General features: G+C 44.0%; 65 protein-coding genes, 1 other RNA gene and 1 pseudogene. 47 read left to right on the forward strand and 20 right to left on the reverse strand.

Features of this window, described 5'->3' with window-relative positions; all coding sequences use genetic code 11:
* Positions 1–285: 285 nt before the first annotated feature.
* From CWC03_RS00585 to CWC03_RS00635, 11 genes are read right to left on the reverse strand one after another with little or no spacing between them, the layout of a single operon-like run.
* On the reverse strand, positions 286–555 hold the full coding sequence (locus CWC03_RS00585; RefSeq protein ID WP_099030720.1) for an HPr family phosphocarrier protein: 270 nt from the start codon (positions 553–555) through the stop codon (positions 286–288).
* On the reverse strand, positions 556–1422 hold the full coding sequence (gene rapZ / locus CWC03_RS00590; protein ID WP_010605937.1) for an RNase adapter RapZ: 867 nt from the start codon (positions 1420–1422) through the stop codon (positions 556–558).
* A complete protein-coding gene (ptsN, locus tag CWC03_RS00595) occupies positions 1415–1873 on the reverse strand; it encodes a PTS IIA-like nitrogen regulatory protein PtsN (RefSeq protein ID WP_138580161.1) in 459 nt (152 codons plus the stop codon). Before ptsN ends, rapZ begins: the two co-directional genes overlap by 8 nt.
* Before the next feature lies 1 nt (position 1874).
* Positions 1875–2162: a ribosome hibernation promoting factor gene (hpf, locus tag CWC03_RS00600; RefSeq protein WP_010376661.1), complete on the reverse strand. Its 288-nt coding sequence runs from the start codon at positions 2160–2162 to the stop codon at positions 1875–1877.
* Positions 2163–2191: 29 nt separating this feature from the next.
* Positions 2192–3691 (reverse strand): RNA polymerase factor sigma-54, encoded by a 1500-nt coding sequence (locus tag CWC03_RS00605; RefSeq protein WP_138580162.1) that lies wholly within the window; start codon positions 3689–3691, stop codon positions 2192–2194.
* 46 nt (positions 3692–3737) lie between these two features.
* Positions 3738–4463, reverse strand: a complete 726-nt coding sequence (gene lptB / locus CWC03_RS00610) for an LPS export ABC transporter ATP-binding protein (protein ID WP_010605934.1) — start codon at positions 4461–4463, stop codon at positions 3738–3740.
* Entirely contained in the window at positions 4463–5005 is a 543-nt protein-coding gene (gene lptA, locus CWC03_RS00615; protein WP_138580163.1) for a lipopolysaccharide transport periplasmic protein LptA, read from the reverse strand. The genes lptB and lptA overlap by 1 nt, the downstream gene beginning before the upstream one ends.
* The gene (lptC, locus tag CWC03_RS00620; protein ID WP_138580164.1) at positions 4995–5549 is read right to left on the reverse strand and encodes an LPS export ABC transporter periplasmic protein LptC; all 555 of its coding nucleotides are present in this window, start codon (positions 5547–5549) and stop codon (positions 4995–4997) included. Before lptC ends, lptA begins: the two co-directional genes overlap by 11 nt.
* Complete coding sequence (kdsC, locus tag CWC03_RS00625) at positions 5546–6097, reverse strand: 3-deoxy-manno-octulosonate-8-phosphatase KdsC (RefSeq protein ID WP_138580165.1); 552 nt, start codon at positions 6095–6097, stop codon at positions 5546–5548. Before kdsC ends, lptC begins: the two co-directional genes overlap by 4 nt.
* Positions 6097–7068, reverse strand: a complete 972-nt coding sequence (locus CWC03_RS00630) for a KpsF/GutQ family sugar-phosphate isomerase (protein ID WP_138580166.1) — start codon at positions 7066–7068, stop codon at positions 6097–6099. The genes kdsC and CWC03_RS00630 overlap by 1 nt, the downstream gene beginning before the upstream one ends.
* Positions 7069–7077: 9 nt before the next feature.
* A complete protein-coding gene (locus CWC03_RS00635; RefSeq protein ID WP_138580167.1) occupies positions 7078–8037 on the reverse strand; it encodes a calcium/sodium antiporter in 960 nt (319 codons plus the stop codon).
* A 174-nt stretch (positions 8038–8211) separates the two neighbouring features.
* Here CWC03_RS00635 and CWC03_RS00640 point away from each other — a divergent pair, with 174 nt between their 5' ends.
* From CWC03_RS00640 to murA, 7 genes are read left to right on the forward strand one after another with little or no spacing between them, the layout of a single operon-like run.
* The gene (locus CWC03_RS00640; protein WP_171040185.1) at positions 8212–9012 is read left to right on the forward strand and encodes an ATP-binding cassette domain-containing protein; all 801 of its coding nucleotides are present in this window, start codon (positions 8212–8214) and stop codon (positions 9010–9012) included.
* Between the two features lie 2 nt (positions 9013–9014).
* Positions 9015–9794, forward strand: a complete 780-nt coding sequence (gene mlaE / locus CWC03_RS00645) for a lipid asymmetry maintenance ABC transporter permease subunit MlaE (protein ID WP_138580168.1) — start codon at positions 9015–9017, stop codon at positions 9792–9794.
* 12 nt (positions 9795–9806) lie between these two features.
* Positions 9807–10352, forward strand: a complete 546-nt coding sequence (gene mlaD / locus CWC03_RS00650; RefSeq protein WP_138580169.1) for an outer membrane lipid asymmetry maintenance protein MlaD — start codon at positions 9807–9809, stop codon at positions 10350–10352.
* Between the two features lie 2 nt (positions 10353–10354).
* Positions 10355–11041 (forward strand): MlaC/ttg2D family ABC transporter substrate-binding protein, encoded by a 687-nt coding sequence (locus CWC03_RS00655; protein ID WP_138580170.1) that lies wholly within the window; start codon positions 10355–10357, stop codon positions 11039–11041.
* Positions 11028–11333: an STAS domain-containing protein gene (locus tag CWC03_RS00660; protein WP_039492913.1), complete on the forward strand. Its 306-nt coding sequence runs from the start codon at positions 11028–11030 to the stop codon at positions 11331–11333. The genes CWC03_RS00655 and CWC03_RS00660 overlap by 14 nt, the downstream gene beginning before the upstream one ends.
* A gap of 5 nt (positions 11334–11338) precedes the next feature.
* Positions 11339–11596 carry a BolA family protein gene (locus tag CWC03_RS00665; protein WP_010605927.1) on the forward strand — a complete coding sequence of 86 codons (258 nt, stop codon included), beginning with the start codon at positions 11339–11341 and terminating at the stop codon, positions 11594–11596.
* 12 nt (positions 11597–11608) lie between these two features.
* Entirely contained in the window at positions 11609–12868 is a 1260-nt protein-coding gene (murA, locus tag CWC03_RS00670; protein ID WP_138580171.1) for a UDP-N-acetylglucosamine 1-carboxyvinyltransferase, read from the forward strand.
* 65 nt (positions 12869–12933) lie between these two features.
* Here murA and CWC03_RS00675 read toward each other — a convergent pair whose 3' ends face one another.
* The 3 genes from CWC03_RS00675 to CWC03_RS00685 form a co-directional block, all read right to left on the reverse strand.
* Positions 12934–14013 carry a trypsin-like peptidase domain-containing protein gene (locus tag CWC03_RS00675; protein ID WP_138580172.1) on the reverse strand — a complete coding sequence of 360 codons (1080 nt, stop codon included), beginning with the start codon at positions 14011–14013 and terminating at the stop codon, positions 12934–12936.
* A 102-nt stretch (positions 14014–14115) separates the two neighbouring features.
* Positions 14116–15468 (reverse strand): DegQ family serine endoprotease, encoded by a 1353-nt coding sequence (locus CWC03_RS00680; protein ID WP_138580173.1) that lies wholly within the window; start codon positions 15466–15468, stop codon positions 14116–14118.
* A 115-nt stretch (positions 15469–15583) separates the two neighbouring features.
* Complete coding sequence (locus CWC03_RS00685; RefSeq protein WP_099030731.1) at positions 15584–16039, reverse strand: Z-ring associated ZapG family protein; 456 nt, start codon at positions 16037–16039, stop codon at positions 15584–15586.
* A 123-nt stretch (positions 16040–16162) separates the two neighbouring features.
* Here CWC03_RS00685 and zapE point away from each other — a divergent pair, with 123 nt between their 5' ends.
* From zapE to CWC03_RS00725, 8 genes are all read left to right on the forward strand, one after another.
* Positions 16163–17251: a cell division protein ZapE gene (gene zapE, locus CWC03_RS00690; protein ID WP_138580174.1), complete on the forward strand. Its 1089-nt coding sequence runs from the start codon at positions 16163–16165 to the stop codon at positions 17249–17251.
* Positions 17252–17604: 353 nt separating this feature from the next.
* Positions 17605–18033: a 50S ribosomal protein L13 gene (gene rplM, locus CWC03_RS00695; RefSeq protein WP_010376694.1), complete on the forward strand. Its 429-nt coding sequence runs from the start codon at positions 17605–17607 to the stop codon at positions 18031–18033.
* Positions 18034–18041: 8 nt separating this feature from the next.
* Positions 18042–18434, forward strand: a complete 393-nt coding sequence (gene rpsI / locus CWC03_RS00700) for a 30S ribosomal protein S9 (RefSeq protein ID WP_161796706.1) — start codon at positions 18042–18044, stop codon at positions 18432–18434.
* A gap of 513 nt (positions 18435–18947) precedes the next feature.
* Positions 18948–19538, forward strand: a complete 591-nt coding sequence (gene petA / locus CWC03_RS00705) for a ubiquinol-cytochrome c reductase iron-sulfur subunit (RefSeq protein WP_095728873.1) — start codon at positions 18948–18950, stop codon at positions 19536–19538.
* On the forward strand, positions 19538–20839 hold the full coding sequence (locus tag CWC03_RS00710) for a cytochrome b (protein WP_138580175.1): 1302 nt from the start codon (positions 19538–19540) through the stop codon (positions 20837–20839). The genes petA and CWC03_RS00710 overlap by 1 nt, the downstream gene beginning before the upstream one ends.
* Positions 20836–21597 (forward strand): cytochrome c1, encoded by a 762-nt coding sequence (locus tag CWC03_RS00715; RefSeq protein WP_138580176.1) that lies wholly within the window; start codon positions 20836–20838, stop codon positions 21595–21597. The genes CWC03_RS00710 and CWC03_RS00715 overlap by 4 nt, the downstream gene beginning before the upstream one ends.
* Positions 21598–21693: 96 nt before the next feature.
* A complete protein-coding gene (gene sspA / locus CWC03_RS00720; protein ID WP_095728872.1) occupies positions 21694–22320 on the forward strand; it encodes a stringent starvation protein SspA in 627 nt (208 codons plus the stop codon).
* Positions 22320–22745 carry a ClpXP protease specificity-enhancing factor gene (locus CWC03_RS00725; RefSeq protein WP_138580177.1) on the forward strand — a complete coding sequence of 142 codons (426 nt, stop codon included), beginning with the start codon at positions 22320–22322 and terminating at the stop codon, positions 22743–22745. The genes sspA and CWC03_RS00725 overlap by 1 nt, the downstream gene beginning before the upstream one ends.
* Positions 22746–22791: 46 nt before the next feature.
* On the opposite strand, the gene dolP is transcribed toward CWC03_RS00725, so the two are convergent.
* Genes dolP through CWC03_RS00745 form a run of 4 tightly spaced genes read right to left on the reverse strand, consistent with a single transcriptional unit; the run spans position 22792 to position 26205 of the window.
* Complete coding sequence (gene dolP, locus CWC03_RS00730; protein ID WP_138580178.1) at positions 22792–23358, reverse strand: division/outer membrane stress-associated lipid-binding lipoprotein; 567 nt, start codon at positions 23356–23358, stop codon at positions 22792–22794.
* Positions 23355–23942, reverse strand: a complete 588-nt coding sequence (locus tag CWC03_RS00735; RefSeq protein ID WP_138580179.1) for an SIS domain-containing protein — start codon at positions 23940–23942, stop codon at positions 23355–23357. The genes dolP and CWC03_RS00735 overlap by 4 nt, the downstream gene beginning before the upstream one ends.
* 1 nt (position 23943) lies before the next feature.
* Positions 23944–24309, reverse strand: coding sequence for a YraN family protein (locus tag CWC03_RS00740; protein ID WP_069020035.1), 366 nt, complete (start codon positions 24307–24309; stop codon positions 23944–23946).
* A 9-nt stretch (positions 24310–24318) separates the two neighbouring features.
* Positions 24319–26205, reverse strand: a complete 1887-nt coding sequence (locus CWC03_RS00745) for a penicillin-binding protein activator (RefSeq protein ID WP_138580180.1) — start codon at positions 26203–26205, stop codon at positions 24319–24321.
* 60 nt (positions 26206–26265) lie between these two features.
* On the opposite strand from CWC03_RS00745, the gene rsmI reads away from it, so the two are divergent.
* The 8 genes and pseudogenes from rsmI to CWC03_RS00785 all read left to right on the forward strand — a co-directional run bounded on the left by rsmI (position 26266) and on the right by CWC03_RS00785 (position 35895).
* Positions 26266–27126: a 16S rRNA (cytidine(1402)-2'-O)-methyltransferase gene (gene rsmI / locus CWC03_RS00750; RefSeq protein ID WP_138580181.1), complete on the forward strand. Its 861-nt coding sequence runs from the start codon at positions 26266–26268 to the stop codon at positions 27124–27126.
* Between the two features lie 54 nt (positions 27127–27180).
* Positions 27181–27551, forward strand: an RNA gene (gene rnpB, locus CWC03_RS00755) — RNase P RNA component class A.
* Positions 27552–28058: 507 nt separating this feature from the next.
* Entirely contained in the window at positions 28059–30305 is a 2247-nt protein-coding gene (locus tag CWC03_RS00760) for a S46 family peptidase (RefSeq protein WP_502705362.1), read from the forward strand.
* A gap of 139 nt (positions 30306–30444) precedes the next feature.
* Positions 30445–33123, forward strand: a complete 2679-nt coding sequence (locus tag CWC03_RS00765) for a M14 family metallopeptidase (protein WP_138580182.1) — start codon at positions 30445–30447, stop codon at positions 33121–33123.
* Between the two features lie 349 nt (positions 33124–33472).
* A pseudogene (locus CWC03_RS23945) lies at positions 33473–34083 on the forward strand (IS30 family transposase); the annotation flags it as partial.
* Between the two features lie 718 nt (positions 34084–34801).
* Complete coding sequence (locus tag CWC03_RS00775) at positions 34802–35017, forward strand: hypothetical protein (protein ID WP_138580183.1); 216 nt, start codon at positions 34802–34804, stop codon at positions 35015–35017.
* Between the two features lie 21 nt (positions 35018–35038).
* Positions 35039–35590 carry a hypothetical protein gene (locus CWC03_RS00780; protein WP_138580184.1) on the forward strand — a complete coding sequence of 184 codons (552 nt, stop codon included), beginning with the start codon at positions 35039–35041 and terminating at the stop codon, positions 35588–35590.
* The gene (locus CWC03_RS00785; RefSeq protein WP_138580185.1) at positions 35590–35895 is read left to right on the forward strand and encodes a hypothetical protein; all 306 of its coding nucleotides are present in this window, start codon (positions 35590–35592) and stop codon (positions 35893–35895) included. Before CWC03_RS00780 ends, CWC03_RS00785 begins: the two co-directional genes overlap by 1 nt.
* A gap of 20 nt (positions 35896–35915) precedes the next feature.
* On the opposite strand, the gene CWC03_RS00790 is transcribed toward CWC03_RS00785, so the two are convergent.
* On the reverse strand, positions 35916–36374 hold the full coding sequence (locus CWC03_RS00790; RefSeq protein ID WP_212748143.1) for a helix-turn-helix domain-containing protein: 459 nt from the start codon (positions 36372–36374) through the stop codon (positions 35916–35918).
* A 144-nt stretch (positions 36375–36518) separates the two neighbouring features.
* Here CWC03_RS00790 and CWC03_RS00795 point away from each other — a divergent pair, with 144 nt between their 5' ends.
* The 17 genes from CWC03_RS00795 to CWC03_RS00870 all read left to right on the forward strand — a co-directional run bounded on the left by CWC03_RS00795 (position 36519) and on the right by CWC03_RS00870 (position 47290).
* Positions 36519–36821 (forward strand): pyocin activator PrtN family protein, encoded by a 303-nt coding sequence (locus CWC03_RS00795; protein ID WP_249313908.1) that lies wholly within the window; start codon positions 36519–36521, stop codon positions 36819–36821.
* A gap of 4 nt (positions 36822–36825) precedes the next feature.
* The gene (locus tag CWC03_RS00800; protein ID WP_138580186.1) at positions 36826–37365 is read left to right on the forward strand and encodes a 3'-5' exonuclease; all 540 of its coding nucleotides are present in this window, start codon (positions 36826–36828) and stop codon (positions 37363–37365) included.
* Between the two features lie 3 nt (positions 37366–37368).
* Positions 37369–37620: a hypothetical protein gene (locus tag CWC03_RS00805; RefSeq protein ID WP_138580187.1), complete on the forward strand. Its 252-nt coding sequence runs from the start codon at positions 37369–37371 to the stop codon at positions 37618–37620.
* Positions 37617–38000, forward strand: coding sequence for a hypothetical protein (locus CWC03_RS00810; RefSeq protein WP_138580188.1), 384 nt, complete (start codon positions 37617–37619; stop codon positions 37998–38000). The genes CWC03_RS00805 and CWC03_RS00810 overlap by 4 nt, the downstream gene beginning before the upstream one ends.
* Entirely contained in the window at positions 37993–39936 is a 1944-nt protein-coding gene (locus tag CWC03_RS00815) for a replication endonuclease (protein WP_212748144.1), read from the forward strand. Before CWC03_RS00810 ends, CWC03_RS00815 begins: the two co-directional genes overlap by 8 nt.
* 34 nt (positions 39937–39970) lie before the next feature.
* Positions 39971–40099 (forward strand): hypothetical protein, encoded by a 129-nt coding sequence (locus CWC03_RS23870; protein WP_283234882.1) that lies wholly within the window; start codon positions 39971–39973, stop codon positions 40097–40099.
* A 293-nt stretch (positions 40100–40392) separates the two neighbouring features.
* Positions 40393–40917 carry a hypothetical protein gene (locus tag CWC03_RS00820; protein ID WP_138580189.1) on the forward strand — a complete coding sequence of 175 codons (525 nt, stop codon included), beginning with the start codon at positions 40393–40395 and terminating at the stop codon, positions 40915–40917.
* Positions 40907–41695, forward strand: a complete 789-nt coding sequence (locus CWC03_RS00825) for a P-loop NTPase family protein (protein ID WP_249313909.1) — start codon at positions 40907–40909, stop codon at positions 41693–41695. Before CWC03_RS00820 ends, CWC03_RS00825 begins: the two co-directional genes overlap by 11 nt.
* Entirely contained in the window at positions 41695–42042 is a 348-nt protein-coding gene (locus CWC03_RS00830) for a hypothetical protein (RefSeq protein ID WP_138580190.1), read from the forward strand. The genes CWC03_RS00825 and CWC03_RS00830 overlap by 1 nt, the downstream gene beginning before the upstream one ends.
* Before the next feature lie 235 nt (positions 42043–42277).
* Positions 42278–43087 (forward strand): major capsid protein P2, encoded by an 810-nt coding sequence (locus CWC03_RS00835; protein ID WP_138580191.1) that lies wholly within the window; start codon positions 42278–42280, stop codon positions 43085–43087.
* A gap of 12 nt (positions 43088–43099) precedes the next feature.
* Entirely contained in the window at positions 43100–43426 is a 327-nt protein-coding gene (locus CWC03_RS00840) for a hypothetical protein (RefSeq protein WP_138580192.1), read from the forward strand.
* Positions 43427–43541: 115 nt separating this feature from the next.
* Positions 43542–43757 carry a hypothetical protein gene (locus tag CWC03_RS00845; RefSeq protein ID WP_138580193.1) on the forward strand — a complete coding sequence of 72 codons (216 nt, stop codon included), beginning with the start codon at positions 43542–43544 and terminating at the stop codon, positions 43755–43757.
* 8 nt (positions 43758–43765) lie between these two features.
* On the forward strand, positions 43766–44119 hold the full coding sequence (locus CWC03_RS00850; RefSeq protein WP_138580194.1) for a hypothetical protein: 354 nt from the start codon (positions 43766–43768) through the stop codon (positions 44117–44119).
* On the forward strand, positions 44112–44936 hold the full coding sequence (locus CWC03_RS00855; protein ID WP_138580195.1) for a hypothetical protein: 825 nt from the start codon (positions 44112–44114) through the stop codon (positions 44934–44936). Before CWC03_RS00850 ends, CWC03_RS00855 begins: the two co-directional genes overlap by 8 nt.
* Positions 44936–46453, forward strand: a complete 1518-nt coding sequence (locus CWC03_RS00860) for a hypothetical protein (protein WP_138580196.1) — start codon at positions 44936–44938, stop codon at positions 46451–46453. The genes CWC03_RS00855 and CWC03_RS00860 overlap by 1 nt, the downstream gene beginning before the upstream one ends.
* On the forward strand, positions 46450–46917 hold the full coding sequence (locus CWC03_RS00865; RefSeq protein WP_249313910.1) for a virion protein: 468 nt from the start codon (positions 46450–46452) through the stop codon (positions 46915–46917). Before CWC03_RS00860 ends, CWC03_RS00865 begins: the two co-directional genes overlap by 4 nt.
* Positions 46910–47290 carry a hypothetical protein gene (locus CWC03_RS00870; RefSeq protein WP_138580197.1) on the forward strand — a complete coding sequence of 127 codons (381 nt, stop codon included), beginning with the start codon at positions 46910–46912 and terminating at the stop codon, positions 47288–47290. The genes CWC03_RS00865 and CWC03_RS00870 overlap by 8 nt, the downstream gene beginning before the upstream one ends.
* 271 nt (positions 47291–47561) lie before the next feature.
* Here CWC03_RS00870 and CWC03_RS00875 read toward each other — a convergent pair whose 3' ends face one another.
* Positions 47562–48632: a tyrosine-type recombinase/integrase gene (locus CWC03_RS00875; RefSeq protein ID WP_138580198.1), complete on the reverse strand. Its 1071-nt coding sequence runs from the start codon at positions 48630–48632 to the stop codon at positions 47562–47564.
* A gap of 88 nt (positions 48633–48720) precedes the next feature.
* Between CWC03_RS00875 and dusA the strand changes: the two genes are divergently transcribed.
* From dusA to CWC03_RS00910, 7 genes are all read left to right on the forward strand, one after another.
* Entirely contained in the window at positions 48721–49734 is a 1014-nt protein-coding gene (gene dusA / locus CWC03_RS00880; RefSeq protein ID WP_138580199.1) for a tRNA dihydrouridine(20/20a) synthase DusA, read from the forward strand.
* A 179-nt stretch (positions 49735–49913) separates the two neighbouring features.
* Positions 49914–50570 (forward strand): PspA/IM30 family protein, encoded by a 657-nt coding sequence (locus CWC03_RS00885; RefSeq protein WP_138580200.1) that lies wholly within the window; start codon positions 49914–49916, stop codon positions 50568–50570.
* A gap of 47 nt (positions 50571–50617) precedes the next feature.
* Positions 50618–50827, forward strand: a complete 210-nt coding sequence (locus tag CWC03_RS00890; RefSeq protein ID WP_128727601.1) for a PspC domain-containing protein — start codon at positions 50618–50620, stop codon at positions 50825–50827.
* 23 nt (positions 50828–50850) lie between these two features.
* The gene (locus CWC03_RS00895; protein ID WP_138580201.1) at positions 50851–51192 is read left to right on the forward strand and encodes a hypothetical protein; all 342 of its coding nucleotides are present in this window, start codon (positions 50851–50853) and stop codon (positions 51190–51192) included.
* Between the two features lie 95 nt (positions 51193–51287).
* The gene (locus CWC03_RS00900; RefSeq protein WP_138580202.1) at positions 51288–51812 is read left to right on the forward strand and encodes a copper chaperone PCu(A)C; all 525 of its coding nucleotides are present in this window, start codon (positions 51288–51290) and stop codon (positions 51810–51812) included.
* A gap of 17 nt (positions 51813–51829) precedes the next feature.
* Positions 51830–52816: a DUF2333 family protein gene (locus CWC03_RS00905; protein ID WP_010376722.1), complete on the forward strand. Its 987-nt coding sequence runs from the start codon at positions 51830–51832 to the stop codon at positions 52814–52816.
* Positions 52817–52820: 4 nt separating this feature from the next.
* A complete protein-coding gene (locus CWC03_RS00910; RefSeq protein WP_138580203.1) occupies positions 52821–53582 on the forward strand; it encodes a TIGR04219 family outer membrane beta-barrel protein in 762 nt (253 codons plus the stop codon).
* Positions 53583–53702: the final 120 nt, after the last annotated feature.

The following is a 53702-nucleotide window of genomic DNA, read 5'->3' on the forward strand; positions in this document are numbered from 1 at the left end:
AAATTGTCGGGGCGGTAGGAGCCACATTAACAGACTACTAAACAGCAAATACCAGCTGTATTAAGTAAATGAGCTATTTTGAAGCGGGGAAATAGTTTTAGTAGCTACGCAAAAATTTTGCTATTTAGTTGTTCTAAATGAAAAATTTTTAACACAGTTAGCGTCAGATTTGCTCCTTCAAATTGAGCAAGTATTAAGATTAATTGGTATTATACCACTTTGGTTACGGAGGTGGGGGAGATTAGCAGGGAGTAAATGAATCAGGCCTTATTGTTTTACTGACGATTACTCGGATTCATTAAATTTATTTTCTATTAGTCCGCCAATGGCGTCTAGTGCATACTGAGCATCAGGACCTTCACAAACCACTCGTACTTCTTTTCCTTGGCTGCTTTCAAGTAACAACAGTGCTAGGACACTATCAGCGGCAGCACTTTTGTCTCCTTGATATAAGGTCACTTCGGCATCAAATTGGGTCGCTAACTGAGCAAGAACTGTCGCTGCTCGAGCGTGCAGACCGAGCTTGTTCTGGATTAAAAACGTATTTTCTAACATTTACCCCTCTTGCTCACGGTGACGAATTTTGACGTTAGGGTGGGTTTTAGCAAATCGCTCGCCAATGGTTTGCGCTAAGTATACCGAGCGATGCTGTCCACCTGTACATCCTATTGCGATCGTTAGATAACTGCGATTGTTACGCTCTAAGTGTGGTAGCCAAGTTTGTACAAAGGTTTGAATTTGCCAAGTAAACTTTTGCACTATACTGTGACTCGACAAATAGTCTTTGACTGGCTGATCTAGGCCAGTTAGTGGCTTAAGCTCAGGCTCCCAATGTGGGTTGGGCAAAAAGCGTGCATCAAAAACGTAATCCGCTTGTTTTGGGATACCATGTTTAAAGCCGAAAGACTCAAAAGTAATAATGAGTTGTTTGTCTTTTTTACCTAAGATTTTTTCACGGATATCTTCAGCAAGTTGATGAACGCTCAGGCCTGTAGTATCGATGAGGAAGTCGGCACGAGTGATCAATACGTCTAACAATTCCCGTTCTTTTTTTATCGCAACATCTAATGGAAGATTATGCAATGAAAGTGGGTGTAAACGGCGTGTTTCTGAGAAGCGTTTTATCAGGGTTTGATCGTCACTGTCTAAATAAAACAGGGTAGGTTTGGCAAAACCAGGTAAGTATTCAAGAATGTCATTAAACTCGTCCTGCTCTTTAGGCAAGTTTCTAACATCAATGCTGACTGCAATTTTATTATAATTGTCTGAAACACTGCGGACTAAAGACGGCAGCAAATTGACTGGAATGTTATCTACACAATAGTAGCCTAGGTCTTCCAATACTCGAAGCGCTACAGATTTACCAGAGCCTGAGCGGCCACTGATAATGATAAGCTCGAGTCCTTTTTCTTCATCACTCATCAAGTTCACCTTGGATCACTGCGTATAACTCATCGTCACTTTTTGCTTGCCTAAGCATTTTGCAAAAAGACTTGTCTTTGAGTGTATCAGCAATCGCCGCTAAGGTCTTTAGATGCTGTTGATTATCACCTTCGGGTACGATGAACGCGACAAAAATATCGACAGGTTGCTTATCTATGGCTTCAAACTGGATCCCTTGCTCGCTGACAAGCACCATTGCAAGGATTTTATCCAAACCTTCAAGTCGACCATGAGGAATGGCAATGCCTTTACCGATCCCTGTGCTGCCTAATTTCTCTCGCGCCATTAAGGCGTCCAAGATAACATGCTGACTGGTATTTGGAATTTGACTATGAGCCAGTTCGCTGATGTATTCTAAAATACGCTTTTTGCTATTAAAAAGGACCGCAGCTTTACTGCAGTCCTTGTTCACTAATTCACTTAATTTCATCTTAGTGTCGAGTGAGCTTCTCTTTGTGTTTAATAACTTGACGATCTAGCTTGTCGATAAGGCCATCAATTGCGGCATACATATCTTGATGCTCTGTTGATGCAAATAGCTCGCCGCCGTTTACGTGTAATGTTGCTTCTGCTTTTTGTACTAGTTTCTCGACATCAAGGATCACATGCACGTTATTGATATGATCAAAGTGCCTTTCTAGCTTCGCAAACTTGTTGGTGACATAGTCTCTTAATGAGTCAGTAATTTCTACATGGCGACCAGTTAGATTTAGTTGCATAAGCATTTTTCCTTCTTGGGTTTTACGTCTTATATCAAGCTTTTACGCTGATTTGACGGTGGAATGGCTAGGGATTCACGATATTTTGCAATCGTACGTCTCGCTACCTTAATTCCTTGCTCAGCTAAGATATCTGCAATTTTGCTATCACTCAATGGCTTAGCGGTATTTTCTGCAGCTATCAGCTTTTTGATAAGTGCTCTAATTGCTGTAGAAGAGCACTCACCTCCATTTTCTGTACTTACATGGCTAGAGAAGAAATACTTCAGCTCAAATATACCCCGAGGTGTATGCATGTACTTTTGTGTTGTCACACGGGAAATTGTGGACTCATGCATCTCAACCATTTCAGCAACATCATTCAGCACCATAGGGCGCATTGCTTCGGGGCCATGTTCAAAGAATGCCTGTTGTTGTTGCACAATGCAATTGGTAACTTTTAATAAAGTATCATTTCGGCTTTCTAAGCTTTTAATAAACCACTTTGCTTCTTGTAAATGTGAGCGAATAAACTGACTATCCGTACTGGATTTCGCCGTTCTAGACATCGCAGCGTAATGGTCATTTACTCTTATTTTAGGCATAGCATCAGGATTTAGCTCTACGACCCAACGACCTTTTACTTTTTTCACTGATACGTCAGGGATCACATACTCAGGCTCTTCATGAATAATGCTTGCCGCTGGTTTTGGGTTGAGGCTATGAATTAACGTCATGACCTCTTTGAGATCGGCTTCTTTAAGGCGCGTTTTCTTAGCCAAAGTTCGATAGTCACGGCTGGCAAGTAAGTCGATATGCTCTGTCAGGATCATTTTTGTTTCGGCTATCCATGGCGTATCTGGGGCGAATTGGTTTAGCTGAATACATAAGCATTCTTGTAAACTACGCGCAGCAATGCCGACAGGGTCAAAAAGCTGAATACGTTTGAGGACGGCTTCTACTTCATCCAGCTCAATAGGCTCTTCACTATCTTCGTCATTAATGCTTTCTAAAATGTCTTCGCAAGAGAGTGTTAAAATGCCTGACAGGTCGACCGCTTCAATAATCGCAATCGCAATCGCTCTATCTGTTGGACTAAATGGGGTCAACTCAAGTTGCCACATGAGATAATCGTGGAGAGATTCGGAGGTTTCCCCTTGATAAACATTATCGTCATCAGGGAGTGGACCTGAGCTGGCGGCTGGAGCTGCGCTCATATACTCGTCCCAAGTGACATCCATGGCGAGATCATCGCTCACCGTGTCTTTGCTCATGGCGGTATCTGAGTCTATCTCGTAGTCACTAACCTGTGCTTCATCGCCTGAGTTTTGATTGTCATCAGCACCGCTCTTTTCTTGGCCGTGTTGGTCAGCGTTTTCGCCGTCAGTATTATCACCTTCCTCCACTTCCAATAATGGATTGCTGTCTAATGCTTCTTGTATTTCTTGTTGCAAATCCAATGTACTAAGCTGCAGCAAGCGAATGGCTTGTTGCAGTTGCGGAGTCATTGTAAGTTGCTGCCCCATGCGCAGCTGTAATGATTGCCTCATGTATCTCTAACAATCCTTTTTAACAGTTATTAATACTACGTCTTAACTATAGCTTGAATTGTTCGCCTAGGTAGACATCTCTTACGGTTTGATCTGCCAAAACATGTTCTGGCGTGCCTGCAGCGATTAACTCACCATGTGAAACGATGTAGGCTTTTTCACATACGTCCAGTGTTTCTCTAACGTTATGGTCGGTGATAAGCACACCGATACCGCGGTTTTTTAGGTGCTCTATGATCGTCTTTATATCTAACACCGAAATAGGATCAACACCAGCAAAAGGTTCATCTAACAGGATAAACTTAGGATTAGCGGCTAAAGCGCGAGCAATTTCTACGCGTCTTCTTTCGCCTCCCGACAATGCCATGCCCTGTGAGTCGCGAATGTGTTGAATATTAAACTCATCCAGTAACTCATTGAGTTCAGCTTCTCTTTCCACCTTAGATAAGTCTTTTCGAGTTTCTAAAATCGCCATCAAATTTTGATAGACCGTGAGTTTTCTAAAGATTGAAGACTCTTGCGGTAAATAGCCAATACCAAGTCGCGCTCGGCTGTGCATCGGTAGCAAAGTGATATCTTCGTCATCAATCTGAATATAACCTTTGTCGCTCGGTACTAACCCTACAATCATATAAAAGGTGGTAGTTTTACCTGCACCATTTGGTCCTAATAAGCCTACAATGCTGCCAGCCTGAACACTTAAACCAACATTTTTGACGACTTGGCGACCTTTATAACTCTTTGCTAGACCCGTTGCTTTGAGCTCGCTCATTAATTGTTACCTTCTTCCTGCGCTTTTTTATCTTTTGCGTCTTTTTTGTCATCTACAGGAACAAGGATGGTTCTTACCCGAGAATCTTCTTGGTCTGAGCGCTCTGCACTGATCAGTTGCTTTTCAATGTCATAGGTGATGACCTGAGCGTTAATTTTTTGCCCAGTTTGATTGATTTCCGCATCGCCAGAAATGACTAAGGTGCCTTTCGCAACGTCGTAACGAATTTCGTTTGCTTTAGCTTCTAGCAAATTGCCATCAGGTTGACGTTCACTGAAAATAGCTGGGCTGCCAGTTGCAACAAGCAGTTGCTTGTTAGTGCCAAGTTCCGCGCGGCGGTGGACTTCTAGGCGATCGGCATTTATTTTTCTGTCGCCATGGATAATAACAACATTCTGTTCAAAAATACCGATGTTGCTTTGCAGTTGAGCTTGCTGACGGCCAGCATCAATAATGACTTCATTTTGTTCTGCAGCAATTGCTAGAGTAGAACTTGCAAGCAAGCCGATGAAAACTAGTTTGTTAATGATTTTACTGGTCATAATAAATTGTCTTTGTGTGGTTGATGAGTTCGATCACTTGCTTTTGTAGATCCGCATGCAGTCCTTTACCCGTGATCCTGAGACTAGGACCAGTGATAACGACAGGGTGTTCCGACTTCATCAATTTTTGCTTAATTTCAACTCTTACATTATCGGCATTGATATCGGTGATCATGGCGTTAGGCGTTAAATTCTTTGCCAGCACATTGCCTTCTAATATCAAGGTATTGTTTTCGTACAGTGTTGCTTCTAATGCACTTATTTGCCAATTCTGTTCACCGTTATATAAGGTGAAAATGGGCTTTTCAAAGTGACTAAAGCCAAGGTCTTGATACAACTCCATCTTATCAGCAGTTACCTGATAGTTTAATAAGCCATTTTCACTATAGGTCGTTTGCTGAAGCGTGGTTGCAACATAATCGGGCTTAGCTAACGGTTCATCTTCTTTTGCTGGATCTGCCTCTGATGGATCAAACATGGGCGACCACATCCATACCATTAAAGAAGCGAAAACAATGAGTAAGATGACACGTATTACGGTCATGTACTTGATCCTTTGGAAGTCAATAAGTGATTTTGACTGAGCATTAGAAGATCAGTCAATTCTCTTACGGCGCCAAAACCACCAGACATCAAGGTCGTGTAATGGGCGATATGTTTAACAAGAGGGTGTGCATCATTGACGGCAACGGCAAAACCGACTCGTTCCATTACAGGCAGGTCTGGACCATCATCACCAATATATGCAATTTCCTCATCACTAAGGTTGAGCTTAGTCTTCAGTTCATCGTATGCCACTAACTTATTTTCTTGGCCCTGGTAAATATAAGTTACATTTAAACTAGTCATGCGTTGCTGAACTATTTGTGAATGTCTACCTGTGATAACGGCGACTTCGATACCACAATCAACCAAGGCTTTAATACCAAACCCATCTTTGGTATTAAATGCTTTTAGTTCTTCACCATTATTACCAAGGTATATACGGCCATCTGAGAATACGCCATCAATATCGCAAATCAATAATTTGACTTGTTTTGCTTTGTCCCAAGCTTCAGGAGAAATCGTCTGATATAAATCTTCAAATTGCATTACAGCACCCCCGCTCTAAGTAAATCTTGCGTATTCAAGGCGCCAACCGGTATGTTGTTTTCGTTCACCACAATCAAGCCGTTAATCCGTTTGGTTTCCATGATATTAAGCACCTCAGCTGCGAGCATATCGGCGCGTGCCGTCGTACTTTTAGCCGTCATTACTTGCGTGATTGGGGTGGTGTGAATATCGACCTTTTGTTCGATAATACGGCGCAAGTCACCATCGGTAAAAATACCTTGTAATTGCGAGCTTTCATTTACGATTGCCGTCATACCTAAGCTCTTAGCTGACATTTCAAATAATGCTTCTTTAACTGTGCAGTGACTATTGACCATAGGGATTGCATCCCCTTGATGCATGACATCAGCAACGGTTAAAAGTAGACGTCTTCCCAAGCTACCACCAGGGTGGGAAAGCGCAAAATCGTCAGCGGTAAAGCCTCTGGCTTCAAGCAGCGCAACCGCGAGCGCATCACCCATCACTAGCGTAGCTGTGGTGCTGGCGGTGGGTGCTAGCCCTAATGGGCAAGCCTCTTTTGATACTTTGACACAAAGATGGACCGTTGCATTTCGAGCCATCGTAGAACTCGGGTTGCCCGTCATGGTGATTACCGGGGCACCTAGACGCTTAATCACCGGTAGGATTGAGATCACCTCTTGGGTTTCCCCTGAGTTGGAGATCATCAAAACCACATCATCTTTGGTGATCATACCCAAGTCGCCGTGACTTGCTTCACCTGGGTGAACAAAAAATGCAGGACTGCCGGTACTTGCGAGCGTCGCCGCTATTTTATTACCGATGTGGCCAGATTTACCCATGCCAATCACGATGATCCTGCCTTGGCAGCCAAACATAATCTCACACGCTTTTGCAAATTGCTGATCAACAAACTGTTGCACTTCTTCTATTGCTGCAAGTTCAGTAGCAAACACTTGATTTGCAGAGTCAATAAATGGGTTCGTTGTCACAAGGCTTCCTTAAATGATGTAATAAATATAACCGACGAAGCTTGCGACAAGTATGCCGCCTTCCAAGCGGTTGATGCGGCGCTGACCTATTAAGCTGAGACTCATTAGAATAAGTAGCAGTGTCGCGCCAAGCATAATAAAGATATCACGTGACGCAATATTGGCATCGAGGACTGATGGGTTAATGATCCCGGCAATTGATAGCACTGCCAATATATTAAAGATGTTCGAACCAATAATATTGCCAAGCGCCAGATCGTCTTCCTTCTTAAGTACGCCAGCAACACAAGCTGCAAGCTCGGGCAAACTAGTACCAACGGCAATAATAGTTAGTCCTATTAACAGGTCACTCATGCCAAAATATTTGGCGATATCAACCGCAGCGCCAACGAGGTAGTCCGCGCTAATAGGTAGTAAAATCATACCCACAATTAACCAGAAAACGGCTTTTTGAGTTGGAATATTATTTGGCACTTCTTCACAGGCTTCACTTACAAACGGGTCATCATTATCTCCACCACCACGCTTGGTGATAATAATAAGTGTAAGAAGAAAAGCGGCGAAACCGACTAATAGCAAAACACCTTCTACGAAACTAAAGTGGTTATCACTAACGATATACCAAGCTGCCAATGAAACGATGACTAACAGCGGCATTTCGCGACGCAAAATGCCAGAGCCTACGGAGAGTGGCCTTAATAACGCGGTGAGACCTAAAACGAGTAGGATATTGGCGATGTTAGAACCTATGGCATTGCCCACGGCGGTGTCTGTTTTATCTGCAAGAGCGGCTTGCGCAGCAACCATCATTTCCGGTGCTGAAGATCCCATGGCCACGATGGTTAAACCAACAATTAATGTCGGTACTCCAAAGTTTCGTGCAAGAGCGGCCGCACCAAAAACAAAGCGGTCAGCACTCCAAACCAGTGCAATGAAGCCAAGAATGAGAATAACAAACGATAAAACCATGAACCTCTAGCCAATAGGATTAAAATTTCGATAGATACTACCAAAAGCGCTCTGGAAAGTATAAGCAAACCGTTACATTTCACTACTTACAAAATTTTACCAAAACGATTTTCCATCTTGTTTGAAAAAAAAGTATCATACTTGGATGAATATAGTCTGGATCTGGAGAGCGACTTGTCGCAATCAATTGTAGAAATCAAGGATGTAACCTTCTCTCGGGGTGAAAGGATCATCTACAAAAACATGAGCTTTTCCGTACCAAAAGGCAAAATTACCGCAATAATGGGGCCGAGCGGCATTGGTAAAACCACCATGTTGCGTTTGATCGGTGGTCAGCTTAAGCCTGATAGCGGTGATATTGTTTTTGCTGGAAACAGCATCCCTAACATGTCACGAGCAGCTTTATACCAAGCTCGAACGCGCATGAGCATGTTATTTCAAAGTGGCGCTTTGTTTACCGATATGAGTGTGTTCGACAATGTGGCTTTTCCCCTACGCGAGCATACTGAACTATCTGAAGAGTTAATCCGTTTAGTGGTGTTGATGAAGCTCCAAGCCGTTGGTCTTCGTGGTGCAAAAGATTTAATGCCAGCGGAGCTTTCTGGTGGTATGGCAAGACGTGCTGCCCTAGCGCGTGCTATCGCGCTTGACCCTGAATTAATTATGTACGATGAGCCGTTTGCTGGTCAGGATCCGATCTCCATGGGCGTTCTAGTTCGCTTGATTAAGTCTCTGAATGAAGTATTGGGATTATCGTCGCTGATAGTCACTCATGATGTTACTGAAGTGCTGAGTATTGCTGACCACGTCGTTATTATTGCTGAGCAAGGTGTGATTGGTACAGGAACCCCTGAGCAGATGCTTGAACATGAATCGCCATTAGTGCAGCAGTTCTTACAGGGCCTTGCGGATGGACCTGTGCCATTCCACTTTAAAGCGCCTGATTATCAGCAAGCGCTGTTGCAAGGAGAGTGAGTATGGTCGACTTTTTACAAAAACTAGGCCACAAAACCCTCAGTCGTTTTGCTGCGCTTGGCCGTGCCACAACGATGCTTTTGGGGGCGCTATGCAGCTTACCTAATTTCCGAAAAGGCACGCCGCTGTTGATAAAGCAACTTTACATGGTTGGTCATCAATCATTGTTGATTATCATGGTGTCAGGTTTATTTATCGGCATGGTATTGGCATTACAAGGCTATACCGTGTTGGTTGGATATGGCGCCGAAGATAGCCTAGGGCCTTTGGTTGCTTTGAGTTTACTCAGAGAACTGGGTCCTGTGGTAACCGCACTCTTATTTGCAGGGCGCGCGGGCAGTGCGTTAACTGCAGAAATCGGCTTGATGAAGGCTACGGAGCAATTATCTAGTTTAGAAATGATGGCGATAGACCCGCTTAAGCGCGTTGTAGCTCCTCGCTTTTGGGCCGGTTTTATTAGTATGCCGTTACTCGCACTGATATTTTCTGCGATCGCTATTTTAGGCGCACACTTGGTAGGGGTTGATTGGTTAGGTGTAGATTCAGGTAGCTTCTGGTCAATTATGCAATCGCAAGTGTCGTTTCAACAAGACATCTTAAATGGTCTTATTAAGAGTTTCGTATTTGCACTATTAGTAACTTGGATCGCGCTATACAAAGGCTACGACTGTATTCCTACTTCAGAAGGAATAAGTAAAGCGACGACAGAGACGGTAGTACATTCTTCACTGGCTGTACTTGGCTTTGACTTTGTATTAACAGCGGTTATGTTCTCAAGTTAAAAGGTTTTAAAAATGAATACACGGAAAATAGAAATTTTAGTTGGGTTGTTCGTGGCATTGGGCATTGCTGCATTTGTTATGTTGGCGCTAAAGGTAGCTAATTCAGGCTTAAGCGGCAATGGTGAAACTTATACTTTGCATGCTAAGTTCGAAAATATAGGTTCGTTGAAAACCCGCGCCCCAATTAAGGTGGGTGGGGTTGTGATTGGTCGTGTTGATGGAATTCACATCCATCCACAAGAGTTCGTGCCGGTAGTTTCAATGAGTTTAGATAGAAACTATGAGTGTCAGTTTTCCGATACGTCGTCGGTTTCGATTTTGACTTCGGGCATTTTGGGAGAGCAATACTTAGGTATTTCTCCCGTTATTGCTGCTGAATCTGCGAAGCAAAAATGCCTTGGTCAGGAGGTAACGAGTGAAGATAGCGTTGATCTTGAGTCTCTTTTTGGTGTGGAAACAAAAGCGCTAAAAGACGGTGACATGATCACAGATACAAAATCGGCACTGGTATTAGAAGAACTAATTGGTCAGTTCCTATTTAATCAAGGGAGCGAGTAAATATGTTAAAAAACATCTATGCGAAATGTCTGGTGTTGTTTGTAGCATTGATGGCTACCGCATTGCTACAGGCGAAAGAAGTGGATTCAAGCGATCCATACAAAATGGTAGAGCAAGTTGCGGCACAAACCTTTCAGCGTGTTACGAAAGAGCAAAACATCATTGAAAAAGACAAAGAGCACCTACGCGTTATCGTGGAAAAAGAACTCTTGCCTTACATCGATTACAAATATGCTGCGTATCGTGTATTAGGTTCTTATATTCAAACGGTTCGCAACATTGAAAGTAAAGAGGAGAAAGCTGCTGCTGTCGAGCATATTAGAGAGTTTATTGAGGTATTCAAAAATTACTTGGTAGCGACTTATGCTGGTGTGTTTACTCAATATAAAGATCAGAAAGTAGAGTTTGGTGAGCACCGCCCATTTGAGAACGAGGGTGTGGTGGTGGTTAAGACCAAAATTGTAGAGCCTGGAAAGCCAGATATCAAAATTGATTTTAAAGTGAGACGTGGTCAAGACGGCGATTGGCGAGCTTTTGACATGATGGCGGAAGGCATTAGTTTACTCGATGCCAAACAATCGGAACTACATGGTATTTTGCGCCAGCAAGGTATTGAACATGTGATCCAACTGTTAGATAAAAAGAGCAAGCTTCCGGTGCAATTTAGAGGGGATGATGGTGACGCCTAGTATTTCATTCACCGAAAGTAAAGGTGAAATCGTGTTAACTGGTGAACTTACGAGAGCGAGTTTACCAAGCGCACTGAAACAGTCGACCATCGTTCAAGTGTTGAAAAATGCACAATCAACCGTCTATTTTAACCTTTCTGAGGTGACAAGGGTTGACACCGCGGGCTTAGCTTGGTTAATTCACTCTTTAGGTCAATTGAAACAGCGCGACATTCGTCTCGAGCTGAAAAATACACCTGAACAACTGCAAAATTTAATGGAGTTGGGACAGGTGACAACCCTATTTGAGTGAGTCTAATGGAAACAAATCAAGTCGAAACTTTATTGAGAGATACACTATCGCTTGACGAGATAATCGTCAAAGCTAATGGTAGTCACTATGAAGTCATTGCTGTTGGAACATGTTTTGACGGATTAAGAAGGCTGAAAAGAGAACAGCTGATCTATGGCCCACTGATGGATACTATTAAAGACGGCACTATGCATGCTGTTAGTATTCGTGCATTCACACCAGATGAATGGCAAAAAGAGCGCAAATTTATTCTTCCACAATAACGGAGTGCCGCAATGGATCAGTTTGTTATCCAAGGTGGCACCACTTTAGCCGGTGAAGTCACTATTTCTGGGGCTAAAAATGCAGCCCTACCTATTTTATTCGCCGCTCTGCTTGGTGATGGTAAAAGCCGTTTTTCCAATGTACCGCACTTACGCGATATTGGTACCACTGAAGCCTTATTAAAAACACTGGGCGCTGAAGTTGAGTGGGATGGCGATATCTTAGAAATCAATGGTGCAACGGTAAATAGCGTGCTTGCACCTTATGAACTCGTTAAGCAAATGCGTGCGTCGGTACTGGCGTTAGGCCCGTTAGTTGCAAGATTTGGTCAAGCGCAAGTATCCCTACCTGGAGGCTGTGCTATTGGTGCTCGTCCTGTCGATCTGCATATTTCAGGCCTTGAGAAAATGGGCGCTAAGATCAAAGTCGAGAATGGTTATATCCATGCGGTAACCGAGGGTCGCCTTCGGGGCGCCGAGATCTTTATGGAAACCGTCAGCGTTGGTGCAACGGAAAACTTACTGATGGCTGCAACCCTCGCCGATGGTAAAACTGTGATAGACAATGCTGCGCGAGAGCCTGAGATTATTAACTTAGCGGAATGCTTAGTTGCCATGGGCGCCAAGATCAATGGTGCAGGCTCTAGTCGAATTGAGATAGAAGGCGTTGAACGTCTTAATGGTTGTGAGCATAAAATCCTTCCTGATCGCATCGAAACAGGGACCTTTTTGGTTGCTGCGGCAATGGCAAAAGGCGAAGTACTATGTAAAAACACGGATTATCATAGTCTTGAACCTGTGCTTGAAAAGCTACGCGCCGCCAATGCTATTGTTGAGGTAAGTGAAGACAGTATTTATGTGGATATGCGTCAACGCGCTTTGAAAGCCGTTAATATTAAAACCATGCCACATCCTGGCTTTCCAACAGACATGCAAGCTCAGTTTACCGCATTAAATGTGGTGGCTGAAGGTAGCGCGACAATCACAGAAACTATCTTTGAAAACCGCTTTATGCATGTGCCAGAGCTACAGCGTATGGGCGCGAATATTCGTTTAGAAGGCAACACTGCAATCTGTGGTGAGACAGAGGCGTTATCTGGTGCGCAGGTAATGGCAACAGATTTACGGGCATCCGCGAGTCTTATCCTAACGGGGATTGTTGCAACAGGTGAAACCATAGTCGATCGCATTTATCACGTTGATAGGGGTTATCAGAAGATAGAAGATAAGCTAAGTCGTTTAGGTGCAAATATAAAGCGCCGGAAAACCTGAGCTTAATGTTCCGAATAAAAAACGAAAAAGCGTCCTGAGGGACGCTTTTTGCTTAATCTTTTTGCCTAATATAACCCTGTTTCGAGTTCAGCGACTTCCACCGTAATGGTGAGGCGCTGACCACCTCTGAGTACTTCAAACTCGAGTTTAGTGCCAGGCGCGGTATTGCCAATTGTCTTTAATGTCCTTTGCGGATTAGTCACAGGCTCTTCACCTACTTTAACCACAATATCGTGCTCTTTCATGCCTGCTTGCCATGCGGGGCCTAGCGGGTCTAATTCGCTCACCGCAAGGCCGACAATTGGTGTGTAGAGATCTGTTACGCTTTTACCTGTGTTATCAACTGGCGTGCCTCTAAAGCCGAGATAGCCTCGGATCACTCTGCCATCCATAATGAGTTTATGCATGACGTCCAGTGCAAGATCATAAGGGATCGCAAAAGAGATACCTTGGATATCAATATTCAAACGCGTGCGAAACTGTGCTGAGGTAATGCCAACAAGCGCGCCATTTGAATTGACAACGGCACCACCCGAGTTACCAACATTAATTGCCGCATCCATTTGCAGCAAATTATTGAACTGGCTTTCAGTGAGTGTCTGTTTTCCTGTTGCACTGATAATACCTTGCGTAATGGTTTGTCCAATGTTCAGTGGGTTACCAATTGCGAGCACCACATCACCGACACGCGGTGAGTAGTCATTATCGATAGGAATGACAGGCAAATTCTCAGCTGGAATTTTTAATAAAGCTAAGTCCGTAATGGTATCAAAGCCTATCAGCTGTGTATCGCTATACTGGCGGCCATCAGGAAGAAGCACAATGATTTGATCGGCATTATTCACCACATGATAGTTTGTCAGTATGTAACCATCTCGGCTCATAATAACGCCAGAGCCAAGTTCTCTAACCGTGCTTTGACGCTGATATCTCGGCTGACTGCTAAAGCCCTCGGAAAAAATTGTAACGACCGCTGGAGCCGTTTTTTCTACAGCATCAGCAAAACTCATATGATGGGCCTGAATATGTGGGGCCTCAAGTTTTGGTAAGTTATCCCTCAGCTCAGGATTAAACCAAATGATGATAAAAGCGATCCCTAGTCCGGCAAGCAGCGGTGGAAAAATGAATTTAATTAATTTGAACACAAGAGCTTATATTTATCGTTATCTAATACTGCTAATAATGACACAAAAAAAAACACAGCGACAAGTTTCGCTGTGTTTCATTTTTAATATTTGTCGATCTGGTTACTGAATAAGGTAGAAAACCGTCTCCCGATCGCGTTTAATCCCAAGTACTATATTGCCTTTAATACCATTAATTAGCTTAGACATTTCTTTAACGCTAGTGACGCGTTTTCGATTCACTTGCATGATCACATCGCCCTCTTCAAGTCCAACACGTGCTGCTGGTGAGCGAGGCTCTATGGATGTGATAACGACACCTTCATTGCCATTGCGCTCGCCACTCTCAAGTACCGCGCCTCGTAAGTTTGGATGTACATCCTCAGCGTTAGCCTGCTCTTCTTGCTTACCACCAAGCTCTACGTCGATAAACTTAGTTTTGCCATCACGGTAGACACCAAGTCGTACCTCACGACCTTCACCCATCGTAGCTACTTTACCGTGGAGTTCATTGAAGCTTTCAATGTCGTCGCCGTTTAGGCTGACAATGACATCATTGGCTTTCAGACCCGCTTTGTCTGCTGCTGAATCTTCCACCACGCGCATGACATAAGCACCGCGTTTAACATCAAAGCCTTGTGCTTTAGCCAGACCTGCATCTAAGGTACGACCCAAAATACCTAATGAACCACGACGAACTTCTCCGTACTCAACAATTTGGTCCACTAGGTTTTTCATCATGTTTGACGGAATAGCAAAGCCGATCCCGACGTTACCGCCTGACGCGCCTAAAATAGCAGTGTTGATACCAATGAGTTCGCCGTTTAAGTTAACTAATGCACCACCTGAGTTACCTTGATTGATTGCTGCATCTGTTTGGATAAAGTCTTCATAGCCTTCGATATTTAAGCCGCTACGGCCTAGTGCGCTGATTATTCCTGAGGTGACTGTATGACTTAATCCAAATGGGTTACCAATAGCAACGGAAAAATCACCCACTCTCAACTTGTCTGAATTAGCGAGTTTTATTTCTGTTAGGTCTTCGCCATCGATTTGTAGCAATGCGATATCAGATTCGGCGTCGCTACCGATTAATTTAGCCTCAAACTCTCTGCCATCCTTTAAAGTGACAAGCATTTCGTCTGCATCATCAATAACGTGATTGTTTGTAACGACATAGCCTTTATCTGCATCGATGATGACACCTGAGCCGAGGCCACTAAAAGGGCGCTTTTGACTACGTGGCTGCGGTTGTCCAAAGAAAAAATCGAAAGGGTCGACGCGGCGACGCACTTCTTTAGCGCCTTTTACTTGGATACTAACAACGCCGGGGGCTACTTTTTCTAGCATGGGCGCTAGCGTTGGCAGTTGCTGGCCGTCTACGGCAACAGGAAGTTTGGCCATGCTTTGCTGCGGTAACAGCAATAAGCTAGAAGAAAGTAAAGCGGCCGATAACAAAGATAGTTTAAATTTCATAGTCGTGAAGTACTCCGCTATTAGCGTTAATATAGGTCATAAGAGGCTGATAACTAGCCTCTTATTAGTAATCAATAACTCCTTTTAAAGACTATGGGGTCGACAAAAAGTTTCATCAAGAGGCTTTAATTTGCTCACTTTCTTTTTTTTGACCAGAAAACAACCCAGTTTCACCCTCTGCATAATCACTTGGTGGCGCCTCAAAGCTTGGATCTTGCTTACGTCTTCTCTCTGGACGTGCTTGAAGAGAAGCTTGTAGCTGTTCTGTGGTCTCTTTCGAGAAAAAAGGATCAGCAGGATGAGATGGACGCTCCTGCGTAAGTAGCTGATTCGTTTCTTCCACGTGGGTAAGCAACTGCTGATAGCTATCTTGCATTTTATTTACCAGCTTTTTGGTGCTAGCCAGGTGATCTGATACGTCTTGACGATATTGCTCAAGGTCGTGTTTAGCTTGCTGTGCTTGCACTTCCAGTTCGTCGTGTTTGAACTGCTTTTTCGTTACAAAGCCACCTAAAAAGAATGCAGCAATGGCAACAATGATCAGTAATCCAAGCCAGGTAACGGTAGTCATAGGTTTCTCCCTGTGTGCCTCAACGGCAAATAAAATTAAAACTCTGTTAGAGTTAAATATACGCTGTGAATACAGTCGTGTTAATATAACCTACAAACAAATCGTAAAAAAATATTTAAGTCGATGACGCCTTGGGAAAAATATCAGCAAGACCTACAACGTGATGATTTTCAATATGACAGTGCGCAAGAAAATGCCGTAAAGCATTTACAGCGACTGTATGACGACCTTGTCAATCAGCCACCAGTTAAACAAAGTTTCTTCTCACGCTTGTTTGGCAAAGTTGAGCAACCAAAAGTGAAGGGTTTATACTTTTGGGGGGGAGTAGGGCGTGGAAAAACTTATTTAGTTGATACTTTCTACGATGCGTTGCCGATGGAGCGCAAAATGCGGGTGCATTTTCACCGCTTTATGCATCGTGTTCACGCAGAATTGAAAAAGCTCAAAGACGTAAAAAATCCGCTGGAAAGCATAGCCGACACTTTTAAATCAGAAACTGATCTTATTTGTTTTGATGAGTTTTTTGTCCAAGACATCACCGATGCCATGCTACTTGGTGGATTAATGCAGGCGCTGTTTGAACGTGGAATAGTATTGGTAGCGACTTCTAATATAATCCCCGATGAACTGTACCGAAATGGGCTGCAGCGAGCTCGATTTTTACCTGCCATTGAGTTGGTAAAGGCCAATACAGAGGTTGTTAATGTAGACTCGGGTATTGACTATCGTTTACGTACTTTGGAACAAGCGGAAATTTTTCACAGTCCGCTTGATAAGCAAGCTGATGAAAACTTATTCGATTATTTTAACAAATTGTCTCCAGAGCCGGGTACCGCTGGCCAAGCAATTGAGATTGAAGGCCGGATGATCCAAACTCGAATGGTGTCTGACTGTATCGTTATGTTTGATTTCCCTGCACTATGTGAAACCGCTCGTTCGCAAGTGGATTACATGGAAATCAGCCGGTTATATAACACCGTTATCTTGTCTAATGTGAAGCAAATGGGCCAGCAAAACGATGATGCTGCAAGACGTTTTATAGCGCTTGTGGATGAATTTTACGAGCGAAATGTGACGCTTATCATCTCGGCGGCGGCGCCTATTACTGAACTTTATACCGATGGCACACTGAATTTTGAGTTCAAACGTTGCATAAGCCGTTTGCAAGAAATGCAGTCCCATGAATACTTAGCAAGAGAGCATTTAGCCTAACGGCAATTACTTTTTTGTTAAGAGGGCTTGTTCGGTGGGGGGGTTGTAAACATCCTATTTGAACGAGCTCTTGTCGCGTACACGTCGTCACTTCGCTGGATTTTTTGCCTTTTCTATTTTTTTCGAAATTCTTCAGATTTTCTTGTAGAAAAAAGCACCAAGCGCTGGTTTTCACCCAGAAGGCTTGCTATAATCCGCGGCCTGCCACGTTGCGTTCTATTGCCCTCGTCGGCTTAGCCACTGACTTGAGCGGCATAAAAGTCTTAAACTCGAAGGGGTTAAAGCAAATACAAGTAGAGCGGTAGTCCAAGGACTGCCTGTGGTTTTAAAATTGAAAACTTTGGATTTTTATAATGAAAACGTTTGTTGCTAAACCAGAAACTGTAAAACGTGACTGGTACGTAGTTGACGCTGAAGGTAAAACTTTAGGTCGCATCGCTACTGAAATCGCTCGTCGCCTTCGCGGTAAGCACAAAGCTGAGTATACTCCACACGTTGACACTGGTGATTACATCATCGTAATCAACGCTGAGAAAGTTACTGTAACTGGTAATAAAACTCAGGACAAAATGTACTATGCTCACTCTGGTTACCCAGGTGGCCTTAAGTCTATCAACTTTGAGAAACTTCAAGCTAAAAAGCCTGAAATGATCATCGAGAAAGCGGTTAAAGGCATGTTACCTCGCGGTCCTCTAGGTCGTGAAATGTTCCGTAAACTTAAAGTTTACGCTGGTAACGAGCACAACCACGCTGCACAGCAGCCTCAGGTTCTAGACATTTAAGGAGCACTATCATGGCAAATCAATACTACGGTACAGGTCGTCGTAAAAGTTCAAGTGCTCGCGTATTCCTACGCCCAGGCACTGGCAACATCGTAATCAATAAGCGCTCTTTAGAAGAGTTCTTCGGTCGTGAAACTTCTCGCATGGTTGTTCGTCAGCCTCTAGAGCTAGTTGAAATGACAGAAAAGTTTGATCTATACATCACTGTTGCAGGTGGTGGTACAACTGGTCAAGCGGGTGCTATCCGTCACGGTATCACACGTGCACTAATGGAGTTTGACGAGTCTCTACGTCCAGCTCTACGTAAAGCTGGCTTTGTTACTCGCGATGCTCGTAAAGTTGAGCGTAAGAAAGTTGGTCTTAAGAAAGCACGTAAGAAGACACAGTTCTCTAAGCGTTAATTTATTACGTTTCAAGAATTCAAAAACCCAGCGTATGCTGGGTTTTTTGTTTTTAGCATCTCCTATGCATATCAATCTCTCGTATTTACGAAGTATCTAGTTCGTTTTATTCTGCGTATTTGCTCAAAAATATCGCGTCGAGTTAAAAAAGTTCAATAAATATAATAATTAGTGCAATTCGAGCGGTAACTTGGCGGTTTTTTTTGCTACAATTGGCGGAGCAAGTAGAAAGACCTGAGATCCAGTCATGCGATTTGGTGCGTATCCTTAGTCGGGGGTTGATCTTAGTCAGTATATTGTTGTGTCAGACGCGATATCATGAATACGCGGTTTCATGCTCGAAGTAATCATAGATGATTATCTGCGGGTTTATTCGGGCATGGATCTGGAATAACCTTGTTTTAATCAAGGTATTTATTTATGATCGCGTCTATTTTGTAATTTCTTAAATTAACCTGCTGTAACTGATGTTCTCAATATAGCAAGTGTTGGGAATCAAGTGGAGATAAGTGGATGAGCAATGCGCCTGTAGACAACAGCCGACGTCGCTTTTTAACTATCGCTACCTCTGTTGTAGGTGGCGTTGGTGCGGTTGGAGCTGCTGTTCCTTTTATTGCGTCCTGGAATCCAAGTGAGCGAGCTAAATCTGCAGGTGCGCCTGTAGAAGTAGATATCAGCAAACTTGAGTCTGGACAACTTATTCGTGTTGAGTGGCGAGGCAAACCAGTTTGGATTGTTAATCGTACACCAAAAATGCTAGAACAAATGAAGCAACACGAAGACCAACTTCGTGATCCTAACTCTGAAGAGCCACAACAGTTGGCGTCTGCGCAGAACGGTTTTCGTTCTAAGCGACCTGAGATCTTCGTCGCTGTTGGGATTTGTACTCACTTAGGATGTTCACCATCTTTCCTTAACGGAAGTTTTGGCGAAAAAGTAGAAGGCACTGATAGTGGTTTCTTCTGTCCTTGTCACGGTTCGAAGTTTGATATGGCGGGTCGCGTATTCCAAAACGTACCTGCACCTCTAAACTTAGAGATCCCACCGTATACCTTTATTGACGACACTACTATTTTGGTAGGTGAAGAAGAAGGGGTTGCATAATGTCTGTAAATGTAGATAAAACAGAAGATACGGGCGTAGTGGGCAAAGTTGTTGATTGGATCGATGCTCGCATACCAATGACTCGCGTCTGGAATATGCACATTGCTCAATACCCAGCGCCTAAGAACTTTAACTTCTGGTACTTGTTTGGTTCACTCGCCATTTTAGTATTGGTAAACCAGATTGTGACTGGTATCTGGCTGACTATGAACTTTGTACCTTCTGCTGAAGGTGCCTTTGCATCAGTAGAATACATCATGCGTGATGTTGAATATGGTTGGTTATTGCGATACTTACACTCCACTGGCGCGTCCGCGTTCTTCGTGGTGGTCTATCTCCATATGTTCCGCGGTATGATTTATGGTTCTTACCAAAAACCACGCGAACTTCTATGGTTGTTTGGTATGTTTATCTTCCTAGCGCTAATGGCTGAAGCATTCATGGGATACTTACTTCCTTGGGGTCAGATGTCTTTCTGGGGTGCTCAGGTAATCATTTCATTATTCGGTGCAATCCCTGTAATTGGCGATGACTTAACGCTTTGGATCCGTGGTGACTACGTTATTTCAGGTGCAACGCTTAACCGCTTCTTTGCACTACATGTTATTGCACTACCATTAGTACTGGTTATCTTGGTATTCCTTCACATTGTTGCACTTCACGAAGTAGGCTCGAACAACCCAGACGGTGTTGAGATCAAGCGTAAGAAAGGCTCTGTGGCTGAGGAAGACAAGCCTAAATTTAAATTCCATGAATACTACACTGACAAAAAAGATATTGTGGATGCAATTCCCTTCCACCCTTACTACACAGTAAAAGATGTCTTAGGTGTTGCTGGCTTCTTAATTTTCTTCTGCGCAATTGTTTTCTTCGCACCAGAAATGAACGGTTTCTTCCTTGAAGCGCCAAACTTTGAAGCAGCAAACCCACTGAAAACGCCGGAGCACATTTTCCCAGTTTGGTACTTTACACCATTCTATGCGATCCTTCGTGCAATCCCAGATAAGCTAATCGGTGTACTTGCGATGGGTGCATCAATCGTAGCATTGGCACTATTGCCTTGGATTGATCGTGGTTCTGTTCGTTCGATTCGCTACCGCTGTGGTTTCCATAAGTTGAACATTGCTCAGTTTGTTGTCACTTTTGTTATCCTTGGTTGGATTGGTGCAACACCGCAAACTGACTTTAAAACGCTATTGTCGCAAATTACGACAGTAACTTACTTCATGTTCTTCGTATTGCTATTCTTCTACAGTAAAAATGAGAAGACGAAGCCACTACCAACGAGGTTGACGAAATGATGAAAAAGCTAGTAATCGGTTTATTCGCATTGTTGCCAACGTTATCGATGGCAGCGGGTCCATCAGTACCTTTGATGGAAGCAAATAATGACCTAACAGATAAAGCATCTTTACAGCGTGGCGCTAAGTTATTTATGAACTACTGCCTTGGTTGTCACCAGATGCAGTATCAGCGTTATGAGCGTACTTTCCGTGATATTGGTATTCCAACAGATATTGGTCAAGAAACGCTGATTTTCGATGGTTCTAAAGTGGGTAGCCATATTAAAAACTCTATGGCGAAAGATGATGCAGCAAAGTGGTTTGGTGCGGCTCCACCAGACTTAACACTTATCTCTCGTGTTAAGTCACCGGATTACATCTATACTTACTTGAAATCATTCTATAAAGATGAGTCTCGCCCATTTGGTGTAAATAACATTGTTTTCCCATTGGTGGGTATGCCTCACGTACTACAAGAATTGCAAGGCTTGCCAACTCCAATCACAGAAGAGCATGAAGTTGAGGTGGTTGAAAATGGTGAAAAAGTCATGAAAACCGTCACCAAAGTTGTCGGCACTGAAACAGATGGTACCGGTGAGATGAGTGTTGATGAATATGACCAAGCAGCACGTGACCTGACAAACTTCTTAGCTTATGTAGGTGAGCCTTCTCGCCTAGAGTCAGAAGCTTTGGGTATTAAGGTTATTGGTTTCTTAGTTATCTTCTTCATCCTGGCATTCTTCTTGAAGAAAGAATACTGGAGAGATGTTCATTAATTTGAATATTCAAAGGTAATTTTTGCAATAGGGGCGTTCGCCCCTTTTGCTGTTTAAAGTGATTTAATTACTTTTAGTTTTTTAATGGAGGTAGGCATGGCCGTTGCTGCCAATAAGCGCCCTGTAATGACACTTTTTTCTGGGTCAAACTGTATGTACAGTCACCAAGTACGTATTGTACTTGCTGAGAAAGGTGTAAGTGTTGATATTCATCAGGCTGAAAAGGACAACTTACCAGAAGCTCTACACGAGATTAATCCGTATGGTACTGTTCCTACGCTAATCGATCGTGAGCTTGGCTTGTACCAAGCGAATATCATTATGGAGTATCTAGACGAGCGCTTCCCGCATCCTCCTCTGATGCCTGTATATCCAGTAATGCGTGGTCGTAGTCGTTTAATGATGCATCGCATTGAAACTGATTGGTATTCACTTGCTGAAAAGGTTTCTGCGGGCGGCGACGAAGCGGCTCAAGCTCGTAAAGAGTTAACTGAAGCGCTGCTAGCTGTAGCACCTATTTTCAATGAAGCACCTTACTTCATGAGTGAAGAGTTCAGCTTAGTCGATTGTTATTTAGCTCCACTGCTTTGGCGCTTACCTCAGCTTGGTATTGAGCTGAATGGCGCTGGTAGCAAAGAGCTAAAAGAGTACATGCTGCGTTTATTTGAACGTGACTCATTCCAAGCATCGTTAACGGATGCAGAGCGTGAGATCAGATCGTAATGACGTCTAATCGTCCTTACTTACTACGTGCATTTTACGAGTGGATTGTCGATAACGAATGTACACCGCATTTAGTGGTGAACGCGGACTTTCCCTCGGTACAGGTTCCAACACAGTTTGTGCAAGAAGGGCAGATTGTGTTGAACGTAAGCCCATCTGCTGTGACGAATTTCTCAATGGATAACCAAGCACTGAGCTTTAATGCTCGGTTTGGTGGCCAGCCAATGCAAGTATACGTACCTAACGGTGCGGTATTGGCTATCTATGCCAGAGAAAATGGTGAGGGCACGGTATTTACACCTGAAGAAGAAGTCTTTGAAGATGAAGAGCTTGATTTGGTAGAAGAGACGGAAGTCTCACAGTCGCCAGAGACTAAGCCGGAACCTGAAAAGAAAAAAGGTTCTCACCTTCGAGTGATAAAATAAAAAAACCTGCGAATGCAGGTTTTTTTATGACTATATGTTATTGGTATCATATGTACTCAAAGGCTTTGATCACACGTTTTACACCATTAATATTTCTGGCGATTTCTACCGCGGAGTTTGCTTCTTGCTTGGAAACTAAACCCATTAAGAACACTTCTGCATTCTCGGTAACGACCTTAATATTTGCACCATTGACCTCGTCGGCAGCGAGTAATTTGGTTTTAACCTTAGAGGTCAGCCAAGTATCATGTGTCTGAGTTGCGATACCTATATTTGAGCTTATTCTTAACTGATTATGGACCTGCTTAATCCCTGCAACGTTCTGTAACGCACGCTCAGCTTCCGTTTTCATTTCTTGATTGGTAACCTGACCAATCATTAATACTACACCATTAACACTCACCAGTGTGATGTTGGCATGATCTGCAAGGCGCTTAATCTCTTTGATAGCAAGCGTGCCTTTAATCTCGATATTGTTATCGTCAATTTGTGCACCGATAGTGCGCCTATCATTTGCAGCAGAGACCGCACCGGCTGTACCAGCAACTACCGCAGCAGCACACCCTTGTAGTAACAAGATGGCGGCAAGTAAAGAGGTTATTCTCATCATCATACTTCGTCCTGAGGGAATAAAATTGCGTCTATTAGCTCACTTAAACAGTGAGTATTGAATACTTGTGACTCGATTATCCGGCTTGGGCGTTTACTTGGGATCCGGATCTCTACATCCTGAGGGCCCAACAGGCCGGTAATTTCACCACCATCATCGCCAACTAGCGCAATGACTTTCATATCTCTCGTAAGAGCCGCTTCCACTGCGCCAATAACCGCCTTTTCTTGCCCGTTTATGGCATACGCCACCAGCAAGTCACCTTGCTGCGCAAATGCGCGTATTTGCTTGGCAAAGCGCTCTCTGGCTTTGCCATTTTCTGGTGACGCCAAATTATATTGCTCATTCGTTAGTGCAATCGCGGGCAGACACGGGCGTTCGGTTTCGTAAAAGTTGCTTAAGATGGTTGCGAAGTGGTGCGCCAACATATGATTACTTGGCGCGCCGCAGCAGATGATTTTATTGCCATTGATCAGGCTCTGAGCCATAGTCATCGCTGCGGTTTCTAGCGCTTTAGGCAATACTTCGCCCGCCGCTATCTGCGCTTGAATTGACTCTGTAAATATAGATTTTATAGATTCTTGCATGCTAAAAAATATTTCTAATCCAGTTTATTTCAGGGGGATCGGCCCCTTGAATGGCAACAAAGTCGACTCTAAGTTGCGTGTTATGCAAATTTTGCTGTGCTAAATAATTATAAATACTACGCTTTAATCTTTGAAGCTTAGTTTTTGATAGTGCGTTAATTGCGCCACCAAAGTGGCTGCTATCGCGATACTTTACTTCAATAAACACTAAGGTTTGCGACTCTCGCATAATGAGGTCTATCTCTCCGTATTTACAGAGATAGTTTCTGGTGACGGGGGTTAATCCTTGTTTTACCAAGAATTGCTCCGCAATCACCTCAAAATGCTCGCCCTTACTCCGTGTGTTGCTAAATAATCCTTTAAACATCCAGATATCCTATCTGATCAAAGAGTCTCCCGCAGGTTTCTCTTGTTGCATAAATAATGGTAGCGGAGGCTGTTCATCTAAGCTCACCAAACGAATTTGTTTATTATGATACTGTGCCCAACTGAGCTTTCGCACAACATCACTGCCACCGCGGATGCTGAGCTGACCGGTTAAGCCATCAAAACTTTTACCCGAGAGCCAAGCCAATTGGCGCAGCTCGGGGACTAAATTCGTGGCGTCATATGCCATTGCAAACAGGCGCTGTTCTATATCAGCCTGTTCAGGCCATAAAGATTGGTATTCATCTCGAAGCGGTGCTTTTTCAACAGCACCCGGTAGCATCCAAGGCTGCTCGGTAAAATAAAGCCCTTCTAAATCGCCCTTATCAGTAACATCAATTTGTTTACTATAGCTGCGAGAGCTTGCATATAAAGGGATCCTGTCAGCAAACGTACTGACATTGACGTCTAAATAAGGCTTAAGCAGTCGAGTTTCCATTGCATCACCTAAAATATAGATGGCATCAATATCGCGTCTAGAGCGCGTTTCGCTTTTGACCTCTTTACGAAATAGACTTTTTATGACGCTAGTGCGTGCTTTGGATGCGTCGACCTCTAAAATATCCGTGATGACATCCGCCATATTGGTACTATTAGTATAATAACCCACTTCTGGCGCGGTCTCACTATAGCGTTTCCAGCCTTGATCAAAATGCTCAATCAACCGCTTACCAGAGGCATTTGCTGGAGCCAGTAACATGGGCTTTTTATAGCCTTTAGCAAGAAAGTGCTTCATTGCTTGTTCGACTTCATGCTCTGGGTTAAGCGCAAAAAAGTACTGTTCACTGCTGCTAGGCGTGAGCGTCTCACGAGCATTTAAAAATAAGGTTGGATAAGCCGCAAAACCTTTGTCAGCGAGTAGTTTTTCAACGTTGGATTTTAATAATGGACCAATGACAAAATCGACATTTGCTTCAGCAAGTTGCGTTATGATTTCAGACTCGGATGCCATTTCATCAATAAAGAAGATCTCTTCGATCGCACCTTCGTCAGTGGCAGCCAAGAAACCATTTTTGAGCGCTGTACCGAGTCGCTCGCTCGCGCCAGATTGTGGTAGTAACACCGCAAGTCTTTTAACTTGGTAAGGTTCAAGCGCAACCGCGCCTTGTAAATCTTTAGGCAGCAAAGCAACCGCAGGGTGATTAGTAAAACGACGACGCCAATTATTCATGGCTTGGTCGAGCTGGACGCTTGAACCCAAATAAATTTGTTGATACTTAGCTAGCGTCACCCAACCACGCTGTAAAACAGAGCCAGAATCAAAGCGTTCTAGGGCGTAACTTGATAGCTGCTGAAGCGCGAGCCAAATCTCTTCGTTTAACCCGGCCACCGCTAAGTTATGTTCATTGGCAATATCGGCCGCTTTAAAGTACTCGACCAAGGCTTTTTTTGGTAGTTGCTGGGAGGCATAAATACTACCTAGTAAATACTCATACCAAGCTTGGTGCTCAGGGGTGTTGAGCCTACCCTCTAGAGTGTTCAGGATGGCTAACGCATTGGCATACTGCGACAATTCTTTGCGAGCAAGAGCGATGTATAATTTGTTTTGAATATGATCAACACTGGCTTTAGCTTCCATCGCTAAACCAATTTGCTCTAATATTTGCCAGTCTTTTTCTAAGATAGCAGCGTCTCTGGCTGCATATAGCAATTGGATTTTGGCAACGCCTTCTTTACTCTGCGCCCTTGCAAATAACGACGCGGCATTGTCATCCGATTGGCTAACGGCTTTAGTTGTTTTAGTTTCTTGGGGGGATTTGGTGACATTTGTGCTTGTACTACAAGCGGATAACCCCGACAATATGGCAACTAAAAGCGCTATCTTTTTAAACTGCACAGGCAAACCTTCTTTTTCACGACTGAGTGGATATCTTACTGACTGATATTGGAGAGCTCAATGGCTAATCTTCACAACGAAAACAAAATCGGCACCCTACATATTGTAGCGACACCAATAGGTAATTTAGATGACATCAGTGAACGTGCACTGAAAGTGTTAAGTCAGGTCGATTTAATCGCTGCCGAAGATACGCGCCACACCGGTAAATTATTGAGCCACTTTAGCATTAAAGCAAAAACTTTTGCACTGCATGATCACAACGAGAAGCAAAAAGCGCAGCAAATTTTAGATTGGTTAAACGAAGGTAAAGACATCGCGCTAGTGTCTGATGCGGGAACGCCGCTTATCAGCGATCCGGGCTATGCCGTGGTAAACCTGTGCCGTGAAGCAGGTGCTACCGTCACTCCCGTTCCTGGCGCGTGTGCCGCCATTGCTGCGGTGAGTTGTTCTGGCTTACCAACAGATAAATTCCAATTCGTGGGATTTTCACCAGCAAAAAGCCAATCGCGTCAGCAATTTTTTAAAGATGCAGTCGCCTCTGGCATTACCAGTATCTTGTACGAAAGCACCCACCGCATTATGGCAAGTCTAGAAGATATGAAAATCGCACTGGGCGAAACACAACAAGTCGTTTTTGCTAAAGAACTGACCAAAACCTATGAAACCTTTTTCAGCGGCACGGTTATTGAGCTCATTGAGTTTTTAACCGCAACGCCTGAAAAGCAAAAAGGTGAACTGGTGTTGATGCTACCCGGTGAACAAAGGGATGAGCAAGCATTAACGCCAGAAGCGAAAAAGCTGATTGAGTTACTAGAACCAGAAATGCCATTGAAGAAGGCCTGCGGCATGGCAGCTGAATACCTAGGACTCAAAAAGAACGCCTTGTATAAGGCTATCATTGCTGAGCGAGAAGCGTAATACACGCAATTTATCGCGTGCGTTATTGCATTAAAGTGCGTATAATCGCCCGCCTGAGTCAGCCGGATAATCGCTGCCTGTGACGAAAATGATCAGGGGGAGGAAAGTCCGGGCTCCAATGGGCAGGGTGCCAGCTAACGGCTGGGGGGCGTGAGCCTACGACAAGTGCAGCAGAGAGAAGACCGCCTAAGTCCTTCGGGACCGGTAAGGGTGAAAGGGTGCGGTAAGAGCGCACCGGGCCACTGGTAACAGTTGGTTGCAAGGTAAACTCCACCCGGAGCAAGACCAAATAGGGTTCCTTATGGTGTGGCCCGCATCGGAACCGGGTAGGTTGCTTGAGCCTAGGAGCGATCCTAGGCCTAGACGAATGATTATCGATCTCCTTCGGGAGTGAACAGAACCCGGCTTATAGGCTGACTCACCAAATTACATCAAAGCCCGTAGTTAACGCTACGGGCTTTTTGTTTCTAGGAGTTATGTATAAAACCCACTCCGTGCATACAAAACAGCGGCTTACCTGCTCAGTCAAAATTGTATATTAAACGTGAAAAAAGCGATTAATAAACCAGTCCAACAGATTGAAGGGGTAAGTGAATATGAGATCATTATAGTAATCACATCACCAAAACTGAGATCTTTATTTTATTTACTTATGCAAGCTAATATCACGCCAGTGCGGGTCGATGTGCTTAGAGCGAAAAATGCTGTTTGCTGTCGAAGGCTATCAATTCAGTAAATCAAAACACAAAAAATGAGACAGTATCACTATGGCTCATGGTGTTAAGTGTTTTTACGTTAAACGTGAGTTCTTATAGGCAGCAGAAAGCAAGGTCGTGTAGATTAAACGCAATATTACTTTTCTTTTTGATGAGTATGTTAGTCTTTGTGTTATCTCAAGACAGTAAGTGTATTTTGCACATGTTGGAACTACCATGATTAGAAAAAATATTTTTGCACTCTCTTTGATGTTTGTATGCGCAGTTACCATAAACGCTGTGTATGCTGATGAAGGACAGTGGCAACCGCATCAATTAAAGCAATTACAAAGTGAGTTCGAGCGTGTGGGGATTGAACTTCCAGCTTCACAAGTGGCAGATCTAAACAAGTATCCGCTAAATGCTGTGGTTGGTTTAGGCTATTGCTCAGCGTCTTTTGTTTCACCAAAAGGGTTAGCAGTAACTAATCATCATTGTGCTTATGGTGCGATTCAGAATAACAGTACGCCAGAAAATAACTTAATCGAAAAAGGCTTTTTGGCAGCTGACTTATCGAAAGAACTACCAGCTGGTCCGCAAGAGCGTTTATATGTAACTGAACAAGTTGATGATGTTACTGAGCGTGTAGTGGGTAACTTACCTGCAGATCTACACGGCAAAGCTCGCTACGAAGCGATTCAAGCAAACCGTAAAGCCTTGATCAGTGAATGTGAATCAAATCCTAACTATCGTTGTACTGTTCGTGATTTCCACCATGGCTTAGAGTACTTCATGATCAAACAGCTCATGATCAAAGATGTGCGCTTAGTGTATGCTCCGGCAGAAGCGCTGGGTAATTTTGGTGGTGACATCGATAACTTTGAATACCCACGTCACACGGCCGATTTTACTTTTGTCCGTGGTTATGTCGGTAAAGATGGAAAGCCTGCAGATTACAGCGAAGATAACGTACCTTATGAGCCAAAATCATTCTTAAAAGTGAACACCAGTGGTGTAAGTTTAGGTGATGGTGTACTGGTTGCCGGTTATCCAGGTCGTACAAGCCGCTATAAGCTTGCAGATGAAGTAAATTATTCAGCGAGCTGGTATTACCCTACGTTACTGAATACCTACAATATGACCCTAGACGTAATCGCCAAGCAAAGCGAAGGCGATGAGCAAGCACAAGTAAAATATGCCTCTCGTGTAAAAAGTACTAACAACCGTTTAAAGAAACTGGAAGGCTTACAGGATGGCTTTAAAGTAACGGATATTCCGGGTATTAAAGCTGCGCAAGAACAAGCGTACCTAGCTTGGTTTGCACAAAGTGCTGAACGTAAAGCATACGCAGATTCATATCATGCATTGAAAGCATTGTTAGTTGAAGCGCATGCTCAGCAACAAAGTCACTTTTACTTTGACTATGCAAAACAGGCGGATCTACTAAGCACGGCAATTCGTTTATATCGTTTAGCTAAAGAAAGTGAAAAACCAAATGCCGAGCGCGAAATGGGTTACCAAGAGCGCGACCTTCCTATGCTTAAAGCGCGTTTAGAACGTTTACAAAAGCAGTTTACACCTGAGGTAGATAAAGCCTTATGGTTAAGCTACTTAGGTAACTATCTAGCGCAAGATAAAGCAGCCCAAGTTGCGGCATTAAACAACGGTTTAGGTATTACAGATACCACTACACAAGCCGAGCTTAAAGCGATTATTGCTTCTTTTTATGCTAATACAGAGCTTACAGATGTAGAAGCACGTGTTAACTGGATTGGTAAATCAGTAACAGAGTTTGAAGCATCAAACGACCCTTTTATAAAGCTTGCTGTTGCCCTATACGATACCAACATGGCACAAGAAGCTGATGAAAAAGAAATGGCGGGTCGTTTAGCAGAAATTCGCCCGCAGTATATGCAAGCCGTGATCGCTTTTAACAACGCCAAAGGTAAGCCAGTTTACCCAGATGCAAATGGCACTTTACGCGTAAGCTATGCACAAGTTGATGGTTACCCAGCGGCAGATGCCGTGTATAAAACACCTTTTACATCACTACGTGGTTTAGTGGCTAAACACACAGGTGAGAAGCCATTTGTTGTTACCGATAAAGTACTTGAAGCATACAAAAAGCAAGCGTTTGGCGCGTATTATCGTGGTGACTTAGGTCTACCTGGCGTAAGTTGTAGCTTATTTAGCTTTGGTTGTGAGCCACAAGCGGCTAAACCTCTTGAAGTTAACTCAGTACCAGTTAACTTTTTAAGTAGCGCTGATACCACTGGTGGTAACTCAGGTTCACCAGTCATGAATGGCAAAGGCGAATTAGTGGGTCTTAATTTTGACTCGACTTATGAATCAATCACCAAAGATTGGTACTTTAACGCTAAGATCACTCGCGCTATTCACGTTGATATTCGATACATGCTTTGGTTAATGGAAGAAGTTGATAACGCAGGTTACCTACTTGATGAGATGACCCTAGTTAAATAGCTCCGCTATGCTAATAGAAACCGCAGCAATTGCTGCGGTTTTTTTATGTCTTTAATTTTTGCCAATCTAACGTTTTTAATTTGTTTATTTTCAATACTTTTGTAATGTAAAAAGCAGATACTTTTACTTGGGACAAATAATGAGCGCCAAACAAATAATAAAAGCCATTTCAGTGAGTGTTGTGATGATAACGGCAAGCTTGAATGCCAGTGCAGCGAATACCGAAGCAATGTGGCCGGGCACGACTTATAATCAGCAAATACCAACATTTAAACAAGTGCTCGGGTATGATGTAGGTGAGCGCATCACCAATTACAACGGTATGCGTCGTTATCTTAGCGCCTTAGAACAAGCTGCGCCTGATCGTATTAAGGTGTTTAAGTACGCAAACAGCTGGGAAGGTCGTGAACTGGTTTATGCGGTGGTTGGCACAGCGGAGCATATTCGCTCATTAGAAACCCTCGCCAATAACACCCAAGCCTTGGCTGATCCGCGTATCACCTCTGAAAAAGAAGCTAAGTCGCTAATTAAAAATTTACCGACGTCTGTGTGGCTTCAGTATGCCGTGCACGGTAATGAAATTAGCTCAACCGATGCCGCATTATTTACTGCGTATCACTTACTAGCAGCCCCGAATGATGCCGTTAACAGCAAAATTTTGGACAACACCGTGGTGTTTATCGACCCATTGCAAAACCCTGATGGCCGTGAGCGCTTTGTTACTCGTTATTATGCGACCGTGGGTCTTGAGCACAGTGCAGATAGGCTAAGTGCAGAGCATAATGAGCCATGGCCAAGAGGCCGAACAAACCATTATTTGTTTGATATGAACCGTGATTGGTTAGCGCTTACTCAGCCTGAAAGTAAAGGCAGAGTGGCTGCAATCAATAAATATAAACCGCAGGTGGTGGTTGATATTCATGAAATGGGCGGTGACCAATCTTACTACTTTGCACCGGCTGCTCAGCCATTTAATCCGCATATGACGAAAACTCAAATCGCCAATATGGATGCAATTGGGCAAAATCATGCGAAGTATTTTGATGAGTTTGGCTTTGATTATTTTACCCGTGAGATTTTTGATGCCTTTTACCCAGGCTACGGTGATAGCTGGCCAGTATTTTATGGTGCATCAGCATCAACTTACGAAGTAGGCTCTGCACGTGGCCATGTGTTTGAGAAAAATACCGGTGAGCTACTCACCTATTTTAATACTGTAAAGCGTCAGTTTGTGGCCTCAATTTCGACTGCCGAAGGTGCTGCCAATCAACGTGAAAAACTACTAGGTGACTTTTATCAATATCAAGTTGATGCGATTGATTCGGGTAAAGATAGCAAAGAGCGTGTTTATATCTTACCTAAGCAAAGTAACCGTGAAGGCGCTCATAGATTAGCAACCTTAATGGCTGAGCATGGTGTTGAAGTTAAACAAGCAACTGAAGACTTCAAAGCCTGTGGCGTTAAGTATAAAGCGGGTAGCTATTTTATTGATACCGCGCAGCCTCGCGGGGTATTTGTGCGTACCACGTTTACAGACCAAGTAGACATGGCTGAGGCATTTGTAAAAGAGCAAGAAAGACGCCGTGCTCGTAACCTAGGTGATGAAATTTACGATGTCACAGGTTGGTCACTGCCGATGATGTTTAATGTAGAGAGCGATAGCTGTAGCCGCGCTGTTAGCGCAGATAGCAAAGCGGTTCAGGCCGACGACACATTGCTTGGCAAAGTGAATAATCCAGAAGCCTCAGTGGCTTATATTGTTGCTTGGGGTGATACGGCCGCAGCACGCTTTTTAACAGCAGCACTGCAAGCTGGCATTAAACTGAAAAGTGCTGACCAAGCCTTTATATTAGGTGATAAAACTAACTACCCAGCGGGCAGCTTAGTAATCGAAAAGCGCCTAAACGATAAAGATTTATTGACTAAAATTAGCCAAATTGCTGAGCAAACTGGTGCAATAGTTGATGGTGTGGATTCAAGTTGGGTGATTGAAGGGCCAAGCTTTGGCAGTAACAAAACAGTGCCTATGGTGGCACCAAAAGTGGCGATTGCATGGGATGCAGCTACTCATGAGCTAAGCGCCGGTAACACCCGTTTTGTTATCGAAAGACAGCTTGGCTATCCGGTAACCGCTATTCGCACACCAATGCTTGCATGGGCTGATTTAAGTGATTACCAAGTACTTATTTTACCTGAAGGTAATTATGAGCAAGCATTAGGTAAATCGGGTGCGGCTAATTTAAAAAGCTGGGTTGAAGCAGGCGGCGTGTTGATTGCGCTAGGCAATGCTAACCGCTTTACCACTCATGCTGATTATGGCTTATTAGATGTTAAACGCGAGCAAGCTTACCGAGAAGATAAAGCGGGTAGCAGCGATGATAAAAGCAGTAAAGTAGCAGGGCAGTTGTTCACTTCTCGTGATGATTTAAAAGCAGCGAGCATTGAGCCACATACATCGCCAGACTATGTAGCCGGTGTACTTGCTAATGTTGAAGTAGACCAAGAGCATTGGTTAACCGCAGGGGTTGATAAAGACCTCGTTGCGGTGGCTTACGGTAATGATATTTACACGCCAATAAAACTAAACTCAGGTAAAAACTTAGCGTGGTTTACAGGTAAAGATGATGTGCTAGCAAGTGGTTATCTATGGCAGCAAAATAAAGCACAGCTTGCGTATAAGCCATTGCTTATTCATCAGCCGCAGGGCAAAGGCATGGTGATTGGCTTTACACAATCATCAACCTACCGTGCATACCTTGAAGGAATGAATGTGTTGCTTAGTAATACTATATTCCGCGCAGCAGCGCACGCAAAATGATAAGCCGTCTAGCAAGAGTTGTAGCAGCTACTCTTGCTAGCTTATTTAAGCGTTACGATATTTTTACCCAATGACGTGGCTAAATTATTATAATAAGTCACTTCATTGATAAAATTTAGGTAAGCTTGATAAGTAATTTCTCCGCCATCTAATAAAGTGAAAATAGCCTCCCTTTATTTAGTGACTTAAAGTCATCATTTTGCATGTTTTTATCATACCAACTCACTTTCCCTGTTCTCCCCTCAAAAAAATTCAGATAATAAGTGCACCACTTCTGGTTAAACGGTGAGAAGAGAGCAACTGCCTGTTGGTGAGACGCTGTAATCGTCAAAAAATAAGAGTTGATACCATGAGTTACAAGCAGTTGAACGAAGGGCATGAGGCCTACTTATGCGAGGGGTTTAGCTATCGAGAGATAGGAAAAAGGCTTAAAGTGAGCCACAGTACCATAAGTCGTGAAGTTAGCCGCAATAGTACTCGAAGTCATTATTTGCCTGATGTTGTACATTCAAAGGCATGTAAACGAAAACATCTAGCTGCCAAGTATTCCATGCCAGCACTTACAATTGCGTTTGTTGAGTTTGGGTTTGAGCAAAAATGGACCCAGAGCAGATTTCGGGTGTAAGCAAAATTATCGGCCATCCAGTAAGTCATGAATGGATTTATGCCTATATTCAAAATGATAAATTGAGTGGTGGCAAACGTGTCACCATCCCAAATCGAGTTAGCATTGAGCATAGGCCTGCGATTGTTGACACTAAAACACGGTTTGGTGATTGGGAAGTGGATACAGTACTTGCTAAGCATAGTACGGGTGCAATCGCTAGTTTAGTCGAACGTACAAGTAAGTTTTACCTGATACGCAAAGTTCCAGCAAAAAGTGCAGCGCAAGTGAGCAGAGCAATGATAGGCATGTTGTGGCGTTATCGACGTCATGTTCATACGGTAACCGCAGATAATGTGCTATCGCTTATCCTGTGTAGTTTTTATTTTTCAGTAAATTAGAGTAGTTTTTTGATTTCGAAAGTTTGTTATTTTTACTTGCAATTCGCTTGCAACGTGCACTTTTACTGAACTCTATACTTTTATTGTGTATAATATCGCCCTCATTTTTATCACGAACAATAAAACAGTTGATGTTTGTTCGTGTGACGTTTAGTTTGCACACTCGAGCTAAAAGCCATCCCATCTGTTTCGGATCGTATCGTCCAACCCTCCAAGGGAGGCCATAGGGTGATTTGAGTTTTAGGGGGATGTCTTATCGAGTAAAGTTAGCCTTTGGGGTACCATGAGTAATTCAGTTAAATCAGGCGCTAAGCCAGAAAATACAAGTGATTCAGCCTTTCGCCGCTTTAGCGTTGCACCCATGCTGGATTGGACTGATTATCAGGTGAAGTAAGGCTTCTTTTTGGCTTTGGGGCATGTATGGGGCACCTACTTAGGCGTGGGGCACCGATTTTGCACTCAGGGACACCAACTGAGAAAAGTATTGCGATTGTGGGGCACCGACCTCATGAAGATAGAAAGCGCCAACGTTGGCGCTTTTTTTGTATCAAAATGGTGAGATTGTTGATCTGTTTTAGTATCATGAACGGGTATTGTTGTAATAATAGTTAAACTGCGTTAACATCGCGGCAACAATACAAGGCTGTAATTGTGACTAAATTAAGGATTGAAAATGATTAAACTAACAAAAAAGGCGCTATCAAAAGTATTTGGTGGTGGAAGTGGTGGCGGTGATGGTATCGAACCACCTAAAGCTGAACTATCAGAGCAGCAAGCAAAGGCTGTAGTTGGTGGTAATGGTGGTGGGGGCGATGGAATAGAACCTCCACTTGCTGACTCCGTTGCAAAAACAAGCTCGGGCTATCAACAAGTAAAGACAAAAAAGTGATTTAAGGAGAAATAGCAAGCCATGAATGAATTATTGGTCGCTACAGGGCATGTGATTAGGGGGCTTGAGGTAATTCTCCTAGTATACCTAGTGCTGAAGTTTAAAAGTCGCAGTTGGTCTTTGTTCTTTGGCGGCAAGGGGAGCCTAAAAACACCATCCGACCACGAAGTTCATTCATGCTTTATTTCGGCGCTGTGTGTTTTAGTATTTCATTTCTTTAGCGGGTCTTTAGCGCCATACATTGTAAGTATTGAAGGTATGGAAAAGTTGGAGCTTCGGCAATTCTTTTATTTCAGCATGTTGATGAGTTCGGTTGCATTTGCGACTGCTTTGTTTTTTTTACATGTTATTAGAGGGTGTAAATTTTCCGCTGTTGCGAGATATTGCCTTTACATAACATTTGCCATGATGTTGTTACAAACAACGCAGTTTGTGTTACGAGGGATGCTAGATATAAATAGCTTTTCACCTGTTTATAAGATAAGTGTGATGATTTTAAACGTCCTTAGTTTAATGGTTGTCTCGATGTATCCAATTTCTAAAATCGCAAAACTAAGAGCTAGGGAAGTATAATGGATTTGCTTGTTATTATTTTATTTTGTCATGTATTAATTATTGGTTATATTCGCCTTGCTGTGATTGGGTGGTGTGCAAATGCTGAGAGTAATGAGGGCAAAGAAGATGTGAGGGGGACTGCTTCACACCATATAGCTTATAAGCTAGGTCAGGCTCTCACAGAGCTACCAGTAAATAAAAGTTACTCGATAATAAAATCAGAAGTACATCCGACTGCTATCGAGTATTATCTGCGTACTAAGGGTGAGAATGTTAAGGTTGTAGATGTGCAAGAAAGGCCAAAGCTGAAGCTAGTAAAATAAAGTTGAGCGGGTTTCAGTTGCTAACCCGCTTTCACCTTTTCATTAGTACCGTAATATTGCTCAACAACTTCCTGTAAATCCTTGAACAACAACTTGCCATAAGCCTCAAAGTCCATCTTTTCAGTGTTAATTTCAACCCAATCAAGATAGCCGAATGTTTGAAGCGACTTTATCGCTTCATCAATAAAGCGTTGTTCATACTCGCCTTTGGTTATAAGTGTTTTAGGCTTTTGGTCATCTAAAGGACTAAATTGTCCCGCGTCAGGGTTGCTTTCGTCTGTAATCAACCAAAGAGCATACTTCTTAAACTCAGGGTGGTTCGCGACAGCCATTATCGCTGGTGCACCAACCTCGTTTACGCCTGTTTCATACTTCTTGTAACTACTAAAGCTAATTCCAACCAGTTCACTAAATTTTGATTGGGTTAAACCTGCTCGTTCGCGAATCAATCTAAATTTCTCACCCATTTTATTTGACATGGTTCCGCCTTCGGATCTATATTGCTTGTGTTGGTTCATTGAACTGCTTTTAATTGCTTTGAGTGTAGCCTTTGGTTCCGTTCAATGTTCTTTTGTTATTTTTTAAAGTCGACAATTAGAGAATAGCACACCAAAAGCGCATAAATGAACAGTGTAATGTCACTAGATACCTCTGGTAAATGGAGTTTTTGTATGAATATGTATTTTGCGTTGCTTGCTCGCTACCAATCCCCTGTAGTGAGTCTGAAAGATGTTAGTAAAGAGTTTTTCGGCATCATGCCTAAAACCGCCGAGCAGGATGCCAAGTGCGGAAAGTTGCCCATTCCGACCTTTAAGGCGCGAGATTCGGAGCGTTCACCGACCCTAGTCAATATCAGTGACCTAGCAGAGTACCTAGAAAAGCGCTACGAAGCAGGCCGCAACCAATGGCAACAAGTAAACGGGTGAAATCATGAATAATACAATAAACAGAAAAGACATCATTGTTTTAGATACAGAAACTACGGGCTTAGGTGATGATGCTGTGGTGTGTGAAATCGCGATAATTGACGGCTTCGGTAATACGTTGCTGAATTCGCTAGTTGACCCGATGGCAGAAATCCCAGACGGGGCAATTGCGATACACGGTATCACAAATGAGATGGTAAAAGGTCAGCCAACTTTTCATGAGATTCTACCCAAAGTTAAAAGCATTATCAGTGGAAGAACTCTGTGCATTTACAATGCCGACTACGATTTGCGCATTATCTCCCAATCTATCAGTTTTGAGCAATTGCTGTGGAATCGAATAACAGATTCTATCTGCGTGATGAAAGACTATGCCGAATATTACGGCGAAGTTAATTACTACGGTGATTTTAAATGGCAAAAGCTAGTCAATGCGTGTGAGCAACAGGGCATTGATACTTCAAAGTTTAATGCGCACCGCGCGCTTGCTGACTGCCAAATGACACTTGCGCTAATGAATAAATTTATGGTCATTGAGGGGTGAACCATGAGTCATTCAATCGTAGAAATCGACGAGTTAATCACCGAGCCATCACATTGGGATATTCAGAGAATGAAAATCCGCCAGTTGCGCGCTCAAATCAAATCACACAAAGCACAGCGCGAAGCCGAGCAGCAACGCATTGAGCAAGAGACGCGAGCCCAACGCAACGGCGAACGCAGCAACCAATTATTGAAATCAGCGCTAGCCATGGCAGCACGCAACCGCATGAGCGCAAGCAAAAGGGTGGTGTTATGAAATCACTTTTAAAATTAATAAGCGAGAGAATCGAACACTACTGGAAGCTTATTGATGAATACCAAAAGCTAACCCTAGATGAAAAGGAAAAAGCCAAGACAGAAGCGCGGGAGAATAAGGAGGCTCTTAAATTAATTCTTTGTGATATTGCCACTCTTAACGAATGGGGAGCTATTGAAACCAGCGAGGCGCTGCAAGAGATGCTTGATGATTTGCTGGAGTGTGAGAATTGCCAAAACAGCGATTTTGCTGGCAGCGAAACAGTTGGTTTGGTGTCGCAGCCGAATCGCGAAGTTGTAGAACATTGGCTATGTCGTAACTGCATTAAATACTTTGAAGAAAACGGCGCTCCTGGTTCGGTTGTTCGTAAAAATGATTGATTCACGTTCACTACCAATTTGCTGGGAGCTTGTCGGCAATAGCGAAAAGATGCAGCCCATTACCATTACTAGGGCTGCTCCGCATTGTTGGGGTAAGTTCGGTTTTGATAAGGTCGCAGAGCAAGTTAAAGAAAAGCTTGCGCTAATACCTACTAACCGCTTACGCCGCATTGCTGCGCATGGGTATGCGAAACGCTTTAACTCAGAGACAGCGAAAAACCCAGAGCGCTCAGCCAATATTTACCTGCGAAAAACCATTGAGCGAGTCACTGAAATTGTTGACCGTTCGCCACTTACTATCCGCGAATTAAACAGCAAAAAAGCCCGTAAAGATAAAGCTAAGCAGATCACCACGATTTGCCAGCAAATGGGTATTGTTGAGTTTGATGAAAGCACGACTCTTGAAGATGCTGAGCAACTGGTTTTTGCCAGTTACATTGCAATGCATGACTTCACGATGTCGCAAGGGGTGACACCGCCTTATCAAGCCACTTTTAACGCCGCCAAGTCCAAGAGAGTAAACGGTACTTGGGAGCGTTGCGATACCAATTTGCTAGCAGACCGATTAGAGCGCGGAATACGCCGCATGCAATGTGATAAATGGTGGTTGCGCAAACTAAACCGTTTACGCGACACCACACTTGAGCATTTAAATATCACTATGGGTCTGGTTAAAAAAGGGGTTTCCCCGTATGCCAGCAAAGATGCAGTTCAAGAGTTCCGCCACAGCAAAAAGTCACAACGTGAATGGGTTGAGTCCATGCAGCTTGAAAGCAAGGACGGCGAAACCATCGACCTGAAACACGTTTTTGACCATTCCATTTCTAACCCCGAAATCAGGCGCATTGAAATGATAGTTCGCATTCGTGGCTATAAAGAATGGGCAGAGGAAAAAGGCATGGCGTGCATGTTCTACACCGTTACTGCGCCGTCTAAGTACCACGCAAACAGTGATAAATATAACAACGCATCGCCACGCGAAACCCAAGAGTATTTGGTAAAGCAATGGTCGAAAGTCCGCGCTGAGTTATCCAAGGCTAAAATTGGGGTATTTGGTTTGCGTATTGTTGAGCCTCACGCAGATGCAACCCCGCACTGGCACATGGTGTTGTTTATGAAGCCAAGTGACGAAGCCACAGTTACAAACACCCTGCGCCGCTATGCCTTGCAACACGATGGCGACGAGGATGGGGCGGCGAAAAACCGTTTTGATGCCACGCCGGAAGATAAAAGCAAAGGCGATGCCGTGTCGTACATCATCAAATACATTTCCAAGAACATAAACGGCGCGCACATGGGCGATATGTTTGATGACGAAACGGGGCTACCTATTGAGCCTGAAAACGGCATTGTGATGAATGTAGCGGCATGGGCTAGTCGTTGGCGCATTCGTCAATTTCAGTTTATCGGCGGTGCGCCTGTTGGTATTTGGCGCGAGTTTCGCCGTGTTCCAAAGGAATCTGTTGAAAAGCTATCTGAAATCGCAAAAGAGATATTCGAAGCGGCCGACAATAGCCGCTTTGCTGAGTTTATTGAATTGCTCGGCGGCGCATTGGGTGAGCAATCAAGGCCAGTAGAGCTAGCCAAGGAAGAAAACGGTGCTAACGCATACGGAGAGCCAAAACAGCGCACCATAGGTATCGCATCGCGCGGGTTTACCTATGTAACTCGGGTTACTCAGTGGCTTTTAAAGAGGAGCGACAGCGACTCTCCTTGGAGCACTGGAAATAACTGTAATACCCCAGCCAATGATTGGCAGATTGGGCATGGGGAAAAGGTGAACCCCATTCATTTAATACCACCCGAACATCGAAAAGCGGTGATGCGGGGGGCAACTTACCAAGAAGATGATGAAATCAACCAAACCGTAACTCATTACTGGGTTCGCGGCGGGAATCTAATGCAGGAGTCAATGAGTTATGCAACACATAGTTAGGTCTATTAAGGACAAAATTGAAAAGGCGAAAAGCATGCCAGCCTACAAAGCGGGGCGAAAAGCTGAGCTAGCAGAAAAGGCGCTGGATGAAACCGTGCAACTGATATCTGAAATGGTCAGTCGAATAGAAATACTGGAGGCGACTTATGGCGAAATCGACTAACGAGGAACTAGGCGTAATTGAGTGTGACGGCTGCGGTACGTTCGCCAGCATACGCCGCCGCAAGAATGGCAAAAAGCTTTTTTATCTGCACTGTAAAAACTGCGGATTAGACCAAAGAAGCGGAGCGAATTTACAAGCGAAATGGGCGAAAGCGGTAAATAAACAATCCCAGCAACCGCAAGCTTTGCAGAGCGAAAATAGCGAAATGCAAACGCAGGTGGTTTTACACAATCCCGCACCTGATGAATGGGTGCCACAAACAGAACAAATTAGCGAACTAGGAGCGAAAGAGCATGCAGAATCAAGCGAACGACTTACCAGCGGAACTACAGAAAACAGCGATAGCGACGGCGATGGAGGATTTAACTTTTGGGGGTGGCTCGCAATCGGCGCAATCGGAGTTGCAGCAATCGCCACAGGTGGACGAATACAGCCATCTAGATAAATTCACGGCTGTTCAGGATGAGCAAGCGGGTGAAGTCGCCGAGTCGGAAGAAATGACCGAAAGCGACATTAGTGCGCTGGCGGGATATGGCGTTTCTTCGCTGGCTGACTTTATCGAGTCCACCATTGAAGCGCCAGTAACCATTGATAATGACACTCGCGAAGTGATTGCAGAAAAAGCCGCGCCTGTGGTGCGTAAATACTGCAAGGGCGGGATGCCCTCTTGGATGGTGAAGTGGAAAGAAGAAATTGAACTCGGCCTTGTTCTTGGCACTGCTGCGATTTCGGTCTTTAAGCAAATTAAGGCATACGAAAAAGAGAACACCAAGAGCGAATTAAATAGCGAAAATACGGAGGTTGTTAGTGGCCATTAACTCTAACAATGCTTTAAAAGCAAAGCATGTATGTTATTTGGCAGGAACTGGCGGCGGTAAAACTACCGCCGTTAAGTTGCTGAATATGGTGGGCGACCAATGCGCGATTTTCGATTTATACGGTGATTATAAATACGATGGCCGCAAGAAAGGGCATTTCAATGGTTTGGGTGGCCGTGCGGTGTATCACTACACAAACCGCAAGCAATTTGCTCAAGCGTTTGTGGAAGCGTGGCGTTCGGGTAAAAAGTTTGTTGTGGCGTACAGCCCTGAGTTCCCTAAATCCCTCAAAGGCGAGCAACTGAAAAAAGCCAAGCAAGCGGAGCTTTATTGGTTTGGTCAATTAATGTGGGAAGCCGCAGACGGCAACCGTGAACTACATGTTGTGATTGAAGAACTCGCCAAGTTAAGCGACACCGCAGGCAAAGACGATTCAATCATCGGTGAGTTGGCAACGGGTGGGCGAAAATTCGGTGTGATTTTGCACACGGTGTTTCAGCGTTCGCAGGAAGTGCCAAAAACCATCTGGAATAATTCGCCACGTAAAGTGCTTGGTGCGCAGGAAGCGCAAGCGGATGCAAAGCGGGTTTCAATTGAGTTGGATGCGGAATTAACGGACATTTACCTGATAAGTAAACTCAACGCTCGTTATGAAGATGAGCGGCTTTATTATTTGGTAAAAAGTAAGGGGGGAATAGGGAATATTGAGCCAAAAGTAATCCATTTAAAAACGGGTAAAGCCGAAAATCTGACATTTGACCAATTGAGGGCGGCGTAATGTTAAGTTTGCTTGAGTCCCTAAAGGGGCTGGGGAGTAAGGAGGTGCAGCCTTTTGATGCGGCTCGTCAGTCTGCTGAAAAAGTAGTGATTGGATTTGATAGCTTATATAACTCCAATCATGAATGGTTAAACGGTGTCATGAGAGAGAGTTTAACTTTTCATTTAAAAGTGCCTCATACCCAAAAACCACCTATGAATATCATGCTGGTGTTTAACTCGGGGTTGTTTTATTTCGTCGAAAGCAAATCGAAATTTAATCGTGTTTTTCTCAAAAAGAATGAGAAGCGCCACTACAAAGAAGTGAGTAGAGAGGAGTTGATAGAGGAAATCTATAAATTTTATTAGTCAAAAGAGCGAAAATTTCGCTCTTTTCGCTATAGGGGGAGCGAAAACCGTTTCCCTCAAGAGCGAAACGCCTGATTTATTACTTAGCGATTTTAAAACCAAACAAGGTAATCATCGCATGTTAAATAAATCTACTCTGACATCCGTGGGTGTCACTCTTGGCGTTTTAGCCATCCTCAATAACGTTCGCGCCTTGCGTTCAATCAAACGCACAATCGTAGGTTAAGGGGGCGCAATGTTAGAAGTTTCTCCACTAAATAACCTAACTGGTGTTGCTGCTGGCGGCAGTGTTTCGTTAACGCTGCCAGTTGGCCGCACATACGAAAAAATTCATTTTGAATATTCAGGCGTAACACCTGCACAAATCAAAAATCTAAAAGTTGAGCTACAAGGCCGAACGCTAACAGAGTACGCCACGCTGCAAGACCTGCTTGACGAAAATGCATATTTTAAACGTGAGCAGGTTGACGGTATTGCAACGCTGTACTTTGTGCGTCCTGAGATTGAGGGTGTATTAAATCCATCATTGGTTGAGCAACGCTTTTTTGCGTTGGGTACAACTGGTCTGTCTATCGCACAAATCAAATTTGATATCGCAACGGATGCAACTGCGCCAGTGATTAAAGCGTTTGCTGAAAAATCTTCTGGGAGTGCTCCTGGTTGGTTATTCAAACGCCGTTCGTTCCGCTACAACTTTGCGGTTGGTATCAACGAAATTGAAAACTTACCGCGTCCATTGGGTGCAAAAATCGCGCTAATTGAAATTAAAAAAGCGGGCGTTACGTCTGCCGAATTTCTAGTAAACAACGTGAAATGGCGTGACCACATTCCTGCACCACTACACACGCACCACCTAAAGCAGCGCGGCCGTTCACCGCGAACCAATACACATGCAATTGACCTGTTTTTGGCAGGGGATGTATTTAGTGCACTAGCGCTGGATAACACCATCAATGACATGCGTTTACGTGTTGAGGCATCTGAAGCGGGTAGCGCTGAAGTGGTCGTGCATTACTTCGATGACTACGCAAAATCAACATTCTAAGGGGGTTGACCAATGCAACCAGAGGGAGCGCCAACAATGGCGGCAACTACAACGGGCGGCGGTTGGTGGGATGGCGCGAACTCATTTTTGGGTAACGCGCTGAAAATTTGGGGCGATGTCGAAAAAGTTAAGGCTATCAAGTCATCAAACGGCATCACCCAAAACGAACACATGAACACCGCAGAGCTAGACAATGGTGCGGCGGTACTTGTGGACGCACCAAAAACTCAAACCGCGCAACCTACTGAACCAATGGTGTTTGGTTTACCACAATCAACCGTACTGTACGGATTTGGTGGGTTGTTGGCTGTAGCACTAATTATGAAGGCAATGAAATGAAAGGTAATCCGAAGAACTTAAAGTATTTTGCGTATGGCGTGGCTATCTCGGTCGCGGGTGCAATTTTGGCTGACTATGTACGTGATTGGATGCGCAAACCTGCGGGGCAGTCGTAATGTTTGGCGCAATGCTAGGTGCAACGGGTGCGATACCCGGTATGACTAATGGGGCTGGGAGTCCCATTAGTTCAGGCGCAACATCTGGCACTGGCGACCAAATGCAGCGAATTGGTTTTCAGGGTGGAAATATCAATTTCGGTGGCGGCACTAACAACCAGTTGTTGATTATTGGTGCTGTGGCAATTGCTGCTTTATTTCTGTTGAAAAAATAGGGGGCGGTATGCGCGTGGCGCACATTAGTGAAATTCATCAAATTAAATCAGCGGCAGCGGCAGACTATGAAACCGTAAAAAATGAAGTGGCGCATGGTTCGGCGGTACTGGTTGAGTTTGAGGGGTGCTATTGCGTGTTGCGTGTAGACCGTGACGGGTTGTGTGTGGTGTGTGCAGCAGGTAAAAACCTGCTGGCGATTGCACCAAAAGTGGTGTCGTTAGCTCGCCGCATTTCAGCCCCCTCCATTGTTTACCACACAAAACGCACGGCGTTGAAACGTTTATTGTCGGCCTATCAATTTGTGTACGAGTCGACGGACGAAGACGGCTATGCAATTTATAGGATGACGCTAAATGGGTAGTAAATCCAGAAGTACATCACGCCAAACCACCAATAACACCAGTACGAGTATTGGTGTTCAGGGTGACAATAACGGCTTTATCACAAATGGCAGCGGCAACACGTACAACATGACTGACGGCGGACTGGTTAGCGCGATTGAGTCACTAGGTGCGGGGTTGGTTGATGCAAATATCGCGGGTTTTGATGCTGCTGGCAGCATGACCCGAGACGGATTTGATTTTGCAGGGAATGTAAATCGCGACTCACTAGATTTCGCGGGCGATGCACTGTCAATGACTCGAAACATTGCGGGTGACAGTATCAACGCACAAAACTCACTAACGCGAGATGCGCTGGCAGAAAATGGCGATTTAGCGCGTGAGATGTTGGGGCTGTCTGCTGGTATCAATAGCGATGTTATTGGTTTTGCTGGTGACACGCTAAATACAACGATTGGTGCGATAGGGGATGCAAACGCACGAATTACTGACGTTGCCAGTTACGCAATGGATAACTCGGCGCAACTCGCTGGCCTATCAATTGATGCCGCCGACAATGCAAATGCACGCATGACAGACGTTGCAGTGTATTCCATGGATAACGCATCAAACTTAGCAAAGGATTTGGGGGCGCAGGTAATTACAGCAACGCAGGACGCATACAAAGACGCCAGCGACCAAACTATTTTGGCGCATAAGCAAGCACTGCAGTTCGCAGACCATTCCACGCGCTCGGATGGTCAGCAACTCGCAATCAGCACCAACAAAACCATGATGTACGTCATGTTGGGTTTAGGTGGCATGGGTATGGCCGTAGCAATGATGAGGGCTAATTGATGTTATTGAAAAAAATCTTAGAGCCGAACTTTATTACTGAAATTAACGCCTTTGGTCAGTTTATAAAGCTGGTGAACTGTGAGAATCAAGTAAAGCTACGTGCTACGCGTGACGGGAACACTGTTATTGAAACCGAGATTCGATCTGGTTTTGAGTTACAGACAGCCGAGTCTTTTGATTTATTGGTGCTTTTATCAGATGTAGAGCAAACCATTGATATTTGGGTGTCGAAACACTCTCTTAAATATGATGCTCCCACAGGCGGGAGTAACAGAGCACTGAGCTATATGGCGGAGCACTATGGTGGTACACAGCAAGTATTGCCGTTTGAGGCCAGTCGAATGGCCGTTACATTGTTTAGTGATACGCACGATTTTTGGTATGGCGGGAAAGGGTGTACGCCAGAGACGGGAATACCTGTACGAGCTGGCATTGAGAAGAAAATCAACTCATCTTCTGAAATATACGTCTCTATCAATGAGCCACCACTGTATATCTCTGGTAGCACATATACCACAGTAAACGCATTGGACGGTAATGAGGGGCGCTATGGTGGTGATTATGGGGCTGAAAAACCTGATTATTGGGCGTGCACATCAACGGCTCATGCGGTATACGTTGTTGAGCGGCATATCAATCAATACGACCAATACGGTGCGATGCGGGTTTCAGAACAGGGCGTGAACCTGCTAAATATCACTGGCAATATTGCTGATGTCGTCGTCGTTGATTATGACAAAGATCGTGTCGCGGCGCTGTATGAAAACGGCCTCATCATGGTTTATGAAATGGGTCAAAAAGTTGCGCAATATGACACACTCAAGGCGAAAGTGCCGCTAAACTGGGCAAAACTGATGTATGACGGCACGCGATTTATTGCGTTTCAGCGAGGGGAAAGCGCCGCAAATTGGTATACACCTAGCGACATAAATACGCCTGTATTTTCAATACCATATAACTTGAACCTTACTGTTAAAAAGACATTCTACGATAAGCACCGCCAGCGCGTTTACGCCATTTGTAGCTCGCCGGGCAATGATTATTTTTATGATTTAACGGGGGCGTCAGGTGTTTGTGAAACATTCCCGCATGCACTGGGGCGACCAATTGGTGATGTCTTCGGCTCCCTTATTGTATATCCAGATGTCCGATTTAGTAGCACTCATATCACAGCAATCGCAGGTGGTGCGGGGTTCGTATTCAACCGTGAATCTACCGCTATCACTGAGTTGGTTGATGTTCAATTCGTTGCGGCACAATCCCGTGGGGCGGTGTACGCAATCAAAAATGGTACGCAGTTAATCTCTGAGGATGACGGCGTCACATTTATGCCTATCCCGAGCGACAGTACTGATTTTGGTGGTGGTACGGTACTAGGCACATTCAGCTCAAACCAATTCATTACCTATCCACTAACCAAAAATACGGACGACAGATATAGAGCGCGCCTATATGACACTGAGGTGTCACAAGCGAGCCCAGTCTCTAGGTTGAGGGTGTTTAAGGAAATGAAATGATGAAGTTAGACACTACACACATCATCACCGCATTAATTGTTTTGGGAATAGGGGTATATATGACAACGCAACAAGCTGCGCGGGGTATCCGCAATAACAACCCGTTGAATATTGAGGCGGGTGAAAATTGGGTTGGGTTAGTGGGCAGTGATGGCCGTTTTGCTATTTTTGAAACCGCTGAGCATGGTATTCGTGCCGCCGCTCGTATTCTGCGAACCTATGCGCATAAATACGATATTCGAAATGTCAGCGACATTATTAGCAGATGGGCTCCACCCAATGAGAATGACACGGCAGGATATATCGCGTTCGTGTCGAGCAGAGCTAATGTGGACAGCAATAAAACACTGGATGATAGCGAATACCCACGGGTGATTGAGGCTATGATTCAAATGGAAAACGGTGAGCAGCCGTACTCTATGGATGAAATTCAGCGCGGTTTTCAGTGGGGATTTTATGGGTAACTTCATTAGCAAAAACCTGAGTCTATTGCTCACTATTGGGGGTGTTTACTACATTTACCAATACATCAATAGCGGCTCAAAATCATTTACCGAACCACTCGGGAATCTGCTGGCCAAACTGCAATTTCAGGCGAACGGCTCGCATGATATTGAACGAGCATGGGCAGGATTTTTTCTTGATAAATCAAAACTGGATTTTAGTTACAAGGTCAAAGATGAGCTGTGGCTGGAAGCGGTTATCAAACTAAACCCTAAAAATCAGGCATTGGTGGACACCATTTTTGATGCTGAAATGAGGCTGCGGCCTGAGTATCAGGTGTTGTTAGACGGTGAGGTCTCACCACAAACAGTAGTAACCGTGCAAGCGAGGTAAGGCATGGATATCAGTCAAGACACAATACTCACGATACTGGCGAATGCTATATTTCTGTATGGGGCTGTAACGACCAACAAAACAGATATTCGATGGCTCAAGGAATCGGTCAAAGAAATCAAGGAAAAAATCCAGTAGAGTTTGGGGACATTTTGGGGCTATCCCAGAGAAAAACATACCCCAACATATCCACTGCTAAAATCTAAAACGTAGATATGGCGGGGTATGTAGGGGTATTCACATTGGTTTTTGGGGTTCGACTCCCTCACTACTACAAATCCTCTTTATCATGCAGTTTGTGCGGAAACAGTTGGGTGTAAACCTGCCACAAAATATTTAGATTACGATGCCCTGTAACCTGTGCAACTTCTTCAATCGTGTAGCCTTTTTCAAACAAGCGGCTTGCTCCCTCTCTGCGTAAATCGTGATAGCGCAAATCTTCAATGCCCAACTCATTACGTACTCGTTGGAATCCCGATGCAACGCTACGCGGGTTGTAAGGGAATATCCTTTCGCCTGTTTTGGGTTGGCGCTTCACAATGTCAAATGAGCCGCCAAGGAGCGGCACCACCATGTGATTGCCTTCTTTCTTGCGCGGGTCTTTTCTGTCGCGAACTATTACAGTTTTGTGCGTGGTGTTTAGGTCATCCCACGTGATTTTGCACACCTCACCAATACGCATGCAGGTCAACAAGCTAAAATCCAAAATATCTAAATAAGGGATGCGGGTTGCGCCGTTCGGACGGTATTCCATGCGCTTTTGTAGACCTAGCCGCAATGCCTCAAGTTCGTTGTCTGTGGGGCGGCGAGTGCGCTTTTGGCTTTTACCTACTAGTCCCATGTCTATTAGTGTTGGCACTGCATCTTCAAATATTTGATAGTTTGCTGTGATGTCCCACACAGACATTGCTTTTTTCATGACGCTTCGCAAATACGCGATGTCGTGGTAAATAGTGGGCGGACTGGCTCCTGCATTGCGGCGGTGTCTACAGTGTTCAATTAGATGACTGGTTCTCAGTTCATTACTATCTATCTGTGATATGTCGCAGTCCATTAGCATTTTAATTACGTAGCGTTTTGTCCTGCCAGTTTTTGACCATAAATCGTGGTCCTCATAGTACAAATTTAGCAGTTCACCGAGAGTAACCGTTTTGTATGTTTTTAAACCATTGACCTCAATTTGCTCAATGCGCCTCTTACCCCAAGTGCGGGCATGCTCGCTTTTAGTGAAAGTTTTAGATTCTCGGTGTATAATTACGCCCGATTTTTTTACGCGCACTAATGCGCGGTAATTATATTCACCGTTGGATTTTTTGCGTTTCTCAATGGTTAATGATGCCATGGTCGTCCTACAAAAATTGGGGCACATATGGGGCACCATATAACGAAATTGACGGAAATTCAAGGCGATTCGGGGCACTAGAGGTAACATGCAAAACCCATATAAATCAGGCGTTACGCCAATAAATACAGGTGATTCGGCGTTTCGCCGCTTTAGCGTTGCGCCGATGCTGGATTGGACGGATCGCCATTGCAGAACCTTTCACCGCAAGCTTACTAAACATGCGGTGCTGTACACTGAAATGATCACTACAGGTGCAATTATTTTTGGTAAAGGGGATTATTTGGCATTTGGTGCGCATGAGTTACCAGTGGCGTTGCAATTGGGTGGCTCTGATCCTAAGGCGCTGGCAGAGTGTGCTAAGCGTGCTGAGGAATATGGCTACAGTGAGGTAAACCTAAATGTGGGTTGCCCGTCAGATCGCGTGCAAAATGGTCGCTTTGGTGCGTGTTTAATGGCTGAGCCTCAGTTAGTTGCTGATTGTGTGGCGGCGATGAAGTTACAAGTGAATATTCCGGTAACGGTAAAAACGCGCATTGGTATTGATGAACAAGATTCCTATGAGTTTCTTACGGCGTTGATTGAAGCCTCGCTGGCGGTGGGCTGTGATGACTTTATCATTCATGCCCGTAAAGCATGGTTGCAAGGCTTAAGCCCGAAAGAAAACCGTGAGATCCCACCATTAGATTATCCTCGCGTTTATCAATTAAAGAAAGACTATCCAGATCTGCATATCAGTATTAATGGTGGTGTTAAAACTCTTGAGGAATGCCAGCATCATTTGGCTCACCTTGACGGCGTAATGGTTGGCCGTGAAGCCTACAGCAACCCGTTTATGTTGTCGCAGGTTGATGAGCTGCTATATGGCGAAGCTGCGTTTACGCAAACTCGCCATCAAGTCGTAAGAAGCATGTATGACTACTTTGAAAGTGAAATGTCGAATGGTGCAAACTTTTGGCATATTGCGCGTCACATGTTGGGTATTTTTCAAAATCAGCCCGGTGCGAGAGGATTCCGTCGTCATTTATCTGAAAACGGTCACAAAAAAGAGGCTGGCATTGAGGTGATGGAAAAGGCGCTGTCTTTTGTACCTGAAGTATAAAATGCGCTAGCTCAATCCTGTGTGTGAAAAAGACGATTTTATCGTCTTTTTCACTATTTAATGTATCTCAATAAATCTATTTTTCTTTTCAAAAAATCTTAACTCAATGATTTAATTTTGTTTTTATTTTTGGCACGGCTCTTGGAGTAGTCTAACTATATTATAAAAGGAGCCGAACAATGACCATCATCAACAGAATTGAAGATCTTATCAAAGCAGAACTTAACGCGTTACTAGACAAAGCAGAAGACCCACAAAAAATGGCAACTCAGTTAGTGCGTGATTTAGAAGAAGCGCTATCTGATTGTCGTACAACGGCAGCTGAGCTTATTTGCCAACAAAAAGTAGCGCAGCGCCAAGTTGAGCAAGCAAATAAAGCTGCGACAACGTGGCAAAGCAAAGCCGAACATGCTCTTGAAAAAGGTCGTGAAGATCTTGCCCGCTCAGCCCTTGAGCAAAAGCAGGGAGAAACCGAAAAAGCGCAAGAAGCACAGCAAAAAATTGATGATCTAACGCCTGCCCTTGAAAAACTCAGCGCAGATGCGGACAAGTTGCAAAGCAAAATTCAGCAATTAAAGGCAAAAGAAAAGGCCATGTTGCGCCGCTTGGAAGCTGGTAAGGCAAGGTTAACCATCAAACAAACGCTGAATAGTGACGATATGCACTCTGCAACGCGCAAGTTCGACGAGTTAGAACGTAAGGTGGCGCGCCTTGAAGCTGAAGTCGAATCCTATGACTTAGGGCAGCCCGATGTATGGCAGCGCTTTGAAGATGAGCAAAAGCAACAACAAATCGACGATGAATTAGCCCAACTGAAGCAAAAAATGGCGAGCTAGGCTCGCCCACAGCAACGACTGAGCAATCAAAGCGAAAGGGGATAAAGATGAAAAATAGATATCAATCAACACTGTCTCAAATGAATAGTTCAAAGAAAATTGGTGGCGTATGTGCGCAACTCGCACAACGTTTTGATATGCCAATTTGGTTAACGCGTTTACTAACGGTATTGCTGTTTTTTAAGTTTCCAATGTTGGTGTTATTGGCGTATGGCGTCGCTTGGTTTGCAATGCCAAAAACGCAATACGAAAACTAAGTAACGGCGACGAGGTAGGCACTATGAAAGTCGTGGCCGGTATATTATTAGCGCTAGTATTTTTATTGGCGCTATCTTGGGTGTCACTGCCACTAATCTGGTTAGACATCAGCGATCTGCAACTCGATATGGGATTTGACCTAGGTTGGTTTGGCTTTGAAATACTCACGTTGCTATTTGCAATTGTAGCGCTGGTGGTGCTAGGAGCACTCTTGAGCGCAGGTATTTTGGGGCTGCTCCTTACTGTGTTCATTGGGTTAGTAATGACATTGCTATTTAATTCGCTGATAGTGCTATTTCCACTCATCTGTATTATTGCAATTGTGTGGTTAGTGGTGGACAAATCTGCTCAAGTAAAAGTGTGAGCAGTGGGTTTTTGTTGGTGGTAGGAGATAAAAAACACGCTAAATTGGGATCTGTGATATAGTTATTTGCAGTTATAAATCCAAGGAAAGCCAACATGAAATCAAGTGTAATCAAAACCTTAATTTTTGCTTTATCAACTTTTATCGGCTTTAACGCTTCAGCTCATCAAGGGCATGAACATGGTGAACATCATCATGATTCGGAGCAACTTTCTGTTCACAACGCAACCGTGCGTGCATTTTTACCAGCAGCACCTTCAACTGCAGGTTATCTCGTTATTGAAAACCCAACGCAGCAAAATAAAGTGTTGGTTAAAGCTGCGCTCGAAGGCGTTAAGCGTGTTGAAATTCACGAGCATATTCATAAAGAAGATATGATGAAAATGCAACGTGTTGACGAGCTCGCTATTCCAGCTGGTAAGTCAGTGACATTTCAGCCTGGTGGTTATCACTTAATGGTGTTTGAACCAGTAGAAACATTAAAAGTCGGTGAGAAGCGTAAGCTTACGCTATATTTTGCTGATGGCGATAGGATCTTCACCATGGCAGAAGTCGTCGCACTTGCAGACATGTTTGGTGGTAAAGAAAAATCAAACGCAGGACATCACTCTCATCACTAAAAACAGTGAGGTATTAAATGGGAAATCATACGGGAAAAATCATCTCTGGCATTATCGCTGTCATACTTCTGGGTTATGTTATAGCCGTATATTGGAGTGTGGAACCAGAACAGTTTGACGTCGTCGCGGCTGCAAAAGCGGATGCGCAGAAAAATGGCAATACATTAGTCACTGGATATGTGACAACACATACCTTGATTAAAGTGACAGATACGCTTTTAAATAAGCCTGGTGGTTACTTGTCGAACGACATGATGCCACCGAGCGTAATGATGGATAACATGCCGGCTTGGGAGTATGGCGTGCTTGAGATGACACGAGATCTTACACTTTCGATGCGTAAAGACTTTAGTCGTTCACAGTCTCAATCGACTGAACACCCAAGTTTAAAGCTAGCCCAACCACAGTTTAATATCAGTTCAACAGCGTGGATGTGGCCAAGTGCTGAGGGTGAATATCAAAAAGGTAATGACTTGCTGCGTCAGTATTTGACGCAAATTTCTGATAACAGTAACCGCGACAGCCAGTTTTATGCGCGTGCGGATAACTTGAGAGCTTGGCTAAAAGAAGCTGAAAAACGCATGGGCAGCCTAAGCCAAAGGTTAAGCGCAAGCGTAGGGCAAGATAGGTTAAACACCGACTTAGCTGGGGATTCGGCAGCTGATCAAGCAACCATGACGCCAAGCCATAATATGGTGAAAACCTCTTGGTGGCAGATTGATGATGTATTTTATGAAGCCAGAGGTGCCACGTGGGCGTTACTGCACTATATGAAAGCAGTAGAGCATGACTTTAGACCTGTGCTTGAAAAGAAAAATGCACTTGTCAGCCTACAGCAGATCATCAGAGAGCTAGAGGCGACTCAAGAGACAGTGTGGAGCCCTATGGTGTTAAACGGCAGTGGCTTTGGCTTGGTAGCGAATCATTCTCTGGTTATGGCAAATTATATTTCGCGAGCCAATGCGGCTCTCATCGAACTTAGTGAACTTTTAGCGCAAGGATAACATCATGAAAAAACACTTTTTAGCAGCGGCATTATCTCTCGCTTGCTTAGCACCTGCTGCACACGCAGACACGGTACTCGGGCTTTATGTCGGTGCAGAAGGGTGGGATACCGAAACCGAAGGTAGCTTTGCTGAAAAAGGCAATATGCAAAGCTTTAACTTTGACGATGAAACTTTTACGAGTTTCTATGCTGCACTTGAGCACCCAGTACCGCTAGTACCAAATATCAAGTTACGCTATACCGAGCTTGAGTTAAATGGTCAAACGACGTTAACAGAGTCTTTTGACTTTGGTGGCCAAGTTTATACGGTAGGTACTGACGCGACAACAAACGCAGATCTAAACCACATCGACTACACATTGTATTACGAAGTACTAGATAATGACTTGTTGACGCTAGACTTTGGTGTGAACTTTAAGCAGTTTGACGGTTCTATCATGGTAACTGGTACTGCAAATGGTCAAACACGCACAGAAGAGGTTGAATTCTCAGGCTTTGTTCCTCTAGGTTATTTGCGCGGTGAAGTGGGTTTACCACTTACAGGGCTAAGTGTTTTTGCCGAAGGCAGCATGCTTGCAATTGATGACAGCAAAATCCAAGATTATCAAATTGGTATCGCTTATGAGCTTATCGATAATATGGCTGTTGATGTTGCGGTAAAAGTGGGTTACCGCTCTATGGTACTGGAGCTAGATGATATTGACGATATCTACACTGATTTGGATGTCTCAGGCCCATTTGCAGGGGTCCAACTACACTTCTAAGATAGTGTAGTTTACTCTTTTAGCGGCTTGGTACGAGTGATCGACCAAGCCGCTTTTGTTTGGTAAATAACCTGAGGTTTGGATAAGGAATGTTCCAACTCATTGTTGCTAAAGCACAAC

This window comes from Pseudoalteromonas sp. S2755, assembly GCF_005886535.1.
Lineage (GTDB): Bacteria > Pseudomonadota > Gammaproteobacteria > Enterobacterales > Alteromonadaceae > Pseudoalteromonas.

Coding starts and splice junctions, on each gene's coding strand:
- CWC03_RS00585 (WP_099030720.1), bottom strand. CDS start 555: ATGTTAGAAAATACGTTTTTAATCCAGAACAAGCTCGGTCTGCACGCT.
- rapZ (WP_010605937.1), bottom strand. CDS start 1,422: ATGAGTGATGAAGAAAAAGGACTCGAGCTTATCATTATCAGTGGCCGC.
- ptsN (WP_138580161.1), bottom strand. CDS start 1,873: ATGAAATTAAGTGAATTAGTGAACAAGGACTGCAGTAAAGCTGCGGTC.
- hpf (WP_010376661.1), bottom strand. CDS start 2,162: ATGCAACTAAATCTAACTGGTCGCCATGTAGAAATTACTGACTCATTA.
- CWC03_RS00605 (WP_138580162.1), bottom strand. CDS start 3,691: ATGAGGCAATCATTACAGCTGCGCATGGGGCAGCAACTTACAATGACT.
- lptB (WP_010605934.1), bottom strand. CDS start 4,463: ATGAGCGAGCTCAAAGCAACGGGTCTAGCAAAGAGTTATAAAGGTCGC.
- lptA (WP_138580163.1), bottom strand. CDS start 5,005: ATGACCAGTAAAATCATTAACAAACTAGTTTTCATCGGCTTGCTTGCA.
- lptC (WP_138580164.1), bottom strand. CDS start 5,549: ATGACCGTAATACGTGTCATCTTACTCATTGTTTTCGCTTCTTTAATG.
- kdsC (WP_138580165.1), bottom strand. CDS start 6,097: ATGCAATTTGAAGATTTATATCAGACGATTTCTCCTGAAGCTTGGGAC.
- CWC03_RS00635 (WP_138580167.1), bottom strand. CDS start 8,037: ATGGTTTTATCGTTTGTTATTCTCATTCTTGGCTTCATTGCACTGGTT.
- mlaE (WP_138580168.1), top strand. CDS start 9,015: ATGGTCGACTTTTTACAAAAACTAGGCCACAAAACCCTCAGTCGTTTT.
- mlaD (WP_138580169.1), top strand. CDS start 9,807: ATGAATACACGGAAAATAGAAATTTTAGTTGGGTTGTTCGTGGCATTG.
- CWC03_RS00655 (WP_138580170.1), top strand. CDS start 10,355: ATGTTAAAAAACATCTATGCGAAATGTCTGGTGTTGTTTGTAGCATTG.
- CWC03_RS00660 (WP_039492913.1), top strand. CDS start 11,028: ATGGTGACGCCTAGTATTTCATTCACCGAAAGTAAAGGTGAAATCGTG.
- CWC03_RS00665 (WP_010605927.1), top strand. CDS start 11,339: ATGGAAACAAATCAAGTCGAAACTTTATTGAGAGATACACTATCGCTT.
- murA (WP_138580171.1), top strand. CDS start 11,609: ATGGATCAGTTTGTTATCCAAGGTGGCACCACTTTAGCCGGTGAAGTC.
- CWC03_RS00680 (WP_138580173.1), bottom strand. CDS start 15,468: ATGAAATTTAAACTATCTTTGTTATCGGCCGCTTTACTTTCTTCTAGC.
- CWC03_RS00685 (WP_099030731.1), bottom strand. CDS start 16,039: ATGACTACCGTTACCTGGCTTGGATTACTGATCATTGTTGCCATTGCT.
- zapE (WP_138580174.1), top strand. CDS start 16,163: ATGACGCCTTGGGAAAAATATCAGCAAGACCTACAACGTGATGATTTT.
- rplM (WP_010376694.1), top strand. CDS start 17,605: ATGAAAACGTTTGTTGCTAAACCAGAAACTGTAAAACGTGACTGGTAC.
- petA (WP_095728873.1), top strand. CDS start 18,948: ATGAGCAATGCGCCTGTAGACAACAGCCGACGTCGCTTTTTAACTATC.
- CWC03_RS00710 (WP_138580175.1), top strand. CDS start 19,538: ATGTCTGTAAATGTAGATAAAACAGAAGATACGGGCGTAGTGGGCAAA.
- CWC03_RS00715 (WP_138580176.1), top strand. CDS start 20,836: ATGATGAAAAAGCTAGTAATCGGTTTATTCGCATTGTTGCCAACGTTA.
- sspA (WP_095728872.1), top strand. CDS start 21,694: ATGGCCGTTGCTGCCAATAAGCGCCCTGTAATGACACTTTTTTCTGGG.
- CWC03_RS00725 (WP_138580177.1), top strand. CDS start 22,320: ATGACGTCTAATCGTCCTTACTTACTACGTGCATTTTACGAGTGGATT.
- dolP (WP_138580178.1), bottom strand. CDS start 23,358: ATGATGATGAGAATAACCTCTTTACTTGCCGCCATCTTGTTACTACAA.
- CWC03_RS00735 (WP_138580179.1), bottom strand. CDS start 23,942: ATGCAAGAATCTATAAAATCTATATTTACAGAGTCAATTCAAGCGCAG.
- CWC03_RS00740 (WP_069020035.1), bottom strand. CDS start 24,309: ATGTTTAAAGGATTATTTAGCAACACACGGAGTAAGGGCGAGCATTTT.
- rsmI (WP_138580181.1), top strand. CDS start 26,266: ATGGCTAATCTTCACAACGAAAACAAAATCGGCACCCTACATATTGTA.
- CWC03_RS00760 (WP_502705362.1), top strand. CDS start 28,059: ATGATTAGAAAAAATATTTTTGCACTCTCTTTGATGTTTGTATGCGCA.
- CWC03_RS00765 (WP_138580182.1), top strand. CDS start 30,445: ATGAGCGCCAAACAAATAATAAAAGCCATTTCAGTGAGTGTTGTGATG.
- CWC03_RS00775 (WP_138580183.1), top strand. CDS start 34,802: ATGATTAAACTAACAAAAAAGGCGCTATCAAAAGTATTTGGTGGTGGA.
- CWC03_RS00780 (WP_138580184.1), top strand. CDS start 35,039: ATGAATGAATTATTGGTCGCTACAGGGCATGTGATTAGGGGGCTTGAG.
- CWC03_RS00785 (WP_138580185.1), top strand. CDS start 35,590: ATGGATTTGCTTGTTATTATTTTATTTTGTCATGTATTAATTATTGGT.
- CWC03_RS00790 (WP_212748143.1), bottom strand. CDS start 36,374: ATGTCAAATAAAATGGGTGAGAAATTTAGATTGATTCGCGAACGAGCA.
- CWC03_RS00795 (WP_249313908.1), top strand. CDS start 36,519: ATGAACAGTGTAATGTCACTAGATACCTCTGGTAAATGGAGTTTTTGT.
- CWC03_RS00800 (WP_138580186.1), top strand. CDS start 36,826: ATGAATAATACAATAAACAGAAAAGACATCATTGTTTTAGATACAGAA.
- CWC03_RS00805 (WP_138580187.1), top strand. CDS start 37,369: ATGAGTCATTCAATCGTAGAAATCGACGAGTTAATCACCGAGCCATCA.
- CWC03_RS00810 (WP_138580188.1), top strand. CDS start 37,617: ATGAAATCACTTTTAAAATTAATAAGCGAGAGAATCGAACACTACTGG.
- CWC03_RS00815 (WP_212748144.1), top strand. CDS start 37,993: ATGATTGATTCACGTTCACTACCAATTTGCTGGGAGCTTGTCGGCAAT.
- CWC03_RS23870 (WP_283234882.1), top strand. CDS start 39,971: ATGCCAGCCTACAAAGCGGGGCGAAAAGCTGAGCTAGCAGAAAAGGCG.
- CWC03_RS00820 (WP_138580189.1), top strand. CDS start 40,393: ATGCAGAATCAAGCGAACGACTTACCAGCGGAACTACAGAAAACAGCG.
- CWC03_RS00830 (WP_138580190.1), top strand. CDS start 41,695: ATGTTAAGTTTGCTTGAGTCCCTAAAGGGGCTGGGGAGTAAGGAGGTG.
- CWC03_RS00835 (WP_138580191.1), top strand. CDS start 42,278: ATGTTAGAAGTTTCTCCACTAAATAACCTAACTGGTGTTGCTGCTGGC.
- CWC03_RS00840 (WP_138580192.1), top strand. CDS start 43,100: ATGCAACCAGAGGGAGCGCCAACAATGGCGGCAACTACAACGGGCGGC.
- CWC03_RS00845 (WP_138580193.1), top strand. CDS start 43,542: ATGTTTGGCGCAATGCTAGGTGCAACGGGTGCGATACCCGGTATGACT.
- CWC03_RS00850 (WP_138580194.1), top strand. CDS start 43,766: ATGCGCGTGGCGCACATTAGTGAAATTCATCAAATTAAATCAGCGGCA.
- CWC03_RS00855 (WP_138580195.1), top strand. CDS start 44,112: ATGGGTAGTAAATCCAGAAGTACATCACGCCAAACCACCAATAACACC.
- CWC03_RS00860 (WP_138580196.1), top strand. CDS start 44,936: ATGTTATTGAAAAAAATCTTAGAGCCGAACTTTATTACTGAAATTAAC.
- CWC03_RS00865 (WP_249313910.1), top strand. CDS start 46,450: ATGATGAAGTTAGACACTACACACATCATCACCGCATTAATTGTTTTG.
- CWC03_RS00870 (WP_138580197.1), top strand. CDS start 46,910: ATGGGTAACTTCATTAGCAAAAACCTGAGTCTATTGCTCACTATTGGG.
- CWC03_RS00875 (WP_138580198.1), bottom strand. CDS start 48,632: ATGGCATCATTAACCATTGAGAAACGCAAAAAATCCAACGGTGAATAT.
- dusA (WP_138580199.1), top strand. CDS start 48,721: ATGCAAAACCCATATAAATCAGGCGTTACGCCAATAAATACAGGTGAT.
- CWC03_RS00885 (WP_138580200.1), top strand. CDS start 49,914: ATGACCATCATCAACAGAATTGAAGATCTTATCAAAGCAGAACTTAAC.
- CWC03_RS00890 (WP_128727601.1), top strand. CDS start 50,618: ATGAAAAATAGATATCAATCAACACTGTCTCAAATGAATAGTTCAAAG.
- CWC03_RS00895 (WP_138580201.1), top strand. CDS start 50,851: ATGAAAGTCGTGGCCGGTATATTATTAGCGCTAGTATTTTTATTGGCG.
- CWC03_RS00900 (WP_138580202.1), top strand. CDS start 51,288: ATGAAATCAAGTGTAATCAAAACCTTAATTTTTGCTTTATCAACTTTT.
- CWC03_RS00905 (WP_010376722.1), top strand. CDS start 51,830: ATGGGAAATCATACGGGAAAAATCATCTCTGGCATTATCGCTGTCATA.
- CWC03_RS00910 (WP_138580203.1), top strand. CDS start 52,821: ATGAAAAAACACTTTTTAGCAGCGGCATTATCTCTCGCTTGCTTAGCA.